The 57,671-nt window shown below is 35.4% G+C and carries 40 protein-coding genes and 1 tRNA gene (2 of these 41 cut by a window edge); 24 read left to right on the forward strand and 17 right to left on the reverse strand.

Annotated elements, in window-relative coordinates:
* The 4 genes from D7004_RS01200 to D7004_RS01215 form a co-directional block, all read right to left on the reverse strand.
* Positions 1-1,971 carry the 5' portion of a metallophosphoesterase gene (locus tag D7004_RS01200; RefSeq protein ID WP_123204046.1) on the reverse strand. Its footprint begins 1,635 nt before the window's first position, so the window shows 1,971 of its 3,606 coding nt (coding positions 1-1,971); the start codon lies at positions 1,969-1,971; the stop codon falls past the left edge of the window.
* A gap of 79 nt (positions 1,972-2,050) precedes the next feature.
* Positions 2,051-2,950, reverse strand: a complete 900-nt coding sequence (locus D7004_RS01205) for an SdiA-regulated domain-containing protein (protein WP_244214216.1) — start codon at positions 2,948-2,950, stop codon at positions 2,051-2,053.
* Positions 2,951-2,960: 10 nt separating this feature from the next.
* Positions 2,961-5,000, reverse strand: coding sequence for a polyphosphate kinase 1 (gene ppk1 / locus D7004_RS01210; RefSeq protein WP_123204047.1), 2,040 nt, complete (start codon positions 4,998-5,000; stop codon positions 2,961-2,963).
* On the reverse strand, positions 5,000-6,232 hold the full coding sequence (locus D7004_RS01215; RefSeq protein ID WP_123204048.1) for a Pycsar system effector family protein: 1,233 nt from the start codon (positions 6,230-6,232) through the stop codon (positions 5,000-5,002). Before D7004_RS01215 ends, ppk1 begins: the two co-directional genes overlap by 1 nt.
* Positions 6,233-6,532: 300 nt before the next feature.
* On the opposite strand from D7004_RS01215, the gene D7004_RS01220 reads away from it, so the two are divergent.
* Positions 6,533-6,606, forward strand: a tRNA-Ile gene (locus D7004_RS01220).
* Between the two features lie 630 nt (positions 6,607-7,236).
* On the opposite strand, the gene D7004_RS01230 is transcribed toward D7004_RS01220, so the two are convergent.
* The 4 genes from D7004_RS01230 to D7004_RS01245 form a co-directional block, all read right to left on the reverse strand.
* Positions 7,237-8,193, reverse strand: coding sequence for an AlbA family DNA-binding domain-containing protein (locus D7004_RS01230; RefSeq protein WP_123204050.1), 957 nt, complete (start codon positions 8,191-8,193; stop codon positions 7,237-7,239).
* Between the two features lie 8 nt (positions 8,194-8,201).
* Positions 8,202-9,143 (reverse strand): STM4504/CBY_0614 family protein, encoded by a 942-nt coding sequence (locus tag D7004_RS01235; protein ID WP_123204051.1) that lies wholly within the window; start codon positions 9,141-9,143, stop codon positions 8,202-8,204.
* Between the two features lie 9 nt (positions 9,144-9,152).
* Complete coding sequence (locus D7004_RS01240) at positions 9,153-9,656, reverse strand: hypothetical protein (protein WP_148042732.1); 504 nt, start codon at positions 9,654-9,656, stop codon at positions 9,153-9,155.
* A gap of 169 nt (positions 9,657-9,825) precedes the next feature.
* Positions 9,826-10,314 (reverse strand): hypothetical protein, encoded by a 489-nt coding sequence (locus D7004_RS01245; RefSeq protein WP_148042733.1) that lies wholly within the window; start codon positions 10,312-10,314, stop codon positions 9,826-9,828.
* Between the two features lie 311 nt (positions 10,315-10,625).
* Here D7004_RS01245 and D7004_RS01250 point away from each other — a divergent pair, with 311 nt between their 5' ends.
* A complete protein-coding gene (locus tag D7004_RS01250) occupies positions 10,626-11,045 on the forward strand; it encodes a DUF1810 domain-containing protein (RefSeq protein ID WP_123204054.1) in 420 nt (139 codons plus the stop codon).
* Between the two features lie 11 nt (positions 11,046-11,056).
* Here the strand turns inward: D7004_RS01250 and D7004_RS01255 are convergent, their stop codons facing one another.
* Genes D7004_RS01255 through D7004_RS01265 form a run of 3 tightly spaced genes read right to left on the reverse strand, consistent with a single transcriptional unit; the run spans position 11,057 to position 15,187 of the window.
* Positions 11,057-13,015 (reverse strand): glycoside hydrolase family 97 protein, encoded by a 1,959-nt coding sequence (locus D7004_RS01255; RefSeq protein WP_123204055.1) that lies wholly within the window; start codon positions 13,013-13,015, stop codon positions 11,057-11,059.
* 59 nt (positions 13,016-13,074) lie between these two features.
* A complete protein-coding gene (locus D7004_RS01260) occupies positions 13,075-14,151 on the reverse strand; it encodes a glycoside hydrolase family 2 TIM barrel-domain containing protein (protein WP_123204056.1) in 1,077 nt (358 codons plus the stop codon).
* Between the two features lie 10 nt (positions 14,152-14,161).
* Positions 14,162-15,187 (reverse strand): glycoside hydrolase family 43 protein, encoded by a 1,026-nt coding sequence (locus D7004_RS01265; RefSeq protein WP_123204057.1) that lies wholly within the window; start codon positions 15,185-15,187, stop codon positions 14,162-14,164.
* Between the two features lie 247 nt (positions 15,188-15,434).
* Here D7004_RS01265 and D7004_RS01270 point away from each other — a divergent pair, with 247 nt between their 5' ends.
* The 11 genes from D7004_RS01270 (at position 15,435) to coaD (ending at position 36,245) form a co-directional block, all read left to right on the forward strand.
* Positions 15,435-18,602: a ligand-binding sensor domain-containing protein gene (locus tag D7004_RS01270; protein WP_123204058.1), complete on the forward strand. Its 3,168-nt coding sequence runs from the start codon at positions 15,435-15,437 to the stop codon at positions 18,600-18,602.
* The gene (locus D7004_RS01275; protein WP_123204059.1) at positions 18,587-19,393 is read left to right on the forward strand and encodes a response regulator transcription factor; all 807 of its coding nucleotides are present in this window, start codon (positions 18,587-18,589) and stop codon (positions 19,391-19,393) included. Before D7004_RS01270 ends, D7004_RS01275 begins: the two co-directional genes overlap by 16 nt.
* 565 nt (positions 19,394-19,958) lie before the next feature.
* A complete protein-coding gene (locus D7004_RS01280; RefSeq protein WP_208646771.1) occupies positions 19,959-22,976 on the forward strand; it encodes a SusC/RagA family TonB-linked outer membrane protein in 3,018 nt (1,005 codons plus the stop codon).
* Positions 22,977-22,992: 16 nt separating this feature from the next.
* A complete protein-coding gene (locus D7004_RS01285; protein WP_123204061.1) occupies positions 22,993-24,711 on the forward strand; it encodes a RagB/SusD family nutrient uptake outer membrane protein in 1,719 nt (572 codons plus the stop codon).
* Positions 24,712-24,735: 24 nt separating this feature from the next.
* Entirely contained in the window at positions 24,736-25,197 is a 462-nt protein-coding gene (locus D7004_RS01290) for a SusF/SusE family outer membrane protein (protein WP_123204062.1), read from the forward strand.
* A gap of 213 nt (positions 25,198-25,410) precedes the next feature.
* Complete coding sequence (locus tag D7004_RS01295) at positions 25,411-27,411, forward strand: alpha-L-arabinofuranosidase C-terminal domain-containing protein (protein ID WP_123204063.1); 2,001 nt, start codon at positions 25,411-25,413, stop codon at positions 27,409-27,411.
* A gap of 7 nt (positions 27,412-27,418) precedes the next feature.
* Complete coding sequence (locus tag D7004_RS01300; RefSeq protein ID WP_123204064.1) at positions 27,419-28,957, forward strand: alpha-N-arabinofuranosidase; 1,539 nt, start codon at positions 27,419-27,421, stop codon at positions 28,955-28,957.
* Between the two features lie 3 nt (positions 28,958-28,960).
* Complete coding sequence (locus D7004_RS01305) at positions 28,961-30,895, forward strand: glycoside hydrolase family 97 protein (RefSeq protein WP_123204065.1); 1,935 nt, start codon at positions 28,961-28,963, stop codon at positions 30,893-30,895.
* 6 nt (positions 30,896-30,901) lie between these two features.
* Positions 30,902-31,837, forward strand: a complete 936-nt coding sequence (locus D7004_RS01310; protein WP_123204066.1) for a glycoside hydrolase family 43 protein — start codon at positions 30,902-30,904, stop codon at positions 31,835-31,837.
* Positions 31,838-32,214: 377 nt separating this feature from the next.
* Complete coding sequence (locus D7004_RS01315) at positions 32,215-34,803, forward strand: glycoside hydrolase family 3 protein (protein ID WP_123204067.1); 2,589 nt, start codon at positions 32,215-32,217, stop codon at positions 34,801-34,803.
* Positions 34,804-35,774: 971 nt separating this feature from the next.
* A complete protein-coding gene (gene coaD, locus D7004_RS01320; RefSeq protein ID WP_123204068.1) occupies positions 35,775-36,245 on the forward strand; it encodes a pantetheine-phosphate adenylyltransferase in 471 nt (156 codons plus the stop codon).
* Between the two features lie 71 nt (positions 36,246-36,316).
* Here coaD and D7004_RS01325 read toward each other — a convergent pair whose 3' ends face one another.
* Positions 36,317-36,928 (reverse strand): NUDIX hydrolase, encoded by a 612-nt coding sequence (locus tag D7004_RS01325; RefSeq protein WP_123204069.1) that lies wholly within the window; start codon positions 36,926-36,928, stop codon positions 36,317-36,319.
* Here D7004_RS01325 and pyrE point away from each other — a divergent pair.
* The 5 genes from pyrE to D7004_RS20915 all read left to right on the forward strand — a co-directional run bounded on the left by pyrE (position 36,927) and on the right by D7004_RS20915 (position 42,746).
* On the forward strand, positions 36,927-37,577 hold the full coding sequence (gene pyrE / locus D7004_RS01330; RefSeq protein ID WP_123204070.1) for an orotate phosphoribosyltransferase: 651 nt from the start codon (positions 36,927-36,929) through the stop codon (positions 37,575-37,577). The two genes, D7004_RS01325 and pyrE, sit on opposite strands and share 2 nt — an antisense overlap.
* A gap of 47 nt (positions 37,578-37,624) precedes the next feature.
* Positions 37,625-38,023, forward strand: coding sequence for an SRPBCC family protein (locus D7004_RS01335; protein WP_123204071.1), 399 nt, complete (start codon positions 37,625-37,627; stop codon positions 38,021-38,023).
* 1,111 nt (positions 38,024-39,134) lie between these two features.
* Positions 39,135-41,732 carry an ATP-dependent chaperone ClpB gene (gene clpB / locus D7004_RS01345; RefSeq protein WP_123204073.1) on the forward strand — a complete coding sequence of 866 codons (2,598 nt, stop codon included), beginning with the start codon at positions 39,135-39,137 and terminating at the stop codon, positions 41,730-41,732.
* 411 nt (positions 41,733-42,143) lie between these two features.
* Positions 42,144-42,398 carry a hypothetical protein gene (locus tag D7004_RS20910; protein WP_244214217.1) on the forward strand — a complete coding sequence of 85 codons (255 nt, stop codon included), beginning with the start codon at positions 42,144-42,146 and terminating at the stop codon, positions 42,396-42,398.
* An 81-nt stretch (positions 42,399-42,479) separates the two neighbouring features.
* The gene (locus tag D7004_RS20915; RefSeq protein ID WP_244214218.1) at positions 42,480-42,746 is read left to right on the forward strand and encodes a hypothetical protein; all 267 of its coding nucleotides are present in this window, start codon (positions 42,480-42,482) and stop codon (positions 42,744-42,746) included.
* A gap of 95 nt (positions 42,747-42,841) precedes the next feature.
* Here the strand turns inward: D7004_RS20915 and D7004_RS01355 are convergent, their stop codons facing one another.
* Both D7004_RS01355 and D7004_RS01360 read right to left on the reverse strand, forming a co-directional pair.
* Positions 42,842-44,494, reverse strand: coding sequence for a M28 family metallopeptidase (locus D7004_RS01355; RefSeq protein WP_123204074.1), 1,653 nt, complete (start codon positions 44,492-44,494; stop codon positions 42,842-42,844).
* A gap of 421 nt (positions 44,495-44,915) precedes the next feature.
* Positions 44,916-47,423 carry a S9 family peptidase gene (locus tag D7004_RS01360; protein WP_123204075.1) on the reverse strand — a complete coding sequence of 836 codons (2,508 nt, stop codon included), beginning with the start codon at positions 47,421-47,423 and terminating at the stop codon, positions 44,916-44,918.
* Between the two features lie 176 nt (positions 47,424-47,599).
* Here D7004_RS01360 and D7004_RS01365 point away from each other — a divergent pair, with 176 nt between their 5' ends.
* The 4 genes from D7004_RS01365 to D7004_RS01380 are packed head-to-tail and all read left to right on the forward strand — an operon-like array spanning position 47,600 to position 51,987.
* On the forward strand, positions 47,600-48,478 hold the full coding sequence (locus D7004_RS01365) for a polysaccharide deacetylase family protein (protein WP_123204076.1): 879 nt from the start codon (positions 47,600-47,602) through the stop codon (positions 48,476-48,478).
* Positions 48,479-48,529: 51 nt separating this feature from the next.
* Positions 48,530-49,891 carry a M1 family aminopeptidase gene (locus tag D7004_RS01370; protein ID WP_123204077.1) on the forward strand — a complete coding sequence of 454 codons (1,362 nt, stop codon included), beginning with the start codon at positions 48,530-48,532 and terminating at the stop codon, positions 49,889-49,891.
* An 11-nt stretch (positions 49,892-49,902) separates the two neighbouring features.
* Complete coding sequence (locus D7004_RS01375; RefSeq protein WP_123204078.1) at positions 49,903-50,778, forward strand: polysaccharide deacetylase family protein; 876 nt, start codon at positions 49,903-49,905, stop codon at positions 50,776-50,778.
* 39 nt (positions 50,779-50,817) lie between these two features.
* Entirely contained in the window at positions 50,818-51,987 is a 1,170-nt protein-coding gene (locus D7004_RS01380) for an RsiV family protein (RefSeq protein WP_123204079.1), read from the forward strand.
* Positions 51,988-52,042: 55 nt separating this feature from the next.
* Here the strand turns inward: D7004_RS01380 and D7004_RS01385 are convergent, their stop codons facing one another.
* The 3 genes from D7004_RS01385 to D7004_RS01395 form a co-directional block, all read right to left on the reverse strand.
* Positions 52,043-52,495 (reverse strand): 3-oxoacyl-ACP synthase, encoded by a 453-nt coding sequence (locus D7004_RS01385; protein WP_123204080.1) that lies wholly within the window; start codon positions 52,493-52,495, stop codon positions 52,043-52,045.
* Positions 52,496-52,642: 147 nt separating this feature from the next.
* Positions 52,643-53,218, reverse strand: a complete 576-nt coding sequence (locus tag D7004_RS01390; RefSeq protein WP_123204081.1) for a nitroreductase family protein — start codon at positions 53,216-53,218, stop codon at positions 52,643-52,645.
* 99 nt (positions 53,219-53,317) lie between these two features.
* Positions 53,318-53,887 (reverse strand): hypothetical protein, encoded by a 570-nt coding sequence (locus tag D7004_RS01395; RefSeq protein ID WP_123204082.1) that lies wholly within the window; start codon positions 53,885-53,887, stop codon positions 53,318-53,320.
* A 1,414-nt stretch (positions 53,888-55,301) separates the two neighbouring features.
* Here D7004_RS01395 and D7004_RS01400 point away from each other — a divergent pair.
* Both D7004_RS01400 and D7004_RS01405 read left to right on the forward strand, forming a co-directional pair.
* Positions 55,302-56,924 carry an ABC-F family ATP-binding cassette domain-containing protein gene (locus D7004_RS01400; RefSeq protein ID WP_123204083.1) on the forward strand — a complete coding sequence of 541 codons (1,623 nt, stop codon included), beginning with the start codon at positions 55,302-55,304 and terminating at the stop codon, positions 56,922-56,924.
* Positions 56,925-57,358: 434 nt separating this feature from the next.
* Positions 57,359-57,671, forward strand: the start of a protein-coding gene (locus tag D7004_RS01405; protein WP_123204084.1) for a DUF4397 domain-containing protein. 389 nt of this gene lie beyond the right edge of the window; the window shows 313 of its 702 coding nt (coding positions 1-313); it begins with the start codon at positions 57,359-57,361; its stop codon lies beyond the right edge, outside the window.

Below are 57,671 nucleotides of genomic sequence, written 5' to 3' on the forward strand. Positions count from 1 at the left end.
CTCTTTTTCATCAATATTGGCTGTCCACCTGCTACTGATTTCTCTACCTTCCCATAAAAACCATTTGATGCTTTGTATATCGCGTTCGTAACCCTGCATCATTGGCAAAAGAGATGAAGATTGTGTGTAACGCTGTAATTTACCATCTGACCTGAAGAAAACCTGGTCTCTATCTCTAGGAACCGGCGAATAATGAGAACCACCATCTTTTTTAGTTTCCTTCCATCTCCACTGGTCTTCATGTCTATCCCAATCACCAAGCAAAACATCAAAAGCTCTGGCTCTAACCCAGGCTGGTCCATCTAAAGTATTGTCATTATCATCCGTTAATTTTTTATCCATTTTCGGCGAACTATCCGATTCTCCTAATGGCTCACGTTCTTCTAAAAGGCATAAAGTGTTCGCGAAAGCAGATTCATATTCGCCCAGATTATCATCAGGAGAAACCCAACCAATTATTGGATTACTGTGTGGAATACCACCTGCTTTAGCTAATTCTGGTACAATTAGCGCAGAAAACGGGTGTTGAGCAGACATGTTATCTTTTATAATATCCTTGGCAAAGGTTTGCCTTAATTGCTCTGGCAAAAGCACTTCCGGAAATTTTTCTACACTCCGTAAAACATATTCTTTACCGTTTTTATCTTCTAACCTTAACGAACGAGATTGATTACCGCCACCCCGTTGTGTAGCTTTTAGTCCTCCTCCTATTTGAGATATTTTTATAACCGGGACTTTTGTTTTTTGTGCATATTCTTTTCGGTAGTTTTCTCCAAAAACATATCTATGGAAACGGCCAACACTATCATATTCTGGTTTGATGGTTACAAAAATACTATCAGCTGTAAGTGGTTTATCTCTGTTTCTAACCTTTTGATTTACGTTTTCGAATTTTTTAATGTAACTGAAAACGCGTTTAACACCTGTATCGGCATAAATGTAATATTCGTACCGCATATCGTTGTTTAACAACTGGTCTGCAACTACATACCCCTGTTCCATTTCATGAAACAAAGATGTTTTACCCTGTTTATTTGGAGAAACTTTAGAACCCGAACCACTAACAATTTGCAATTGTTCTCCTTTAATTAGTTGTAAACCGTGCTCGTGCCCAGCTACATAAGTAACATTAGGATCATCGCCAAAAACACCATTTACAGATTTAATCATTTCTTTATAAGCTGGATGATTTAAATCTTCGGGGCTTAATAAAGTAGAGCGTAAAACAGGATAAACCGAACCTAAAATTGGCAGCGGAATGTATAAGTTTTTGTTGAGAGAAGTTAATGGAAAAAGATGATTTCTTAAATTAAAATAACCACCATGCGGACCGTAGCTTTGAAATGGATGATGTGATGCAAGCAGAATTACCTTGCCTTTGTTTTTCTCTAGCAAATCTTCCATTTTAACCAAAACTTCATCCGTGGTGCGGCATTCGCATTCGCCGTTTGGATTTGACTTATTGTAAGGAAAAAGCCACCATTCGCTGTCGTAAGCGATGATGGTTAATTTGTCGGTTAAATTTATTGCCACCGGATCAGGACAACCATTTTGTGGAATTAACTTTAAAAGCGGATCATTTTGAGCTTTTAAGTAATCATCCTGTGCTTTAATTTTTGCCAAGCCTTTTGGCCCTGATTTGTCCCAATCGTGATTACCTGGAATAAAATATACTGCAGCACCCATCTCTCGCATTGGCGCAAACTGAGATTGTAAAATCTTTTTAGTATCCTCTTCCTCTAAACTTCCCGGCAAACCCATTCCGGTTGGATAAATATTATCGCCAAGATAGATTACCGTAGTTTTTTTTGGAATAATTTGTTTTGCAGCATTTTTTAAATCCTGCGTTTGTGCAGGATTCATTTCGCCAGCATCGCCAAATAAAATTACCCTATATTTTACATCGCTTTGGGCAGACGCTATAAAGTATATCAGGGAGAAGAATATTGATAAAGTAAAATTTTTAATCATATAGTTTGTTTGGTATGCTTCAATAGTATCAAAAGAACTGTTTGCTGCCCTAATTTTCGAGCAGCAAAACAATTCTATTCTATTTCTTTAGTTTAAACTGTAATATATCTCCCGAAGCTAATGTTCCACCTTCATTTGAAATATATAAATTATTGTCTTTATCAAATGCAATTCCTTCAGGTTGATTAAAATTACCACCTTTTAATGGATAAGTAGCTTTTATTTTAAAATCAGCATCAGCAACAACTAACATTTTATTAACTGAAGAAAGAATGTACCATTCATTTGTAGCCTGATTTTTAGCTAACGCAGATGGCTTAAATTTTACTTTGCCTTCACCAGATATTTTTTCTATATCGGCATACGGTAAATTAAATTCACCTGCTGGTTTTAAAGAACCATTACCATCAAAATCGAATGCGTAAATACTTGTGGCTTTATTTTTATCATCAGCTTTGCTGGCTTTGGTTAGAATATAAACTTTACCAGTTTTTTCATCGGCAGCTAGACCTTCATATTCTGCCTTAGGTACCAAATCTTTAACTTTATCTACATTTTCAGCTTCAGATTTACTAATTTCTGATAATGGAAAAATGTGTAATTCACCGTTACTTTTCAAAACAATAACTTTATTTTTAATTATGGCAACATCTTCATAATCACCTTTGCCTCCAAATTTTACATATTTCGAATCCTTATCATCCAAACCTAAATAAAATAGGTCTCCATCTTCATCCTGAATAGCAAAAACCTGTTTAGCATCTCCATTATTAAAAGCAATGCCCGATATTTCGAATAGGTTTTGAGGCATATTGTATTTAACAGGATTGTTTAAATCATAAGGTAAAGTGCTTTTTTCAGTTGTTGAAGCTTCAGCATCTGCTTTATCATCGTGCTTCTCATTTACACATGAAATGCATAAAAAAGCCATCATTAAAACTGCACAACCAGATGCTATGTATAATTTGTAATTTTTCATTAGGTAAAATTTATGATTTGTTTTTTAAAAATTCGTAAATGTTTTGCTGAGATGCAATAAGTGTTCCATCCTTTGGTACAGGAACATTATTCATCGATTCATCAATCGAAACGGCTTGAACATTGTCATGCAACTGGATTTTGATGAGCTCCAAAATTTCAGCTTTAATTTGGGCATCATAAATGGGAAAACACACTTCAATTCGGCGGTAAATATTTCTGTTCATCCAATCTGCAGAGCCTAAATAAACATCTTGTTTTCCTAAATTATTAAAGATAAAAATACGACCATGTTCTAGATAACGATCTACAATACGGGTTATGTTAATGTTTTCGCTCATGCCTTCAACACCAGGAATAAGCCTGCAAATGCTACGCACAATCATATTGATTTTTACACCAGCTTGGGATGCCTCATAAAGTTTTGTTATGAGTACTTTTTCTTCTAGATTGTTTAATTTTATTGTGATGGAAGCTTCTTTACCTGATTTCGCATGTTTAATTTCCCTATCTATTAAGTTTAAAAACGTTTGCTGAAGATTAAATTGTGCAACTAAAATGTGTTTAAAATTAATCAAATCTGCTGATGAAGGTTTTACACGTTTAGATAGAAAAATAAATAGCAATTCTATTTCGCGTAAAATGTCTTTATTAGCCGTCATTAAAATATGGTCGGTATAAAAAGCGGCTGTACTCTCATTAAAATTTCCTGTGGCAAGTAAACCTGTGTAAAGCATTCTACCATCAATTTTTCTTTTAACCAAAGCTACTTTAGCATGAACTTTTAAGGCAGTAACGCTGTACACAATCTCTACCCCTTTTTCCTTCATTTTCTTTGCCCACTTAATATTGTTGGCTTCATCAAAACGAGCTTTAAGTTCTACCAGCACTAAAACTTTTTTACCGTTTTGCGCAGCGCTAATAAGTGCATTTATGATTTTAGAATCGCTTGCAACACGATAAATGGTTAAATAAATTTCTTCAACATTCGGGTCTATAGCAGCCTCATTAAAGAAGCGAAGCACACTATCATAACTTTGATAGGGCGTATGAATGATAATATCCTTCTTTAAAATTGCTTCTGTTAAGCTTCCATTAAAAACATCAGTATTGCATAATTTTGGCCACGATTTATTAGATAAGCCTGGCAAACTTACCGGAAAAGCCATAAAATCTTTTAAATTATGATATTGCCCGCCTTCTACCAGATTTGCCTTTTTTAAATTAAAGAGCTTTTTAAGCAATGTTAAAACATTTTTTGGAATGCCTGGCTGATGAAGAAACCGCGTTGCCAAGCCCGAATCTCTTTTTTGAAGTTGTACTTCTAATTGTTCGGAAAGGCTACCAGAATATTCATCTTTTAAATCAATTTCAGCATCTCGGGTAATTTTAAAACTGTAGCAACCCGTAATTTCTGCTTTGAATATTAAATCGAGATGAAAACGAATGATATCATCTAAAAAAACAATATAGGTCTGATCATCCGCTTCAATTTTATAAAACCTAGGCAATTCGTTAGACGGAATATTTATAATGACGGATTGGTATGAGTCGCCCTGATTTAACGTAATTAAAAAATACAGCTCGTTATTCGAAGGGAAAAATTTTGTCTGCTCGTTAATATATACAGGTTTAATAAAAGCCAAAACCTGACTCAAGAAATATCTTGTTACTTGTTGATTAATTAGATCAGGAAACTCTTCACCATAAATTAGATTGATCTTATTCTTCTTTAACGCTGGAATGATGTTTTGCTTTAAAGCTTGTCCGTAACGCTGTTGCTGGTTTAATATTAAATCATTCGCGGATTTTAATAAATCAGCTTCAATTTTGATATCATTATCATCGCGATTGCTTAATTTTTCTAATGCAAGCAAAACCGGCATTCTCACCCGATAAAATTCATCAAGATTGGAAGAAAAAATAGATAAAAATTTAACGCGTTCTAAAAGCGGAACTGTTTCCCGTTCGGCTTCCATTAAAATACGTTCGTTAAACTTAAGCCAGCTTAAATCTCTGTTAAACAAAGTGGTATTCACTAAATCTTCCATTAAAGTTTACCATAAGCTGCGTAAGCAACCACAAACGCCAATACCGCAGCAATTAAGCCAAACATAAATATGTTGTAAGCCAACCTGATTAATTTGTATTTCCTTCCTAAAACCACACCACCAGAATACACATCGGTAATCAGCGTTCCGTATAAAAAGTCTTTATCATTCATTACTTTAATCATACCATCTGTATACGCAGGTAGCGACATTTTGTAGAAATTACCGAAGAATAATAAATTAACTTTCTTATTGTCAACATCTTGCGGGGTGAAAATTCCTGGCGGAATAGATGGTCTGGTAGATAAAATTGAAACGACAACACAAGTTAAACTTACTGTAAGCAAAATAAATGTTGGGATAATTAAGTTACTGTGATCTTCTAATCTTCTTAAGAGTAAACTTACAATTAACGAAAGCATAATCGAATTTACCGTGATTAAAATATGTGCTTTATTATCGGCCATATCGCTTAAACGCTGATTATTGGCAGATGTAATTCTGAACATGGTTTCTATACCTTTATCAGGCTTTTCGGTTTTATCACCTTTATCTTTTTTCTTTTTTTTATCTTCTGCAAAGATTGATGAACTGGTTGTTGAAATTGACTGATCATCAAAACGAACAATTTCCTTTTCGCCAGATAATTTACTTTTTATCTTTTCGATATTTTTGTTCTTTTGATCGCCTAATAATAGCTTTACGTAATCGGTATGGTATTCCTGAGCTTGCAGAAACTGAATATCCTTAACACGCCAATCATTTTTCTTGATGTCTTTTTCATAAATCAATTCGGCCTCCTTGTGCATCAATTTGCCCTTTTGCCTAAAATTTTCTGTACCGAGGTGAAAAAGATCTGCATCACATAAAATATCCTCTAAAAGATTTGCGGGTTTTTGAGGAATTTGCGTGCTTAAAATTGCACTCGAAACTTTAGTTCTAATTTCTTCACTTATGCCTTCAGCTTTTAAATATTTTTTCGCCAAATCTGCGCCTTTAACCTCATGGTTGAATACATCTTCAAAATAACCAGTATCATGAAACCATGCGGCAGTGGTTACGATAAAAAAATCTTCATCACTTAGCTGATAGTGATTTGCGATTTGCTGTGTGGCTTCTACCACATCTTTGGTATGCTGTAAGTTATGGTAAACCAATCTAGAATCGTGGTTTTCTTTAAAGTAGTCGGTAACATGCTTTTCTACATCAATTTGTAGTTGCTTATAATCCATGAGCGTGCTGCTAAATTTTAATTTCTAATATGAACAAAACAGTATTTAAAAGATAGTGTTTGGTTGGATAAAATTACGTTAATTTTTGCTAAAAAGATTTCCTGATCTTGATAACAGAAATAGATTTTATTTTACAATAACGTAATCTTAAAGAAATTATTGATTTTTTGTTTCTTTAGAAAAAGGAAATATCTGATAATGAACGGAAAAAGTAGAGTTGAAAAAAATTAGTGAAAAACTTTTTCCTAAATTGGATGCAAATTTGTAACATTGCACTCGCAAAAAACAATAGTTTTTTCAGGGCCTATAGCTCAGTTGGTTAGAGTAGAAGACTCATAATCTTTTGGTCGCTGGTTCGAGCCCAGCTGGGCCCACAAATTTAAAATGCCTTCTAAGTTTCTTAGAGGGCATTTTTTTTTTGTGTTAAGGTTTTTATCCTTCAAAATATTCAACTAATTATTTGAAGAGAAACGAAGGCTATAAAACAGCTATAGCTTTGGTTTGTGATTGAGATTTGTATTTTACTAGCCTCTTAGTGAGAAGCAAATAAATAAATGGCCATAAGTACGGGACAAAAACCAACAATAAGATATTGATCAGGTGAATCTTTCTTCTATTTTTTGCCATATCATAGGCTGCATAAAGAAAAGCTACAATAATCACTACAAAAACTACAATCAATAATACTTTCATAATATGTTTAATTTTTACTCATTAGTTACTTAAATCTATTTCGTTGGGATATTGAAAATAAATTGGTATAGAATATTTTTTTCTAAATATAAGTAATTGGCTTAAAACTTCTTTATCAAGATTAAGGTTTTATATAATTAAGGAAAGGAAGAACGGAATGAATAGGTTGTGTAAAAGCTACATGAGCGTTTATGACGTAGTTCCTTAATCCATATTGGGAGGGCACGCTTAAAATTGTGCGGTAGTTAGATAGATACTATATATCACCACTTTTCAATATGCAACTTTTATTCTATTTATTACTTTTGAGGTTAGGTTTTAGTTTTGGATACGTCTTCTATTTCTATAGAATGTCTTTTTTGCATTTCATCGTATGCTTCTAGCAAATCGAAGCTCAAATTGTCTCGTCCACTGGAATATAGCAACTGTACATCTACAGTAACACCTCTCATTGCGGCTATGGGGTCAGTTTTGTCTAAAAGTAATTTGCAATGAACAACATTTGAAGTCTCATCAGGAAATAATGGCTCTTTGCTCGTCACACTTAGTTTCCAAACACCGTTTTTGAGATTGGTATAATTATAATTGGTGTCCGTTTTTAGGCTTTCAATGGTTATTAATCTGTTGGAGTTAGACATAAACACATTAACTTTATAATCCTTTTCATAAGTGTTCGAAATGTTTTGAACTTGAATTGCAAAATGAACTTTTACCCATTCTTCGGTAACATCTTGATGCTTATCATTCAAATACCATTGTGAGATAGCTAGTTTTGATTTGCTTTTCCTACCATAGGTTTGTCGGACTTCGTACTCCTCCATTGGAACTGACATAAAGTTATACCTCTTATAATACCTATTATCTTTACTAAGATGTGGTGCATCGTAGCTGTAAGGAATCTTGACTACGTAAACGCTTTTTTTAAGGTCCCCGCCAAATCTGATGGGAAAAATCTTGATGTCAGAAATCCGACGCTGAACATACGAGCTTATAACCTGTTCTATCCATTCCTTGGTATATTCATTGCCATCAATAAATGAGAACTCAGATGCAACATGATTTTCTTCCTTAATACCATAGACGATTATACCACCATCTGAGTTCGCAAAAGAAGCAACATCTTTGGATAGCTCCATGCGCTTTTTATCAGTTTTCTCTAATGATCCTGCACTTTTAAAATCAAGATATATTGATTCTTCAACTTGGTTGTCGATTAACGATTGTATATCTTCAACAGTGTAATCCTCTTTATCGTAGAAGCTTTTCATAATGCAGTTTACTTAAGACCGCTTTGCTCTATTAGGAAGATAATGTTAGCTCCGGTAAGGTTCAAACCATATCTTGTCAATTCGTCATCAACCTTTTGAGGTACTTGGCCTTGTCCATGACCACCCACCTTATTTCTTATCGTTGGGATTCCAGTTGTCAAGAGGTTTTGAAGAGATGAGAATTGATTCTGTGTAAATGAAGGAATTAGATTATTTGTAAAGCAGATACTAATAAGCTTACTTGCTGTATCGGTTGGATTATATGTCCAACCATTCTCATTACATATTGTTTTAATGGCACTTTCAAAAGCCTTAAGACAATCTGTTAAGCACTCTTTGTTTCTTCCATGCCTGTAGTGTTCATGAGCTTTCAAATACTCTTCATTTGCTCCTGTGAAACGTTCATCCCAAAGTAGACTCAATGTTGGTTTTGTCACTTCTGAATGCATATAGGTTGAATCTACCCTGATTATTTTATCAGATTCAAATTGATACCCAACACCATGTTCGCGAAAGCGCAAATTTAGCTCGTTCATAGCCTCTTCGGGTGTCATGGATATGTTTACGGTAATTTCGTATTCATTGAGATCTTTGTTTATTACACGGGATATATACCGAAACGACAGCTCAATTATATCTAATACCTGGTCAACATTGGGAGAGTACAATAAGTGACTTTTCACCTGTTCTAATTCAGACTGAGCATAGCCACTTCCATTAACACCGATTTCAAATACACCATATTCTCGACACAAAATCTTATGTATCATGGAATAGGCTAGTTGCGGTCTATTTGATTCCCCAGAACCACTTTTCCGAACCCCAAATGCATCATCTATGATCATTTTAATTTGAACTCGTAATGCAGTAGGTAAGATATCAAACGATAGCACCTCTGGAACTTCCCCTCGCTCCCTTTTTTGCCGCTTTGAAAATAAATCGTAAGTCATATGATATTCTTAATGTCTTCTTGGTGCTGATCTTGTATGTGGTTTTACATACGTACCATCTTTACGGGTGTAACCTTTTACATGAACAGTCCCGCCAGTTGATTTGGTTGTTTTAGTCGAACCAGAGCCATAGCTTCTGGACGGTGTATAAGTTGGTGAAGTTGGTGCTAATCTACCGTAACGATATGAGGAGATGGGAACACCATCGTATGTGTAACCGTAATCGTTAGTAAAAGCTAGTAATTCAAGTTGCTTCTTCGACAGTTTTCTCAACGGTTTCCAGGCTACAATGCGTGGGCTATACCCGCTTATCATACCATACTTTGTTGGTGTTCTACGAGAAGTTCCACTGTAGATAAATGCTTTGCCCGCTTCAATTAATCCTTGTTGATCGTAGCCGTTAGCTGTAGAATATATTGGTGTTTCTGTATCTGATACTGTCAGATAGTAATTTGTTGTACAACTTGATAACATTAACAATGCTACCAAGAATGCGAGAGCGAATCGCTTCATTGATTGATTTGATTAGTGAGATAATTTAGTAATCACAAAGATATAAGAATCAACGAATTGTACAACCCTTCTGTGAGCCATCTACCATATGCAAGAATACTATCAATTAATTAAGAGGAATTAAAGAATCTTAGACATTGAAAACTTCTAGCTTACTAATCGTTAGTCTTCATTTTGTATCTCCACCCATAGAAGATGTATGAGCTTTCAATGAAGCCCCATATAGCGATTTCAAGGTAATGTTTGTTATCTCAGAACTTTCTAGTTGCATTTTAGTTAGCGTAACTAAGGCTCCAGCTGATGGTACATTTTTAAAGCTTGTAGTGAAATAAGTAGAATGTGATTGAACTCTAACCATGTTATTAATCAGACTATCCACATGTTCCTTCTTTGTTTCTGCAATTTCTACTTTGGAACTTCTTTCAACGAGTGTTGATGTAGCTGAGATTAGAGCACCCTTAATCATGTCTGGTGTAGCGATTACATCATAAGCGACTTCGGTGTCAGAACCTGATAAGTCAAGATTAGCAATTTGTTTTTTAAACTCATCAATTAGCCCATTAAGCTCCTCTGAAGCATAGTATATTGAATCAGCTTGGTTTGATACGGTATTTATGCCTAGGTCATGTATTTTCTTTAATTCTTCTCTATTTGACATCTTTAGAACATTTTCTGATCGTTCTAATGAATCCTGCACCTGCCTGAATGAACTAACCATTGGTGATGCACAACATATGAGGATGGAACAGAGTAACGTAAGCGTAATGAAAGAGAAACATTTCATAAGGTCAAGATATACAAAATCAATATTGATTACAACAAGCTATTATTAAGGGTATATAACATATCTTGGATATCTTAACACGTGTAATTGCGGGTCTTGTGCATTTTTTTTTATTCCAAACGAATAAAACCAATCTCTTAAAATTATAGTTTTATTAATATCAAGATTCTAAAAGCTTAATCATAATGGAATACAATTTAGATAGGTTTGTGGAAGCGCAACATCATATTTATTCTGTTGCACTAAAGGAAATCAAAAACGGAAGAAAAACCAGCCATTGGATGTGGTTCATTTTTCCTCAACTCGATGGATTGGGTTATAGCGATATGGCTAAAAAATTTGCAATTCGGGATATTAGTGAAGCCGAAGCTTATCTAAATCATCCTATTCTTGGTAACCGGCTTATAGAAATTACAAAGACATTAAATGGCTTAGGAAATCTCTCTGCCGAAGAAATTTTTGGAGGAATTGACGCTGTAAAGCTTCGATCGAGTATGACATTATTTGCCACCCTAAAAAATATAAACCCGGTTTTTGAAACTGTTTTGATAAAGTTTTTTGATAACGAAAAGGATTCTAGCACTTTGGCTTTATTAAATAAGTAGCATACACTCCATTAGTTTGGTGTAATAACCGCTGCATATCCACCATTTTTTACCATTTTAACTTCTAATTTACTTTCACTATTTACCTGCATGGTTTTTTTTCTGTAATCCATTGCCTGCCTACCAGCGTTAATTCCATCTTCAAAATAGGTCATGGTGTACGTTTTTCCTTTAGGTAAAAAATCCGTTGTAATTTGCAAGGTTCTGTTTTGTTCTGCACCATTGGTAATGCCACCAATAAACCATTTATCGCCTTTTCGTTTTGCAACCACTGCCAGTTCGCCAACTTTCGCGGCCAATGCCTTGGTTTCATCCCATGTTGTAGGCACTGAAGTTATAAATTCTGTACATTCTAAATTGCGATAATAAAGCGTTGGATTGTCTGCAAGCATCTGGATTCCGCTCTCAAATACTACAAACAAGGCCATTTGGTAAGCACGTGTTCCGATACTTGCTGCATTCGGTCTTTCTGCTCGGTAAGATTCTGGCTGCATGCTAATCATGGCGCCAGGTGTATAATCCATCGGACCAACAGCATTCCTCATAAATGGCAAAAACAAACTATTTTTAGGCAAGGTGCCTCCCATTTGTTCCATGCCTCGCACACCCTCGTAGGATAACACATTTGGATATTTATACTCTAATCCGGCCGGTTTAAAAGCACCATGAAAATCTACAAACAATTCATTTTCTGCAGCTTCTTTGGCTATGGTTTCATAGTAATTAACCATCCATTGGTCGCTACGATCCATAAAATCAATCTTAACTCCTTTTACACCCCATGTTTTGAAAGTCTTAAACAAATCCATGTTTTTATGTACTGTAAGCCAGGTTAGCCACAATACCACACCAACATTTTTTTCTTTACCATATCGAATCAGTTCATGAACATCAACTTTTGGATTAGGCGTATAAGGATCTGTAGTGCTGTTTGCCCAACCTTCATCCATAATAATATACTTCAGACCGAACTTTGCAGCAAAATCAATATAATACTTATACGTTTGCAAATTATATCCCGCTTCGAAATTAACATCTGGCCCGTAAGGAGATGCATCATTCCACCATTCCCAGCTTGCTTGTCCGGGAATTATCCAACCCGGATTTTTTATCACACTGGCCGATGCTAGCTGAAGCGTCATGGTATTTTCTAAAAGTTCTTTATCATTTTTCGATAGTACGAAATACCGCCAGGGAAAACTTCTCGTACCTTTTGTTTTCGCAATATAATCTGCTTCTTTTGTTATTTTTAAACTCCTGTCACCATCATCGCCGAAAGCCAGCGGCGCTTTTGGGAAAGTAGACGTTACCGCGTTTTTACCGTTTCCTTTTAAAAACAAGCATGGATAATCGCTTAAATCTGATTCACTTATTAAAATTTTGTATTGCTTTTTGGTATCAATAAGCATTGGTAAAGTGCTCATTTTGGTAGTCCAATTTGCAGCATTTACTGTAGAATAATTTTCTTCATAAGCTGTTTTAAAACTAGCTGGTTGCTGTACATGCAAATCATAATCTGATGGAAATTTTATACCAACTTCTTCATTTAATACTTCAACATCACCTTTTTTACTGGTTATAAAACGATAAGCCACACCATTATTAAACGCCCTAAATTCGACAGCATAATTACCTTTAAAATTAAGCAGTAACGTATTGTACTGTGAATTTACCGTAGCAAATTTAAGCGGAACATAAGGTTTAATTAGATCATCTCCTTTCGAGTATTTAGCACTTATCACTTTTGCATCCTTTCCAAGAATTTCATTTCTAAGCTCCATCGAAAGACTATTATTAGTCATCAATTCATCTGAAGCATAAAATACGCTGTAGTTTATAACTTGGGCAACATTTAATAAAACTTTTATTCCTCCATCGGGAGATTTTAGTTCATAAGATTTTTGTGCGGAAGCTATTTTGGCAACGCCAATACAGAGAATCAGAACCAATAATAATTTCTTAAAATGCATGCTGTTTTGATTTTTAAGGGATGATAGATAGACTTCTTTTGAAGAAAAAAAATATGCTTTTATTTTCCGTTTAGTTTTTTAATTAAATCAGTTTCATCTTTTCGGTAAGGTGTTCCATCCTGATTAAAAATTTCGTGAAACCATTCAATAGGCTCACTTCCATCGGCAAGTGGAGTATCCCAAGCGTATTTTGTATTCGTTTTACCTGCTACAAAGCCCCAGTTTATTGCCGCAACATTTTCTTTTTTTAGTAACGGAAGGATATTTGAAAATCGGCTGTTTCGTGTACGTGCCATGTATTCAGTACAAATTAATGGGCGACCGCTAGCTTTCAGTAAATCGATGGTGCGTTGATGCCATTCAGGTGCTTCGTAATTGTGGTAACTTATCACATCCGAATTTAGAAGCTGAATCTCATTTAGCTTTTCAAAATCCCAACTCCACAAACCTATTGTTATTGGTTGACTTGGGTTAACTGCCCTTGCCCAGCTTATCGTTTTGGTTAGTAAAGGTATGCTGGTTTCAAGTTTTCCGCTATTTCCAGGTTCATTGTATAAATCCCACAAAAGCACTCGCTTATCATTAGCAAAACGCTTTAAAACTGCTTTCACATAAATTTCCAATTCAGGAAAATTAGCTTCTTCTTTATAAGCTGGGTCACCTGGATCTTGTAACCAACCAGAATTGTGAATGCCAGTTTTGGGCTCTGGTTGTTTTCCAATTGTCGAAGTTTTGTTCCAACAATCATCAAAAAACACAAACATTGGTGTAATCTGATGTTTCTCTGCGATGGTTAAAAACTGATCCATTCTTTTCAAAAACCCTTGTGGATCTTGCTTGTAGGCTTTGCTGTATAAAAACACCCTTAAAGTGTTAAAACCAATGCTGTTTGCCCAACCCAATTCTTTATCAATTACTTGCGGAGAAAAGGTATCCGCTTGCCACATTTCGAGTTGGTTAATGGCATTTGCAGGAATGTAATTGGCACCAGTGAGCCACTTATGATTTTTATACCAAGCATTTGCCTTTTCAATAGACCAAACCTGACCTAAAACCTTTTTATCTTGTTGCGAGAAAGCATTAGCAGTAACAAAAATTAATAACAGGATTGCAGGTAACGTGTGTTTTATGCGCATTGTATATAAATTAATTTGAAGGAATATTAAGCTTTACACCTGTTTTAACCGGCAAACCAAAATTAGGCGTACCATCTGAATTCCAGGTAAATTTTTGCGCCCGTGGCGACCGAAAGCCACCACAACCTTGCCCCGGCTTATCATTTGCATGGTATAAAATCCAGTCTTCGTTACCATCAGGCGATTTAAAAAATGAATTATGTCCAACAGCGTACACGCCATTTTCTACAGATGATTTAAATACGGGTTTATCATGTTTTACCCAATTAAGGGGATTCATAAAATCATCATTAACATTGGCTGTTAACATGCCTAAAGCATAAAAATCTGTCCAGCAGCCACTTGCTGAATATATGATAAAAATTTTGTTGTTATGCACCAAAAATTGTGGCCCTTCATTTACATCCACATGTGGAGGATTACCTGCTGAATTTAAATCTCCATGTTTTTCCCAATCGTATTTTGGTGAAGAAATTTTAACACGATCAGAATTAATTGTCCACGGGTTTTTCATGGTAGCCATAAAAATTTCCTGCTTCCCGTTGGCATCACCTTCCCATCCCGACCAAACCATGTATAACTTATCATTTATAAAAATGATATCACCATCAATAGCCCACTTATTGGTTTTATCTGCAACTTGCCCTTTAAATATCCATTCGCCAAGCATTGGGTCTGCCGATGAATTTTCTAGAACATACATTCGGTGGTTTTCATTTTTGCCATCATCAGCCGCAAAATATGCATACCACTTGCCTTGTATAAACATTACTTCAGGCGCCCAAATGCTTTTAGAATATGGTCCGCTTGCAGGTGCTTTCCAAATTGTTTTCTTCGGCGCATCCTTTAAATCGGCTAGGTTTTTAATTTTCCATAAATCAATTCGGTTACCAGTTGTATGCGTGTAATAGTAATATCCATCTTTAAAAAAACTATACGGATCGGCACCAGCTGGCAATAACGGATTTGAAAATGTTTGCGAAAAAACGTTGGCAAAAGAGAAAACAAATAATAAAATGGATAATGATTCACGCATAATTTGGTTAGGTATCTCAATTTATACTTCTATAAACTGATTTTTTTTCAAATATGATGGATTTAATATTTTAGGTTGACTGAAATCGTATCATTATTTCTTCATTTTGTGTCTTTTTATGTAGCGGTGATGATTGCTACACGAATGTAAGCTACCTTTTGCAAATCTTCTCAATAATTCCACTTTTTGTTTCAAGTTTTAAATTTTTACCGATACCGTATTGAGTTTGATATCTTTGAAATAGCATATGATTTTAAGACTGTTAATTCTAACCATTTTATTTTTTACCGTAAGGTTTTCTGCCGCCCAGCCCTATTATTTTAGGCATTACCAGGTTGAAAATGGTTTATCGCACAACACGGTTTTCTGTAGTGCACAAGATGGTAGTGGTTTTATGTGGTTTGGCACTAAAGATGGTTTAAATAGATTTGATGGATATCAGTTTAAAACTTATCGCTTCGATGCTGAAAAAGCTGGAAGTTTAGGTAACGATTTGATTTACGCTTTGCACAATGATGCCAAAAACCGTTTATGGGTTGGCACAAACAGCGGTGTTTATTTATATCTACCGCAGCATGAAAGTTTTGAAATTGTAAAAGGCACTGAAAACCTTCGTATAAATGACATGGCTACCGATACCAGAGGAAATCTCTGGATTGTGGCCCTCGGCAGAACTCTGATATACAACATTAATAAAAAAGCACTTTCCCAATTTAATGATAAAGCCAAATTTGTTGCTACTTCTGTATCAGCAATGAAAGATGGAAGCATTTGGATAAGCACCCTACAAGGCACCATCGAAGAATATGATTTTACAAATAAAAAATTTCGCTCGCATTACGTAATGAGCAAATTGAACCCGAACGAAAATAGCTGGGCTACTAAAGTACGTGATGCCGGGAATAACACTATTCTCATTGGTACGGCTAATCAGGGAATCAAACTTTTCGATCGTAAAACCTTTAAAACAAAAGAATTATTGGTTTTCAATGCTGATAAAACTTCAATCTATGTAAGAGATATTTATCAAGCTGCTAAAAACGAATTTTGGATTGCTACTGAATCGGGGATTTACATTTATGCAAATCAGAGAATTACCCGGCTTAGGAAACAATATGGAAATGCATATTCATTATCAGACGAGGCAATTTATTCTGTTTATCAGGATAGAGAAAAAGGTATATGGGTTGGAACCTATTTTGGTGGCATAAATTATTACTCCAGTCAATACGCTCTTTTTACCAAATATTTCCCCCAAAAGGAAGTGAACGCTTTGAGTGGAAGCGATGTAAGGGAAATATGCAAAGATGCCTATGGAAACCTGTGGATAGGAACTGAAGATGCGGGATTAAATATGCTCAACACCAAGACAGGACAATTCACTAATTTCTTTCCCGATGGTAAATCGAGCAGCATTTCTTACTCCAACATTCATGGTTTACTGGTAGATGATGATAAATTATGGATTGGAACCTTCGAACACGGACTTGATGTGCTTGATATTAAAACAAAAAAGGTTGTAAAACATTATACCGCTGGCAATAAAAGCGGATTAAAAACGGGGTTTGTCGTAACCTTTTGTAAAACTAAAGGTGGAGAAATTTTATTGGCCACAATAACGGGTCTTTACCGATACAATAGGCAAAAAGACAACTTCGAACCTATTGAAGGCTTACCAACTGTTTTTTACGAAGTACTTACAGAGGATAGCAAAGGAAACATTTGGGCAGGTACTTTTGATAGCGGAATAATTCGTTTCAAACCAGGTAAACCCGGATTTATCCAATATAAAAACAACCCTAAAAATAACAATTCCTTAAGCCATAATACGGTAAATGGAATATACGAAGATAGTAAACAGAACATTTGGGTTAGCACCGATGGTGGCGGCTTAAATTTGTTTGACGCTAAAAATGAAACTTTTAAGCATATAACAGTAAAAGATGGCCTACCCAGCAATTTTCTCTTTAAAATAATGGAAGATGAAGAAGGTAAATTATGGATGGGTAGCACACGCGGCTTAATCCATTTTAACCCGGTAAATCGTTCTATTAAAGTTTATTCTAAATCTAACGGATTACTAACAGACCAATTCAACTATAATTCTGGTTTTAAAGCAGATGATGGAAGACTGTATTTTGGTAGCGTTCGCGGTTTAATAAGTTTTCTGCCTGGTGAATTAAAAAATTTTAATTTCAAATCCCCGGTTCAAATTACCGGTTTTCAGATAGATGGTGCAGATGAAAAACAAGATAATTTGGTTATACCACAATCTATCCTTTATACAAAGAAGATTATTCTGAATGATGCACAATCGTCATTCAGTGTCGATTTTGCGGCTATAAATTATACGGCTCCTGATATGACACAATACGCCTATCGGATGAAAGGATTAAGCGATAAATGGAATTACCTGAAAACCAATAGAAAGGTATATTTTACTAAGCTGTCCGCCGGGAATTATGTTTTCGAGGTAAAGGCATTGCTTAACGGAAGCGATAATTGGACAGAAAACAACCCCCAAATATCGATAAAAATTCTTCCGCCAATTTATCAAAGTACTTTAGCATACGTTATTTATGGAATTGTAATTGCTTTAACGGTACTCTATCTGATAAAAACCTACCACAAGAAAATGGAAAATCGTAGTCAACGGAGAATGGAGCGATTTGAAAACCAAAAAGAGAAAGAAATTTACCAAGCCAAAATCGAATTTTTCACCAACATAGCGCATGAAATTAGAACACCACTTACCTTAATAAAAGCGCCAATGGAAAAAATTATTAAGCAGGCATCTGGAGTTCCGTTTATAGAAAAAAATTTACGCACTATGGAACGAAATACAGATCGGCTTTTTAATCTTACCAACCAATTGCTCGATTTTAGAAAAACTGAAGTAAATGGCTTTTCTCTCAATTTTGTAAATGCGAACATCTCTGATATTTTACTGGAAATATTTGAAGTTTTCCAGCCTGTTGCTGATGCAAAGGGCTTTAGTTATAAGCTTTACCTACCCGATAAAAAACTTTTTGCCTATGTTGATACAGAGGCCTTTTATAAAATTATGAGTAACCTTATTGATAACGCTTTAAAATACAGTGAGCAATTGATAGAAATAAAACTAAATTTTGAAGCTAGCAATGCAGAATTTTTCACTGTATCAGTTACAAATGATGGCTTACCCATTCAGGCAGAGCTTCGGGAGAAAATATTCGAGCCGTTTTTCAGGGCTACTGAAAACCAGTTTAAACAAGGTACAGGTATTGGTTTGTCTTTATCAAAGGCACTAACAGAATTACACGGAGGAAATTTGTTTGCTTCGCTAGATGAGAGGGAGCAAAATATTTTTATCCTGCAATTGCCTATTCATCAACTTTTCGAATTTGATTTAAAAGGAAAATGGAAAAAACAATAATGAGTGATATTGAAGTATTAGAAGAAAAATTCGTAATTCTTGTTGTAGATGATGAACTGGAAATGCTTGAATTTATCGCAGATGACTTAGGAGAGCATTATAGGGTTTTAACTGCAGAAAATGGCGTTCAGGCATTAGAAATTTTAAACCATGAAATTGTTCAGCTGGTAATTAGTGATGTTATGATGCCGGAAATGGATGGCTATCAACTCTGTGAAAAGATGAAATCGAGTATGGAGTACAGCCACATTCCATTTATCTTGTTAACGGCGAAAAATAGTTTGCAATCTAAAATAGCAGGATTGGAGATGGGCGCTGATGCATATATTGAAAAACCCTTTTCTATCGATTTTTTAAATGCACAGGTTTCTTCCCTAATTAAAAACAGGAGTAAAATAAAAGCCTACTTCGCAAGTTCTCCACTAATACATATTAAAACAATGGCTTATTCAAAGGCCGAAGAACTCTTCCTAGAGAAATTGCAAAATCTGATTAACAAACAATTAGATAACCCCGATTTGGATGTAGAACATCTTGCCGACCATATGAATATGAGCCGGCCTACTTTGTATAGAAAAATTAAATCCATCTCAAACCTAAGTCCCAACGAACTGATAAATATTGCAAGGTTAAAGCGGGCAGCAGAATTATTAAGCGAAGGCATTTTAAAAATATATGAAATTTCTGAACAGGTTGGTTACAGTTCTCAAAACCACTTTGGCAGAAACTTTTCTAAACAATTTGGGATGTCGCCAACTGAATACATTCAATCTAAAACGTTAAAGAAATAAGCTTAAGCTAATATTAATTTGTCCTATAACAAATGAGTTATAATTCGTTATCCATTTAACTGCATATCTTCTACTTGTAAACTTGAGTTCGATTCTTAATTATCCGTCACATTATTAATAAGCTTGTTTTTTTTAGTTTGCGTCACCCTGAATTCATTTCAGGGTCTTTTATGCAAGAAAGATGCTGAAGTAAATTCAGCAGGACGTCTCGTAAAAGCAATACGGCGATGAAACAGTAAAATATTAAGTTTAAGAATTGAAATCAGGTATAAATTCTTTTGAACCACCTGAAGTGAGAAAAAATATACATTTTCCAATTAAATTTTGATACTATTTGACGACAAATTGAAACAATTTGGTAAATGGAGATGCTGTAGATAACTCTACCTTGTAAACAGATTTTCAGCAAGTTAATGAGGCTGCTTATTCTACCAAACTAAGAAACAATAAAACCCTAATAGTTCAAGTATCCCAAATCTGATTTTAGATTAATTATTACGTTTCCCTTTTCAAACTGCGATTCGTAATCTTTCATCCTAATCAAATTTAACCTAACCAAATGTATATGAAAAAAAAGCTACCCATCGGGATTGCCAATGCAATTCGAAGGTCGAGATGGCTCCTTGCAGCATTTATCATCGCCGGCCAACCCTCTTTTGCACGTATTTATAAAGAAACAAATCCACCCAAAGAATTTTCTTTAGCCATTCCAATTACCGGTAAAGTAACTGATTCGAAAGGATTGCCAATTCCTGGTGTTATTGTTAGTGAAAAAGAAACATCCAACCGCACCGTAACTGATGAGAATGGTTTATACAAGCTCGAAGTAAGTAGCCCATCTTCAGTGCTTGTATTTGCTTTCATTGGCTTTAATAATCAGGAAGTAAAAGCAGGAGATAAAAGGCAGATAAACATTACACTTGCCGATGATGTTCGCTCTCTAAATGATGTAATTGTTGTGGGTTACGGCACACTTCGCGAAAAAGAAGTGAGTAGTGCCATTACCCATTTAGGTGCAAAAGATTTACTTTCGGTAGGTGGTAATGGTGCTTTAATGTCGTTACAAGGCAAAGTTGCGGGTTTAAGTGTGGTAAATACAGCAACCGGCGACCCAAATTCTTCACCTAGTATTCAACTACGTGGTGTATCATCTAGAAACGCAGGTTTAGGTCCGCTGTACATTGTAGATGGAATTCCGGGAGGAAATATAGACAACATCAACCAGAATGATATCGCTTCCATAGATATTTTGAAAGGTGGAGCAGCATCAGCCATTTATGGTACTCGAGGCAGCAATGGTGTTATTTTAATTACCACGAAAAAAGGTTCCTCTCAAGCTCAAATGAATTACAATAATTATTTCTCTTTTGATGTTCCTACAAACAAAGTCAATATTCTTTCGGCCGATGATTTTATCGCGAATAAAAGAGGTTTTGATTATGGTGCACGAACAGACTGGCAAGATGAAATCACCAAAAAGTATGCTTTTTCTCAACGTCATAATCTATCAGCATCAGGCGGTAGCGCCCGCACAAATTATTACATCTCAGGCGATTATAGAAATGCTGAAGGTATTGATGTTCGCTCCTCAAAAACTGAGTACGGTGCAAGGGTAAATGTTACCCACACGCCAGAAAATAATTTATACACCTTGGCTTTAAATATTGCGCCACGTTATTTGAAAAGCAATAATGCAGATTACGGTGGTTTTGCTCAAGCTTTAACGCTAAATCCAACGCAGCCAATATTAAATCAAACCAATGGCAACCTTTACTACTACACCACAAATGGTATTACAAATCCATACAATCCTGTTGAAGAGGTAAATACCGTTTTAAGCGGTACGGAAGGAAAATATCTGGATTGGAATGGTTCATTTAAACTTAACATTATCAAAGATTGGAGTACCCAGTTAATGGTAAGTCAATCGAATACCAGTTTTTTAAGTTTTTATTTCCGACCATCAACCAATACAAATGCTATTGCCTCTAATGGTGGTCGCAACTCGGCTTCTAGAATCTACTCAAACAATGATACCAAAAACTTAGAGTGGACAACCAATTATGCACTTGACATAAAAAAGCATTCGTTTAAATTATTAGGCGGATATTCTTACGCCTATTTTAACAATCAAGGTCTTTCTGGTTCTAATTCGCAATTTCCAACTGATGTTTTTACTTATAATAATTTAGGAGCGGGTTTATATAATCTTGTTGCAGGGCAAAATAATGTAGGCAGTTATCAAAACGATTCCAGACTAATTGCACTTTTCGGCAGGTTAAATTATAGCTTTAATGATGAAGTATTCGTATCTGCAAGTTTAAGACGTGAAGGTTCTTCAAAGTTCGGGCAAGATAACAAGTGGGGTAATTTTCCTGCTATATCAGCCGCCTGGGATTTAAGTCAGCAACCCGTAATTAAATCTTTAAGCTGGATTAATAACCTAAAAATAAGAGCTGATTATGGTGTAACGGGTAATCAGGATTTTGGCAACTATTTATCTTTAGATACCTACACAGGTTATGGCTATTACTTATACAATGGCACTTATTATCAGGTTTATGGTCCAAGCCAAAATACCAATTACGATTTAAGATGGGAAACTGCTGCCAATTACAACTTTGGTTTAGACTTCTCTTTATTTAGTAACCGATTAAGCGGAAGCATTAATTATTACATAAGACAAAACAAAGATTTACTAGGTTATTACAATGTACCAATTCCGCCAAATGTACAAGGTTCTATCTATGCAAATGTTGGTTCTATGCAAAACTCAGGCATCGAATTGCAGCTTTCTGGTACGCCAATAAAGACAGATAATTTCAGCTACGAAATATCGCTTGCCGGAGCAACTTTAGAGAACAAATTTGTTTCGTTTTCAAACGATACTTATAAAGGGCAAACATTTTTAGATGTAGTAGGTTTACCTGCTCCAGGCAGCCCGGGAACCATACAGCGATTGGAAGAAGGCCGTAGAATTGGTAGTTTTTACATGTTAAAATCTGCCGGGTATGATACATTTGGACGCTTGCTGGTATATAATAAAGCAGGCGATATTATAGCGGCCAACACATCAAAAAATGAAGATAAGCAATACGTTGGCAATGGACTTCCAAAATTTACACTGAGTTTAGGTAATACATTTCGTTATAAAAACTTTGATGCTTCTGTATTTTTAAGAGGTGCTTTTGGTTACAGCATATTTAATACAAATGCATTCTACATCGGTACTCCGGCTACAACAACCGGTACAAACGTACTTCAATCAGCTTACGATGGTGGCAAATATTCTAAACTTACCAATGGCAGCACACTCGCATCTGCTTCAGATTATTTTCTTGAAAAAGGAGATTACTTGAAAATTGACAATGTTAGTTTCGGTTACACCTTCACTGCAAAATCAAAATATGTTAAATCGGTAAGAGCATTTGTAACCGGAAGAAACCTTTACACTTTCACTAAATATACAGGTGGCGACCCGGAAGCTACATCTATTAATGGGCTGTATCCTGGTGCAAGTAGTTCTTTAAACTACTATCCATCAACCATGCAATTACTTGGTGGTTTGCAGGTGAGTTTTTAATTTAAAAAATATCAAAATGAAATTTACTCAGACACATAAAAATATACTGGTAATAAGCATCCTAGTTGGAGGTTTATCACTAGGGAGTTGTACAAAACTCGAAGAGAAACCTTATGATATCATCACATCAAAAAATTTCCTTCAAACAAAGGATGATGTGATACGAGATTTCCTCAGACCATTTGAACATGGTTACTACACCATTCAAAGCACTTATGCACCACAAGAAAATTCATCGGATGAACTGATGACGCCAAACAGACAGGGAGATTGGTTTGATGGCGGTATTTTTCAACGTATGCACAACCATACCTGGACAAAAACTGATGATTACACCAGCAATATGTGGAATGATTTATATCAGGGAATTGCATTGGCAACAAACTCTATTGAAGATATTGAGGCGATTACAGACCTTGGCAAATTTAATATGACTGCCGCAGAGCAAGCTGATTTTATCGCTGAACTTAAAACTTTAAGGGCATGGTTTTACATTCGATTATTAGATACTTACAGAAATATTGAAATCATCACCAAAGTTAAAGGAGAAAATAAAGGTAAAGAGCAATCTACCCCGCAAGAAACTTTTAATTTTATAGAAAGTGAACTTTTACAAGCCGTTCCAAACTTACCAACCAACACCGCACTTGGTGCAAACGGCCTTGGCAGATGGACAAAAGGTGCTGCCATGTCTTTATTATCAAGACTTTATTTAAATGCAAAGGTGTACACCGGTCAGGATAAGTTTGCACAATGTGCCACAGTTTGCCAGGATATTATTGATGGAAAATATGGCACTTACAATATCGAAAGTAGATGGGATGCGCCATTTGATTATAACAATGGTACATCAACAGAAAACTTGTTTGCTTTTCCATCATCATTCGGATACACACATTGGCAATATACAAGTGGCATGTATTTCTGGAGCTTTCCGGTAAACACACCTCAATATTTTGGCTTTACGGATTTTGGAAACATGAATCCAAAATTTTCGCTTCAACCCGGAAGAGACATTAATGATGTTGAGTTAACAACCGCATTGGGCAAGCCATTTGTTAAGTTTCAGAAATATGCGGATGATGTACGATTAAAAAAATATAAAAATTTAGGTGGAAGTAAACGCGAAGGAATGTTTTTATTTAGATACTTACCCTATAGAAATGCAAGTGGAAACACTGTAAACGTTGAAGGTACAAAAGGCTACACATTATATATTAGAGATGCAGTTGGTTATTTTTTAAACACGCCTCCCGGAGTTGCTCCTGCTGATAAAGAATCGAATATGAACCATGCAGATCAAAATTCCGGTATCCCATCAGTAAAATATCCATGGTATCCATCTGATGATGCGAATAAAATCGCTTCAAACTATGCTGAAATTCGTTTGGCAGAAATTTATTATGCACTTGCAGAATGTAAATATAGGGCTGGAGATAAAGCCGGAGCTAGTGTTTTGTTAAACCGGGTTCGCTCTCGGTACTACCCTGCTGGCTCACCAAGTTTGTACAAAACAGATGGAAGCAGCTTAACCGACCAGGAAATGCTTGATGAATGGGGACGTGAATTTTTAACCGAAGGACGTAGAAGAACAGACTTGATTCGTTGGGGAGTTTTTACAAAAGGAATTTGGTGGGATAAACAGCCCGATGCAGATAATCATACTGAAATTTTTCCTATCGGTGAAAACGTTTTAAACATAAATCCTCAGTTAAAACAAAATCCTGGATATTAATTAAACAAGCTAGCATTTTAAAAAATGAAAACAACAAGTATAAAATATAACCCTAGCAAGCTGTATGTGATGTACAGTTTGCTATTAATTGGTGCAAGCATTTTACTCTCTTCTTGCAAAAAAGAACTAAAAGCATCAGATCCTTTACCGCTAATTTATTCGAATGTTTATATCATTGGTGATGCAAGTCCGGCTTTGTGGAATATTGATGCTGCTATCAAAATGACGGTCAATCCAGCAAACAAGACACAATTTACTTGGACAGGACCACTAACCGCAGGTGAAATTAAATTTGCCACTCAAAAAAGTTTTTCATCTGATTTTTTCGTAGCAGCAACCGCAAGTCAGAGTGTTTCGAACAATAAAGCACAAATTGCCTTAAGTGGAAACCCTGATATTAAATGGAAACTTAGTGCTGCAGAAGCGGGTACTTATCAAATCACTGTTGATATGAATGCTGTTACCGTAACGTTCAAAAAACAATAATAAATAAGTTTTACGCTCATTATTAATTACAAAAAAGCTTTTTAAGGTAACTTAAAAGGCTTTTTTTATGCTTATAGCTTTAGCGAAACCATTAATCCGAGCATAAGCTAAATTCCTTAAGTAAACGATTTCTTAAATAATAATCGTATAAATAACGTTTATTATAGTAAAATTTTTATTTTTACTTAAAGATTCTCACCAAATATGCTTTTTATGAAATCAAAATATACCGCAAATAGTATATTCTTCGCATCGTTATCCTTAATATTAATCGGCCTATCTCCTATTAATCTAAAAGCACAAACCACTAAAACCATAAAAATTAACATCGATAATTCAATTGCAAAAGTGCAACCGAATATGTGGGGCGTTTTTTTTGAAGACATTAATTTTGGTGCCGATGGTGGAATATATGCTGAGTTAATCAAAAACCGTTCTTTCGAATTTGCTAAACCTTTAATGGGTTGGACCATACAACGGGCAAAGGCAAATGAAGGCGAAATTCTGATTGTAAATCGCAAAGAAGCAAATATAGCCAACCCGAGGTATGTGCAAATTAATACTGAAAAGGGCAATTTTGGCTTAAGTAATGAAGGCTTTAAAGGCATTGGTGTAAAAAAAGGAGTTCGCTATGATTTCTCTGTAATGTACCGCCAACCAGTTGCAGCTATAAAACTTCGCTTGCAGTTAATATCATCAGATAATAAAATAATCGGCGAAGGAAGTTTGACGCCCGAAAAATCCGGAAGCGAATGGAACAAACAAACTGCAAGTTTTACAGCTACCGAAACAGATGCAAAAGCAAGATTTGTAGTATTATTTGATGGAAAAGGAAAAATTGATTTAGATATGATTTCCTTGTTCCCGGGTGATACCTGGAAAAATAGACCACAAGGTTTAAGGAAAGATATGGTTAAGATTTTGGCTGATATGAAACCGGGGTTTATTCGTTTTCCGGGTGGCTGTATTGTAGAAGGAACTGACCTTGCAAACCGCTATCAATGGAAAAAAACCATTGGCCCAATTGAAGAAAGACAGCTCTTGATGAACCGCTGGAATGTAGAATTTGCGCATCGCCCGGCATCAGATTATTACCAAAGCTTTGGATTAGGCTTTTTCGAATATTTTCAGCTTGCAGAAGATATTGGTTCTGATGCACTACCTATTTTAAATTGCGGAATGGCATGCCAATTTAATACTGGTGAAGTTGTTGCTTTGGATGAATTGGATCCTTATGTTCAGGATGCTTTAGATTTAATTGAATTTGCCAATGGCGATACGAACACGACTTGGGGTAAAAAGAGAGCAGAATTAGGGCACCCAAAACCATTTAATTTAAAAATGATGGGTGTTGGAAATGAAAACTGGGGACCACAATACCTGGAGCGGTTAGCCATTTTTACCAAAGCGATAAAAGCAAAGTATCCGGATTTTAAAATTATAAACAGCTCTGGTACCGACCCAGAAGGAGAAAGATTTAATGCGTTAAATACGTCATTACGCAGTACAAACGCAGATTTTATCGACGAACATTATTATCGCCCTGCAGATTGGTTTTTGAAAAATGCTGGTAGATATGATAACTACCCAAGAAATGATACGAAAGTATTTGTTGGTGAATATGCCGTACACGCGGATAAAAGCTTAACAGGTAGCAGCAAAAATAATTGGGAAAGTGCTTTGGCTTCTGCATCGTTAATGACAGGGCTTGAAAGAAATGCGGATGTTGTACAAATGGCATCTTACGCTCCACTTTTTGCCCATATCGATGCCTGGCAATGGGCTCCTGATATGATTTGGGTTGATAATTTAAATTGCTATGGCACACCAGATTATTATGTTCAAAAACTTTTCTCCACAAATAAAGGCACCGATGTTATCGCTGCAAAATTGGATGGTAAAAATATCATCGGGCAAGATGGCTTATATGCATCAGCAGTTGGCGACAACATAAGTAAAGAAGTTATTATTAAAATATCGAATACAACCAACAAAGCTCAAAACATAAACTTCGATTTAGAAGGTAAAAAGAGCTTAAAAAGCAAAGGATATGTTGATGAATTGGCTAGTGAAAATTTAAATCAGCTAAACTCATTCGAAAATCCTAACGCTGTAAGTCCTAAACGAAATGCTATTGTTGTAAAAAACAAAAAATTGGCTATCACTTTAAAGCCATACTCTTTTAACGTTATCACAATTCCATTTACCAAATAATTGCTTAATGAAAAAACTATCGCTATTCTTTATTGCTCTATGTTTCATCAAATTTGTCAATGCCCAAAGTGAGGTAAACCTAAACATTAAACAGGCGGGCGAACAAATCATCAGCAAACACATTTACGGTCATTTTTCTGAGCATTTGGGTCGGTGTATTTATGATGGTTTTTGGGTTGATGAAAATTCTCCAATCCCTAACAAAGGCCGAATAAGGCTTGATGTTGTTGATGCGCTAAAGAAAATAAACATACCAAACCTACGTTGGCCAGGTGGTTGCTTTGCAGATGAATACCATTGGAGAGATGGAATTGGCCCAAGAAACCAACGCCCGAAAATGGTCAATACAAACTGGGGCGGTGTAACGGAAGACAATAGTTTTGGCACACATGAATTTCTGGAGCTCTGCGATATGTTAAACTGCGAACCATACATTGCAGGTAATGTTGGTAGTGGTACGGTTGAAGAAATGGCAAAATGGGTAGAGTATTTAAACTTTGATGGCGTTAGTCCGATGGCAACCATACGTGCACAAAACGGAAGAGAAAAGCCCTGGAAAGTTACTTTTTGGGGTGTTGGCAACGAAAGTTGGGGTTGCGGCGGACACATGACGCCTGCTTATTATTCTGATTTATACAAACGATACGCTACCTACGCCAGAGATTATGCCGGTGCGCCATTAAAAAGAATAGCTAGTGGTGCCAATGCCGATGATTACAATTGGACAGAAACTTCTATGAAAGCAATTGGTTCGAGAATGTGGGGACTTACTTTACATTATTACACCATACCAACCAATAATTGGAAAGCTAAAGGTTCTGCAACGAATTTTGATGAAGAACAATATTTCAACACCATGAAAAATTGCTTGAAAATGGAAGAACTGGTAACCAAGCATTCAGCAATAATGGATAAATATGATCCAAATAAAAAAGTAGCCCTTGTTGTGGATGAATGGGGAATTTGGACCGATGTTGAGCCAGGAACAAACCCGGGATTTTTGTATCAACAAAATAGCCTTCGCGATGCATTAATTGCAGGTACAACGCTTAACATTTTCAATAACCATTCAGACCGTGTAAAAATGGCCAACCTGGCGCAAACGGTAAATGTTTTGCAGGCACTTATTCTTACAGAAAAAGATAAAATGCTCCTCACGCCTACTTACCACATTTTCGATTTATTTAAAGTTCATCAAGATGCAAAATACTTACCCATAACATTTAACAGCCCGGAATATGGCTTTGGAAATGCTAAAATCCCGGCGCTAAATGTATCTGCTTCTCAGGATTCAACAGGAGCAGTTCATATATCGTTAGTTAATTTAGACCCAAAAAATAAAATTTCAATTAGTACGGATTTAAACGGACTAAAATGGAAAACCGTAACCGGACAAGTATTAACCTCTGTAAAAATTACAGACATTAACACATTTTCAAATCCTGATAAAGTTCATAATGCCAAGTTTACAGGCGCAAAAAAATCTGGTAATCTGTTAAAAATTGATATGCCATCACAATCCGTAGTTGTACTCGAATTAAAATAAGAAATGATAAAAAAATACCACATATTGCTGTTCATGCTTACTTTGGCAGCATCTCAAATAACTAAAGCTCAGTCGAGTATTACCATTTCAAGTCCTGATAATACGATTAAAGCAGATGTCTTTATTAAAAATGGACAAGCCTATTATTCCATAAAAAAAGGAACAGAATTGGTTTTGCAGAAATCTAACCTTGGGCTAATCCGGGCAGATGAAGACCTATCAAAAAAACTGTCGCTAATCTCAGTATCTAAAAATGAATTGATTAAAGATTCTTATGTACTTAAAAATTCAAAACGCCTAAACCATAACTACGTTGCAAATAAAAAGATAATTCATTTAAAAAATTCGGCGGGTAATAAAATTGATGTTATTTTCCAGGTATCTGATGATGGAGTTGCTTTCAGGTATTATTTTCCTGAAAAAGGTGATAAAATCAAAAGCATAACCGATGAAATAACATCATTCCATTTTTTTAAAGAAACAAAAGCCTGGATGCAGCCCATGTCTGTAGCGAAAACCGGATGGGAAAGTACCAATCCATCTTATGAAGAATATTATCAAAAAGAAATAAATGTTGGCACACTGGCACCAACCAATGCAGGTTGGGTTTATCCTGCCCTTTTCAAATATAAAAATACGTGGTTGTTAATTTCAGAATCTGGTTTAGATGAAAATTATTGCGCCACCCGATTAGAATCTAAATCAGAAAATGGAAACTACAAAGTTGGCTTTCCAGATAAAAGAGAGGCTTTTACAGGTCAAAATGTAAATCCCGAATCTAAACTTCCCTGGTTTACACCCTGGAGAATTATAGCAATAGGCAATCTAAAAAAAATTACTGAATCAACCTTGGGTACAGATTTAGCTTATCCTGCAAAATCAAATATAAAGCCCGAATTATTTAAAATGGGCAAAGCTTCTTGGAGTTGGATAATGTTGAAAGACAGCTCAATTACATACAATACTCAGAAAAAATACATTGATTTTGCTGCCGAAATGAAATGGGAATACACGCTAATTGATGTAGATTGGGATACAAAAATTGGCTATGAAAAAATGCAGGATTTAGCCAATTACGCGAAGCAAAAAAATGTTGATTTACTGTTGTGGTACAACTCTGCCGGGGATTGGAATACCGTAAAATACACACCAAAAAATAAACTTACCACACACGAAAACCGACTTAAAGAATTTGCTCTTTTGCAAAAAATGGGTATTAAAGGCATCAAAGTAGATTTTTTTGGTGGCGATGGACAATCCATGATTAAATATTACCTGGAATTGTTTGAAGATGCTGCTCGTTTTAATTTGAGCGTTAATTGTCATGGAGCAACATTACCAAGAGGTTGGCAAAGAACTTATCCTAACCTGATGACAATGGAATCGATTAAAGGTATGGAGTTTATCACTTTTAAACAAGAAAATGCAGATGAAGAACCGATGCATGCCACGACAATTCCATTTACCAGAAACGTTTTCGACCCGATGGATTTTACACCAATGCGTTTATACGAAATCGACAAAATAAATAAGAAAACAACGAGTGCTTTTGAACTTGCATTACCTGTAATTTTCCAATCTGGTGTGCAACATTTAGCCGAGGCACCTGATGGAATGGTTAGAATGCCAGCTTTCGTTAAATCCTTTCTACAAGAATTTCCGACCAGTTGGGCAGAAACCAAACTTATAGATGGCTATCCCGGAAAATTTGTAGTAATGGCCCGGAAAGCAGGAAACAAATGGTATATCGCTGGCATAAATGGCGAAAACAATGCTAAAACCATAACTCTAAAGTTAGCAGATTTTGGCGCTAAAAACGCAAAATTGATAGAAGATGGAAATGAGAAATATTCTTTTAAAGAAAGTGATATTAAAACTAATACAAATAAACAAGTTACCATGAAACCTTTCGGTGGATTTGTAATGGTAATCGAATAGAAAAACATGAAAAAAATACTAATTACTTGTGCCTTATGCCTCTTTATCTTACTAAATGGAGTGGCACAATCAAAGAAATCCATTCATCTATTTGCATATTTTAAAGATAATGGACAAGATGGTTTACATTATGCATATAGCACCGATGCTTACAATTGGACTGCATTGAAAAATGATGAATCATTCCTTACACCGACCGTAAGTAAAGATAAATTAATGAGAGATCCATGTATTTTGCGTGGTGAAGATGGACTTTTTCACATGGTGTGGACGGTTAGTTGGAAATCTAACGGAATTGGTTATGCAAGTTCCAAAGATTTAATCAACTGGAGCGAACAGCAATTTTTACCCGTTATGGAAAAGGAAGAGGGCGTAGGAAATACATGGGCACCGGAAATTACTTATGATAAGAAAACCAAAACGTACATGATTTATTGGTCGAGTACGATTAAAGGAAAATTTCCTGAAACTTTATTAAAGAAGGATGACACCAACAACAACAGAATTTATTTTACAACTACGGAAGATTTCAAAACCTTTTCGCCTACAAAATTACTTTACGAGCCCGGATTTAATGTAATCGATGCATCTATTGTTAATGACAACGATAAATTCGTTATGTTTTTAAAAGATGAAACGAAAGAACCCATTCAGAAAAATATCAAAATAGCATTTAGCGATAATTTAACCGGACCATACACTACAGCTAGCGCACCAATTACTGGCAATTATTGGGCTGAAGGTCCAACATCAGTAAAAATTGGAGATGATTGGTTAGTGTATTTTGATAAATATACCGAACACAAATATGGCGCAATAAAATCTACTGATTTAAAGAATTGGGTAGATGTTTCAGATAATATTTCGCTACCAAAAGGTTTAAGGCATGGAACCATTTTCAAGATAAAAAAGCGAGAACTTCGCAAATTACAAAAGCTTTAATTTTTAGTTTTTTGTAAAGAAGATATTCTTTTACTCAATCAAGGTCTGTGTACTTAGAGAAAATTTATATGATTTTTGTTTCGGTCTGTGAGGAATCACACCGAGGATGATGAATAAATATATCCTTAACTGAACCATGGTCTGTGTCCCCACAGACCATTGACATAATCTCAGGTTTATTCAATAGCCACACAAACCCAATAGTTCAACCATGGTCTGTGTCCCCACAGACCATTAACATAATCTGAGTTTTATTCAATAGCCACACAAACCCGATAGTATTTGAACTTAATCGTTTAAGTAAATAAAACCGAACTAAAATTGCTGTTTACCACATCAAAACTGCAACTTTAAAGCCAATAAAGATTTTTAACCAAATGAATTTCATTACCAAATTTTTAGCAAGAATATTTATTTTAAGTCTGTTTCCTTTCTTGGGTTTTGCACAACAATCTAAAAATTTTCCATTTAACGATGCAAAATTACCCATTGAAAAAAGACTTGATGATGTTATAAAACGCTTAACGATTGATGAAAAAATAGGAATGCTTTCTGAAACTTCAGCAGCGGTAGAACGACTTGGTATTGATAAATATTTTTATGGAAATGAAGGATTACATGGTGTAATGCGTCCTGGTAAATTCACCGTTTTTCCGCAATCCATAGCTTTGGCTGCATCTTGGAATCCAACTTTAATAAATAGTGTAGCAACGGCAATATCTGATGAAGCACGTGGTAAATGGAATGAACTAAATAAAGGAAAAAATCAAAACGCACCATTTAGCGATTTATTAACGTTGTGGTCACCTACCATAAACATGGCCCGCGACCCACGATGGGGAAGAACCGCAGAAACCTACGGAGAAGATCCATTTCTTACCTCACGTTTTGCAGTAGCTTATATCAAAGGTTTACAAGGCAACGACCCAAACTACATAAAAGTGGTTGCTACGCCAAAGCATTTAGCAGCTAATAATGAAGAAAATAATCGGCTGTCAGCAAATTCCATCGTTTCCGAAAAAACTTTAAGAGAATACTATCTTCCTGCTTTTAAAAGTAGTGTTGTAGAAGGCAACGCACAAAGCATCATGTCATCTTATAACAAAGTAAACTGGATTCCATCTACAGCAAGTAAATGGTTGCTAACGGATGTACTTCGTAAAGAATGGGGCTTTGACGGTTACGTAGTGAGCGATTGTGGTGCAGCTTGTAACATCTTTACCAAACATCAATTCACAGCCTCTATGGAAGAAGCCGCAGCTGCCGCTCTTAAAGCCGGTATGGATATGGAATGTGCTGCAGGTTGTAATCTGATAAAGGAATATTTAAAATTAGCATGGCAAAAAAAGCTTGTTACAGATGAAGAATTAAACAACTCGGTAAGAAACGTATTAAGGGTTCGCATTCGCCTCGGCTTATTTGATAAAACCGGTAACGGTGTTTATGATAATATTAGTCCAAAAGTAATTGGAAGTGAAGAACACCAAAAACTGGCATTAAAAGCTGCTCAAGAAAGTATTGTACTCTTGAAAAACAATAAAAATATTTTACCGCTGAAACTATCAGATTTAAAATCTATCGCAGTGGTTGGTCATAATGCTGATATTAATGTTTTTGGAGGTTACAGTGGTGTTCCAGTTAATACGCCAATTACGCCTTTACAAGGGATAAAAAATGCTGTGGGAGATGCTGTTAAAATAAATTATGCTCCTACTAAATTAGATCTTTTTAATGTAGAAATGATTCCATCTGATGAACTTCAGGCTGCTAATGGGCAGCACGGACTTGATGCGGAATATTTCGATAATAAATTTTTAGAAGGAACTCCTAAAAAAAGAATAGATCCACAGGTAAATTTTAACACGAAGGAGAATCCACCTGACCCATTTATTCCGGCAGGTAAAAAATCTATGCGTTGGACGGGTTGGTTGGTGCCATCAAAAAGTGGTGAATATACTTTGGCTGTAAGTTCTGACGATGGTTCTAGAGCTTGGTTTGATGGTAAACAAGTTACGAATAGCTGGAAAGACAGGGGTGAAATTTTAGATAGCTTTAGAGTTACTCTAGTAGCAGGAAAAAAATATGCCGTTAAAATTGAATATTATGATACCGGAAATGATGCAGTTTGCAGATTTTGGTGGCGTACACCGTTTGCAAAAGATAAAGTTTACACGGCCCAAATTGATGCTGCCAAAAAAAGTGATGTAGTAGTTGCGGTTATTGGCAGCGGACTTTATAATGAGCGTGAAGGGCATGACAAAGAAAATTTAGAGCTTCCGGGCGACCAAATGGCGATGCTTAAAGCTGTTTACCAAGCTAACCCAAATGTTGTAGTGGTTATGGTAACTGGCAGTCAACATACTATTTGTTGGATTAAAGAAAATATTCCAGGTATTGTGAACATTTACTTTGGTGGCGAACAGGCAGGAAATGCAATTGCCTCAGTTCTTTTTGGTAAATATAATCCTTCCGGAAAATTGCCCCTCACCTATTACGAAAGTTTAGATAAAGTGCCTGCAATGAATAGATATGAGATTAATGAAGGCCGAACGTATATGTATTATCCCGGCAAACCCCTTTATGAATTTGGATACGGATTAAGTTACACAACTTTCAAATACGAAAACTTACAAGTTAAAAGAACAATAGAAAATGGCAAAAAGCAAATTTCTGTTGAAGTGGAAATTGTAAATACAGGAAATATTGATGGAGAAGAAGTAGTACAACTTTACACCAGTTATCCCGATTCACAGCATGAAGTTCCTTTAAAACAATTAAAAGGTTTTAAAAAGGTATTTGTAGCTAGAGGACAAAAAACAAAAGTTGATTTGAAAGTTAATGAAGATGATATTTCCTTCTGGTCAATCGAAAAAGGCTGGCAACCTGAGCAAGGTAAGGTTATGATAAATGTTGGTTCTTCTTCTAAAGATATCAGATTGAATTCGGTTGTCGATTTAAGTAAATAGAAACAATTAATAAGCTGTGTTTTTTAGTAACGTCACCCTGAATTTTGCTCCTCGGTCTATGTCCTCACAGACCGAAAAAGCATTCAAAAATATAATGGTCTGTGGTGACACAGACCATGGAATGACTGCTTTTTTTTGTTACGTCACCCTGAATTTATTTCATGATCTTTTTCGCAGGAAAGATGCTGAAATAAATTCAGCAAGACGTTTCGTACAAGCAATACTGCTATAAAACAGCGAACTTATAAAGTTTAAGAATCGAACTCAAGTAAATAGTTTGGCAACAATTAATCCCCTGTTTGTGTTTCCACAGACCGAAAAAACATTCAACATTTAAATGGCCTGTGAGGATCAGACCATTGAAGACGTAAATAATAATTTATAAATTTTAGAAGAGCAATACCTCAAGCTTCTATTAATGTTCGTCCCGCTATCTCTTCAAGTCCTCATCCTCGTTCCTCGGCTTCCGGTCTTTCCGCTCTATCGGGTCTAATTAAATCTGTTTCTGCAAGTATTAAAGGTTGCGGATAAATGAGCTACCGTCATTGCGAGGTACGAAGCAATCTCATAACGGTTCAATCAATCAGTTTATACTCCTCTTCGGTCAATGTCCCACAGACCGAAACAGAATTCAAAAATATGATGGTCTGTGGGGACACAGACCATGGAATGACTGCTTCTTTTAGTTACCGTCACCCTGAATTTATTTCAGGGTCTTGTTTGCAGGAAAGATGCTGAAATAAATTCAGCAAGACGTCTCGTACAAGCAATATGCTATAAAACAGCGAACTTATAAAGTTTAAGAATCGAACTCAAGTAAATAGTTTGGCAACAATTAATCCCCTGTTTGTGTTTCCACATACCGAAACAATATTCAAAAATATGATGGTCTGTGGGGACACAGACCATGGAATTGGGAAGCAATTATCGTAAACCTTTCTCTTTTCCACTTAAAAATCTATATTTGATTTATGAAAATAGCGCTATTTCCTGGCTCATTCGACCCGATAACTATTGCTCACGTCAACATTTTACAACGTGCTACACCTCTTTTTGATAAAATCGTTATCGGTATCGGATTAAACAGTTCAAAGCAAAATTTCCTTACTGCCGAACAGCGTTTACAAATTTTAGAAACCGTTTTTGCTGGCTATAAAAACATAGAAATTCAAACCTACGAGGGATTAACGGTAGATTTTTGCCGAAAGATTAACGCAACTTATATGGTTCGTGGCATTCGTTCAGCATCAGATTTTGAATATGAAAGAGCCATTGCTCAAATTAACCAAACCATGATGCCTGAAGTAGAAACCATCCTTCTTCTAAGCAAGCCAGAATATTCAGCCATCAGTTCAACCATCGTTCGAGATATTCTAAGAAACCACGGCGACGTTAGTCCGTTTGTGCCGAAAGAGGCTTTGGGATTTTTGTACAAACCTTAAAACTGCTACTAAAAATTCTTTTCAATAATTTAGTAATGCTATTTACTAAAACCCAGGATTTCAATCATGGGCTACAAAATTCCACCTGCCCTTAAAACATCCATAATGGATGGGAAAGTATTCTTAATTACAGGAGTGATATGGTTTTTATCCAACCAAACAGCCTCATCAATTCCCTCTTCCTTTTGTGGTATTAATTTGGGTTCGCCTTTTACTTTCATCTTATACCAATTGGTTTTTTTAATCACCAATTTCGAACCCATCGGGTAAACATGATATGTTTTGCAAAGCTTTTCTTCACGTTTTGCTACTTTAATTCCGCACTCCTCTTCTACTTCTCTAACTGCGGTTTCTTTCATGTTTTCTCCATCTTCAAGTTTACCTTTTGGCAAATCCCATTTCTTATTTCTAAAAATAAAAAGATAATTGCCTTTTGCACTTTCTACCAAACCACCAGCGGCTTTTATGATGGTACAATCCTTTTTTAACTTCTTGAAGGTTTCTTTCGGGTTTTTAGTTAAGAAAATGTAGCTTTTTTTAGACCCATTTTTTAATTTTTTATAAAAAATTTGCAAATCAAAATCCTGTAATTCAAGTTGTTGAATTTTTTCTTTTTGCTCAGGTAAAACATCTGAGATAAACAAGGTGTTATCGTTAATATAAATTCTGTAATTTTGGGCCATGTATAATAAAAGTGATATTGAATTAAAGGTAGCGGAATTTTTATTACAAATAAAGGCAATTAAATTACAACCTAATAATCCTTTCACATGGGCATCTGGTTGGAAGTCGCCAATTTATTGCGATAACCGAATTACCCTTTCCCATCCACAGGTTAGAACGTACATTCGCCAGAAACTTGCACAATCCATTCAAGAAGAATTTGGTTCGGTTGATGTTATTGCCGGAGTTGCAACTGCAGGCATTCCACAAGGTGTGTTGGTAGCACAAGAATTGGGTTTGCCATTTATTTATGTTAGAGCAAAAGCAAAAGAGCATGGTACCGGAAGTTTAATTGAAGGCGAAGTAATAGAAGGCCAACGTGTAGTGGTGATTGAAGATTTAATTTCAACTGGGAAAAGCAGTTTACAAGCTGTGGAGGCATTAAGAACTGCAGGTTTATCAGTTGCTGGTTTGGCCGCAATTTTTACTTACGGTTTTGCACAAGCTGAAGAAAATTTTAGCGCTGCAAAATGCCGATACTTTACTTTATCTAATTACGAGGCATTGATTGATTATGCAGCAGAGCATAGCATTATTGCAAAAGGCGATATGGATTTATTAAGCAAATGGCGTTTGTATCCGTCTAACTGGGGTCAAAACCAACTTTAATATCACTATCTAAAAAAAAGAACTCCTAAACTCAAATACTTACCTAAATGACAATTATTGAAAGCGCTGTAGAAGTAAACAAGCCTGTAAATGAGGTTTATGCTTTTCTCTCTAATATGAACAATCATCAACAGTTGATGCCCGAAAATATTTACAATTGGGAATCGACAGAAGATGATGCTCGCTTTACTATTCAAAATATGGCTAAATTGGCCATCAAGATATCTAATCGGGTAGAAAATCAGGAATTAACCGCAATACCTTCAGAAAAAGCACCCTTTGATGTAGAATTAAAATGGACGGTTGAAGATAATGGAAATGGAACTACAACAGCAAAACACATCATCTCGGCAGATTTAAATATGATGATGAAAATGTTGGCATCTGGCCCGTTGCAAAAATTAGCAGATCACCAAACAGAAAAGTTAAAAGAGATTTTAGCGTAATTGGTTTTTTAGTTGGTTGGTTTTTTGGTTTGTTGGGTATTTAGTTACCAATACGCCATCAAAATTTACTTAGATACATATACAAGCATTTGCATTTAAATTAGCAGATGCTTTTTTATGCGCCAAGAATTCCATTAATAGTTCTACTAATCTACCCACCTAAACCTGATTGTATGAATGCCCTTTTCGGGCAGAAAAGAAAGCAGGACTACCGAAACCGAAGAATTACTGCAATTGCTTTCCAAATATTTAAAATTAAATACACATTCAAGCCTTTGCGTTTAAATTGGAAAATGCCTTTTTTATGCGCCATGATTCCCATTAATAGTTCTACTAACATACCCACCTAAACCTGATTGAATGAATGCCCTTTTCGGGCAGAAAGGAAAGCAGGACTACCGAAACCGAAGAACTACTGCAATTGCTTTCCAAATATTTAAAATTAAATACACATTCAAGCCTTTGCGTTTAAATTGGAAAATGCCTTTTTTATGCGCCATGATTCCCATTAATAGTTCTACTAACATACCCACCTAAACCTGATTGAATGAATGCCCTTTTCGGGCAGAAAGGAAAGCAGGACTATCACAATCGAAGAACTACTGCAATTGCTTTCCAAATATTTGAATACATACACTTGCATTTAAATCAGCAGATGCTTTTTTTATGCGCCAAGAATTCCATTAATAGTTCTACTAATCTACCCACCTAAACCTGATTGAATGAATGCCCTTTTCGGGCAGAAAGGAAAGCAGGACTGCCGAAACCGAAGAACTACTGTAATTGCTTTCCAAATATTTAAAATTAAAATACACTTGCATTTAAATCGGCAGATGCTTTTTTTATGCGCCAAGAATTCCATTAATAGTTCTACTAATCTACCCACCTAAACCTGATTGAATGAATGCCCTTTTCGGGCAGAAAGGAAAGCAGGACTACCGAAACCGAAGAATTACTGCAATTGCTTTCCAAAATCTATTAAATTCTGTCAAAATTTCAGCATAAATACTTAATTATCAGAAATTTAGTCACTTAAAAATAAATCCGAGCGACAAAATTTCCGATTATAAAGTTAATGTAGCCATGGCATCTGATTTGAGCATAACCAGATATGAACTTCAACAATTTTACAATAAAGGCCCAGGAAGCAATTCAACAGGCTTCTGAAATAGCTCAAGGCAATCAGCAACAAGCTATTGAAACAGCGCACCTACTTAAAGGTCTGCTTACTGTTGATGAAAATGTGGTTTCGTATGTATTAAAAAAACTGAACGTTAACCTTAACTCATTAAACCAAAATTTAGATTTAGAAATTGCCAAGTTCCCGAAAGTGAGCGGAAGTAATGTCTATTTGTCATCCAATACCAATAGCGTTTTGCAAAAAGCACAAACATTTTTAAAAGAATTTAAAGATGAATTTGTATCGGTAGAGCATTTATTATTGGGTATTTTAGCCGTTAATGATAGCACTTCGAAATTATTAAAAGAGCAAGGCGTAAATGAAAAAGACCTTAAAAAAGCCATAACAGAATTACGTGGCGATAACCGCGTAACCGACCAAAATGCCGAGGCAACTTACCAGGCATTAAATAAATATGCCCGTAATTTAAACGAGTACGCAGAAAGTGGTAAACTCGACCCGGTTATTGGTCGCGATGAAGAAATTAGACGTGTAATACAAATTTTATCTCGTAGAACTAAAAACAACCCTATTTTAATCGGTGAGCCAGGTGTGGGTAAAACCGCAATTGCAGAAGGTATTGCTTTCAGAATTATTAAAGGTGATGTGCCTGAGAATTTAAAAAGTAAAACGGTTTATTCTTTAGATATGGGTTCGCTAATCGCCGGTGCAAAATATAAAGGCGAGTTTGAAGAGCGTTTAAAAGCTGTGGTTAAAGAAGTTACGCAAAGCGATGGTGATATTATTTTATTTATCGATGAGATACACACTTTAGTGGGTGCCGGTGGTGGAGAAGGTGCAATGGATGCCGCCAATATTTTGAAACCTGCTTTGGCTCGTGGCGAATTAAGGGCAATTGGTGCAACTACTTTGGATGAATACCAGAAATATTTAGAAAAAGATAAAGCGCTTGAGCGTCGTTTCCAAAAGGTGATGGTGAATGAACCTGATACACAGGATGCGATTTCGATTCTGCGTGGTTTGAAAGAGCGCTACGAAACACACCACAAAGTGAGGATTAAAGATGAGGCGATTATTGCGGCTGTAGAAATGAGCCAGCGGTATATTGCCGACCGTTTCTTACCTGATAAAGCGATTGATTTAATGGATGAGGCCGCATCAAAATTGCGTATGGAAATGGATTCTGTACCAGAAAATGTAGATGCGTTAGACCGTGAAATTATGCGCTTGGAAATTGAACGTGAAGCCATTAAAAGGGAAAAAGATGATAAAAAAGTAAAAGATTTATCAGAAGAAATAGCAAACTTATCGGCTGAGCGTGATGAATTGAAAGCCAAATGGCAAGGTGAAAAAGATTTGGTTGATAACATTAACAATCAACTGGAGCAGATTGAGCATTATAAGTTAGAAGCCGAACAAGCCGAGCGTGCAGGAGATTATGGTAAGGTAGCTGAAATTCGTTATGGTAAAATTAAAGAAGCACAAGATACTTTTGATAAGCTGAAAGTTACTTTAGAAAGTCAGCAGAGCGATAGTAGGATGCTAAAAGAAGAAGTTACAGCGGATGATATTGCAGGTGTAGTTGGACGTTGGACAGGCATTCCGGTAACTAAACTAATTGCAAGCGAACGTGAAAAATTACTGAACTTAGAAGCAGAATTACATAAACGTGTTGCCGGACAAGATGAAGCTATTGAAGCCATTTCTGATGCCATTCGTCGCTCTCGTGCAGGTTTACAAGATAAACGTAAACCGATTGGTTCGTTCATATTCTTAGGTACAACCGGTGTAGGTAAAACGGAATTGGCGAAAGCTTTGGCAGAATTCTTATTCAATGATGAAAATGCTTTAACACGTATTGACATGAGTGAATACCAGGAACGCCATGCAGTTTCACGCTTAATCGGTGCGCCTCCGGGATATGTGGGTTACGATGAAGGCGGACAATTAACCGAAGCCGTAAGACGTAAACCTTATTCAGTGGTGCTGCTCGATGAGATTGAAAAAGCACACCCGGATGTTTTTAACATTCTGTTGCAGGTTTTGGATGATGGGCGTTTAACAGATAACAAAGGCAGAACGGTAAACTTCAAAAACACCATTATCATCATGACATCGAACATTGGTGCACATTTAATTCAGGATAATTTTAAAGATTTAAATGATGAGAACAGAGATGAAGTAATAGCGAAAACTAAGAATGAGCTTTTCGAGGTATTGAAACAAACCATTCGTCCGGAATTTTTAAACCGTATTGACGAACTGATTATGTTTACGCCATTAAATCGTAACGAGATTAGAGATATTGTGAGCTTACAATTTAAACAGGTGCAACAAACACTTGCCGAAATGGGAATTGAAATGGACGCATCGGTAGAAGCTTTAGATTGGTTAGCACAATTAGGTTACGATCCGCAATTTGGTGCAAGACCGCTGAAAAGAGTGATTCAGAAACGCATATTGAATGAGTTATCGAAAGAAATCCTTTCTGGAAAAGTAGATAAGGATAGCAAAATTAAGCTAGATATGTTTGATAACAACTTTGTGTTTTTAAATCAAAACAGTTAATTCTGATATATTGATAGCCGCAGATTTATAGATTATGTATTTAATCTATAAATCTGCGGCTTTTTTTTACGTCGGATTTAGAGAAAAAATACCCTTCAAATCATCAAAAAAATATTCCTAAAAGGTGTCAAAATTTCCGATTTAAATCTGACATTTATTCTAAAAAAGTCAGATTGTCAATTTGTCACACCTAAAAAATTAATCAAACGATTGATTTTTAGTCACACAAAAATAATATTGATTTAACCTCAATTTTATATCATCTTAACATAAAGCCAATTAGCAAAAACCTGATTTTTTAATGACTAACAGAAATCCCTTTTGGCACAAGTGTTGACTTTTAGGCGAATATAGTCAGGAATTAAAAGTAAAAAACTGGCTTGTTTTTCAAACAAATTAATAAATAAAAAGATGAAAAAATTATTATTATCAGTAGTAGGCGTTGCAGGTTTAGTTTATGGTGCAAATGCACAAACAGAAAAAGGAAAAGTAATTTTAGGTGGTAGTGTGGGTTTCAATTCTAGTAAAGTAGAAGGTGCTGCAAAATCAGATGTAAGCTTTAACGTAATTCCAAGTGTTGGATTTTTTGTTGACAATAACTTTGCTATCGGTACAGGTGTTGGTTATACTTACAACAAAGAAGTTAGTAACCTAAATCAAAATTAGGCATTTGTTGTTGCTCCATTTGGTCGTTATTATGTTGGTTTATCAGACCAATTTAAATTCTTCGGACAATTATCAGTTCCTATGGCATTTGGTTCTAACAAAGTAGTTGCTGCAAATGGCGATACAGGTGCTAAAGTTGCTTCTACAACATCAATCGGTGTTAATGTTGCTCCAGGTTTTGCATTCTTCCCTACTAAAAGAATCGGTATTGAAGTTTCAGTTAATGGTTTAGGTTACCAAAATTTCCAGGCTAAAAATGAAGCGAATGGTGCTAAAGTTACAACAAACTCATTCGGTTTAGAGGCTGATACATTTGCACCTAAATTGGGTGTTATGTTTCACTTTTAGTCATTAAGATAACTATTAAGCCACAGATTTACAGATTCTTCATCCTTAAAAGCTGATGAAAATACACTGTTAATCTGTGGCTTTTTGCTATTAAATTATTTCTTTTCTCTTATTGATTTAAATTCCGAACCTACTTTCCAATTCGGATATGTAGTTTCGTTACTCAAGCGGTAACCCAAATCAAATAACATTTGCACATCTTCAACAATGCCCGATAAATCCCAGGTTTTTGCGTCAAAATTATCTTGTGGAGAATGGTAACGATTTTTAGTAAAATCGGCAACTTGTTTTAATCCCCATGCTTTACCGTTCTTAATATTATCTACTCCAGAACCTGTAAATAAAGATGGAACACCAACTTTTGCCAGATTAAAGTGATCGGAACGATAATATAAGCCCGATGATGGTACTGGATCAGGAACTACAACTCGATTTTGTTTTTTAGCCGAAGCAGCTGCATAATCTTCTAATTCTGACTGACCAAAACCATAAACTACAATGTCTTTAGTTTTTCCAGCAAGCCCCATCATATCCATATTAATGTTTGCAACTGTTTTTTCCAAAGGAAAAGTTGGATGCTTAGCATAGTATTCCGAACCCAATAAACCCTGTTCTTCTGCTGAATAAGAAATAAATAGAATAGTTCTTTCAGGTTTCTTAGGCAATTTTTTAAATGCTGAAGCTATTTCGAATAATGAAGCTACTCCTGTGGCATTATCTACCGCACCGTTATAAATAGAATCGCCGTTAATCTTCTCCCCTACACCTAAATGATCCCAATGCGCTGAATAAATTATAGCTTCATCTTTTAATTTTTCACCTTCAATTTTAGCTAAAACGTTGTACGTAACCGATTTTTTAGTTTGATTTTTAATTTTGAGCGATGTTGTTACATTTAAATCAACAGCTTTAAAATCCTTCTTCAATGCGCTTGAAGCTAAATTTTCAAACGATTGTCCACTTAATGCCAATAATTTCTTTGCAGCATCTAAACCAATCCAACCTTCGATAACGGTTCTATCCATGCCATTATTTGCGGTTTGCAACGTAAGTTTAGATTTAGACCAACCACTTCGAACTACAGTCCAGGGATAAGCTGCTGGTTCTGTATCATGTACAATTAAAACACCAGCAGCACCTTGTCGCGATGCTTCTTCAAATTTATAAGTCCATCGACCGTAATAAGTCATATTTTTACCTTTAAACAAAGTCGAATCGGAAAACCCAGGATCATTAATTAAAACGACAACGATTTTTCCTTTTACATCTAAATTTTTGTAATCGTTCCATTCATATTCTGGTGCTACAATTCCATACCCGGCAAAAACCAAGGGAGAATTTTTAATGCTAACTTCATTTTGAACACGGCGAGAACCTGCAACAAATTCTGTTAAATAGTTTAAGGATAAACTGCCTGATTTGCCCTTAATTATCATTTTATCATCAGGAATGGATTTAATTTCTACCATCGGTACTTCCTGAAAATAACTTTCACCATTGGCAGGTTTCAGACCTAATTTTTCAAATTCAGTTTTTAAATAGTTTATGGTTTTTGTTTCGCCAGTTGTAAAAGGCTTTCTTCCTTCCAAACTATCTGCAGCAATTACCGATAAATATTTAGTAAGGCTTGCGGCATTGATTTCTTTAATGGCTAATGAATCAGGGCTATTTAAACTACCTTCTGAAGATTGCTTACAAGAAATAAAACATATTGCTAATGCTGAAAAATAAAAGAGGGTTTTCTTCATAAATTTTTATTGAGTTGGTAATTTATGAATTTTTGTGGATTTGATAGAATTGAAGAGATAAGGTGGAGGCAATTAAAAGAATATAGATTTAGAAGTTTGCTAAATGTTGAATTGGAAACTGCAGTTTTTCCACGCAGGTGGGAATCTCTAAAGCTTAGACCTCACCCTATCAATGTTTGTGGGTTTTCTCCTGTCCTTACATCCCTCTCCTGAAGGAGAGGGAAAGCAAAGGCTGTGCTTTTAACCCGAACGTTAATAGGGTGAGGTCAAATGAATTGGGAGTTTTATCTTACCCAGGCAGGTGGGAATATTAAAGCAAATTAAACGCATCAAATCTCACCCTATCAATGTTTGTAGATTTTCTCCTGTCGTTACGGAGGTTGTGCTTTTACCCCAAACGTAAATAGGGTGAGGTTCATATCTACTTCCCATTTTGTTCTATATCTCTATCCATTTCAACCAAATCAACTTCACTTGGATCAGAGAAATCACCAATTAAATACTTGTTAAAATGGTCGGCAAGTTTCCAAAATGCATATTCTGTCATGTCGCCGAAACCATGTCTCTGACCAGGAATAATTAAAAAGTCGAAGCGTTTACCAGCTTTCATCAACGCATTTGCTACACGAATAGAGTTTGCCGGATGAACATTATTATCCACATCGCCATGCATCAATAACAAATGTCCCTTTAAGTTTTTAGCCAAATCAGGATTTTTATCAATGCTGTATTTAAATGAGGTATCACCTTTTAACGATACAGTTTCTTTTACACCATGGTGCTTTTCGCTCCACCATCGGTTATAAATACTATTATCGTGGTTACCAGCATTAGAAACTGCGGCTTTAAAGAAATCAGGATAAACCAACATTGCCGCTGTTGACATAAAACCTCCACCAGAATGACCAGTTATACCAACTTTATCGTCATCAATAAATGAGTATTTTGCTGCAAGTTGCTCAATCGCTGCTTTTTTATCAGCCAAACCATAATCGCGAAGATTTCCATACCCGTAAGTGTGGTACCATTTAGATCTAGATGGATTTCCACCGCGGTTACCAACTGTAATTACGATATAACCAAACTGTGCCAATCGCTCAGTACGATCCATACTTTTGGTAAATGCCTTGTTTACAGCTTCAGTTTGCGGACCAGGATAAACATATTCTATAATTGGATATTTTTTAGTTGGGTCGAAATCAAATGGTTTATACATTACACCATACAAATCGGTAACTCCATCATCAGCTTTAACTTTAAACGGTTCAGGAAATTTATAACCAGCAGCCATTAACAATGATAAATCAGTGGTTTCTAAATCCATAACCTTCACACCATCTTTATTGTATAAGGTAGATTTTGGAACCGTGTTTACCCTCGAATAATTATCAACGAAGTACGTATTGTTATCATTAAGGTTCGACAAGTGATCAAAATCGCCAGGGTTTAATAGTTTCATATTTGTACCATCAAACTTGATGCTGTACAAATGCAAATAGTATGGGTCTTCCTTACCTTCTCTCCCATTTGCTGTGAAATAAAGCACACGATTTTTCTCATCGATATTTACAATACTTTCGCAATGAAAAGAACCTTTTGTAATTTGATTTTTAAGTTTGCCGTTTCCATCAAACAAATAAAAATGTGCCCAGCCATCGCGTTCACTCCAATGTATTAGTTCGTTTCCGTCGTTAATTAATCCAGGTCGGTTTACCTCAACATAAGTATTAAAACGCTCATCAATTAAAGGTGTAACTTTACTTGTTGAAATATCTACCGTAGCAATATCTATTCGTTTTAAATCGCGACTGGTGCGAGAAAAATAAAATCTATTATCATTACCCAACCAAACAGAAGGGCGAAATTCGTTATCCCTATCTTTATTTAACGATGGTTTGCTCCAAACAGAAATGCTCTGATCCTTAAACGCTGAAACATTTAGTTTTTTGTAAGACTTCGCCGCGAAATCAAAAAGCAACACTTCATCTTGTGGTGCTTCTGCCTCGCCCGGCATTTGGTATTTGTAAGTTTCTAAAGTTGGGCGACCAAGAGTTACGCTATTAATCACCCATAAATCTTTTACTTTACGAGAATCGGTTCTATCTAAAACAAAATATTTAGCATTTGGCGACCAAAGCACGTAAGCGCCTCTTCTTTTTTTATTGTTTTTTTCATTCTCAACGTTATTCTCGCCATCACCATCACTACCATAAGAGTAAAATTTAACGCCATCCTTCGTAAGTTGATGCTCTACAATCGTACTGTCATCTTCATTCTTTACAGCCTTTTTATAGTTGTCTTTATCCATCCAATACAAATTATAATTCCTTGAAAAAATAATTGCCGATGAATCCGGAGCTACTGAACCCCACATTGGTTTAGGTTTTGGTCGGCTAAAATTGGCTACTTCAGTTAACTTGGTTGTTGCTAAATCATACTTAAATGAATAAATTTTCTTTTGCATAGAATCTGCAGCTTTTTTATCCTTTCTATCTTTTTTCAGTTCGTCGATAGAACTTTTTACTTCAAAAGAAATACTCTTTTCATCAGCAGCAAACTTTAAATTCTCTAATGGTAAATGTTCAGCATCAAACGGGTCGCGAACAATTAAGGTGATATCGGCGGCCAGTTTAGCGTTATCAAACATTAGTTTCTTTGATTTCGCAGCAGGATCTACCAAATACCAAAACTTGCCTTTTGGGCTTTCGAATGTGTACCAAAAACGGTTGCTTAATTTCAGCCAGTGCGGATCTACCGAAGTAGAATACACCATTTTTTTCAATTTATTTGGAGAAAACCTCGATGCCAGCTGATAATTTGCTTTTGGCTGTGCTTGCACGTTTTCTGTAATGGTAAAGGTTTTATTTTGTGCAATAACTGCAAACGATAATAGCTGAGCACATAAAACGAGTTTGTAAAATTTATTCATTCAGGTTTGATTTTAAAAGCCCTAAAATATTCAATAAACGGGAACTTAGCTTTATTTCGGATGTAATAAATGCGATAGTTTGTTGCTAAAATATAAGGCTGATTTATTTATCAACACATGATAAATTTGCACTTAGTTTTTAGCAGATTTTATAGTTTTGCAAGAAATACTTCTACATGAAAATTAACATCTTAACAACAATTACCGCTGCAGCAATATTACTTGCAAGTTGCCAATCTAAACCACAAACTGAAGCCAGCAATAGCAAGGATTCTACCGATAAAACTTCACAAGAAATTAAAACGGAATCATCTAAAATCGATGTATCAAAAATAAAAGTTGCCGATGCTAAAACCATTTTAGCAAGAAAACAAGTCCCAATTTTGTGCTACCACCAGGTAAGAAACTGGAAACCTACAGACGGTAAAGTTGGTAAGGATTATATTGTTGAGATTCAGAATTTTAAAGACCAAATGAAAATGTTGGCCGATAGTGGTTACCACACCATTTTGCCCGATCAGCTGTATGCTTATTTAAATACCGGTGCTGCTTTACCCAGCAAACCAATTATGCTAACTTTTGATGATACTGATATGGATCAGTTTACAATTGTACGCCCAACACTTGATAAATTAGGTTATAAGGCCGTGTATTTTATAATGACGGTTTCGATCGGCAGAAAAGGAAAATTTGTAGATTATATGACTTCAGAGCAAATTAAACAACTCGCCGATGAAGGAAATGTAATTGGTTCGCACACGTATGACCATAAAAATTTTAAAAAATATACAGGCAAAGACTGGGAAGAACAATTGGACAAACCAACTAAAAGACTGGAAGAAATTACCGGTAAAAAAATGACAGAGTTTGCTTATCCGTTTGGATTGTGGAATGCAGAAGGAATTCCTGAATTAAAAAAACGAGGTTTTAGAATGGCTTATCAATTATCTACAAAACGTGATGAAAAAGATCCATTATTCACAATCAGAAGAATTATTGCAAGTGGCTATTGGAGTCCTAAAACGTTGAGCAATAGCATAAAAAATAGTTTCTAATATTCATTTAAGTGTTGAACTTTTATTAATTTAATAGAAAAATCGACAGGTATGAAAAGATACTTAATTGCAGCACTATTAACGTTTGCACTTTTAAATGTTCGTGGTCAAACGCCCCATTTAAAAGGAAATGTTGACGTGGTAATGGCTACTGGGCAAATAACCTGTGATTTTGTTTTGAGTAATATCCCTGATTTAGGAAAAGATTACCAAATACTATTAAACAAGGGATTTAACATTAATGCCATTAAAGATTCTTTAGATAAAACATTAAGCTATTCGGGTTTTTACAATGGTAAAATGCGTGGCGAAGGTTTGACTTATGTGCCACAAAAGGGTGATGATGTTTTGACAAACCCAAAGCTACTCCATATCACTTATACCGGAGCCTTTCCTATTTATACGGACACTTTAAATTTTATTGATTTTAAAGGATTAATTGCATTTAATGGAAAAACTGTTCGGGCAACTGACCAATCAAAATGGTATCCAATAATTTACGATATTAAAAATGATAGGCTTATTGAGCAAATGACCTATGAAATAGAAGTAAAAAGTACAGATTCTAAAACAATATTTGTAAACGGCGATGTTCCAAAACCAGGTCCGGTTGCAAAGTTTAAATCAGACATTGCAATTGCTCCACTTCTTTTCGCTGGTGATTATGGAATACAAAAAACCAATGGCGCATTATTTTTAAATACTGCAATGAATGAAAAAGAACTTTCGGTTTTTGAGCAAAACATTGCAGATATGAAGACTTACTTTAATAAGTCTTTAAAAATTCCTTATGAAACAAAAAACGTTTTTATAGAACATGCTCCTGTAGAAAAATTTAACAAAGGAAGAAGCTGGGGTTTCGTATCCTTTCCGGTAATAGCATTTGCAGGATTAAAATTAGGGGATATGGTTGATAAAGAGCATTCACAATTAAAAGATTCTACAGATTATCCTTTTATTGCTCATGAAATTGCGCATTACTATTTTGGGAATGTTTTACAGCCGAATTCAACCTTATTTTGGTTTTTTTTAGAATCAACAGCAGAATATTTATCAGTTAAAGCTGCAGAAGATAAGTTTGGTAAACCCTTTGCAACCCGGTATTTTCAAACCAGAGCCAAACAACTAAAAGATTTTAAAGCTGTTCCATTAAACGCCATAAAAGATATGAATAGCATATCTGGTACCTATAGGTACACTTACGGTCCATTCTTACTAAGAGGACTTGAACAAATTATTGGCGAAAAGCGAATGTTTAAATTCTTAAACACTTGCTTAATTACTAAAAACGAATTAACAGATTATAATTTCTTTAAAAATTGCGCACTAAAATCAGGTGTAACAAAAAACGAATGGGACACTTATGAGAAAGACTTTATTCAATCTGAAAATGCTGTTCATTTAATTAAATAATTTTTAAAACATTGAAAACAAAAGTAAAAAACCTCGCTCATCCCCTATTAACAGCACTATTATTGAGTTCACTTTTAAGCTCGTGTACAAGCCGTAGCGACAAAGAAAAAACTAAAGAAAATACGTCTATTGAATCAAAAGTAGATACCACTTTAAAACCAGCAGATAATAAAACCATTCTTGCCCGTAGAGAGGTTCCGGTGCTTTGCTATCATCAAATCAGAAATAATATTGCAAGTGATAGCAAAAGAGCACACGATGATATTATTGCCCCAGATAAATTTAGAGAACACATTAAAATGATTGCAGATAGCGGGTACCACACGATTCTGCCAGATCAGCTTTATGATTATTTGGTTTATGGTAAAACATTGCCGCCAAAACCTATTATGATAACTTTTGATGATACTGATGAAGATCAATTTAGCATTGGTGCTTCAACTTTAAAAAAATATGGTTTTAAAGGTGTTTATTTCATCATGACGGTTTCTATCGGTCGCAAAGGGCGAATTAATTATATGTCGGCAGCACAAATTAAGCAATTAGCTGATGAAGGGAATTGTATTGCCAGCCACACGTATGACCATAAAAATTTTGCACAATTTAATGATGAAGATTGGACAACACAAATAGATGAACCAACTAAAAAGTTAGAAACCATAACCGGTAAGAAAGTAGAATATTTCGCATTTCCTTATGGCGTTTATAAAGCCGCTAACTTGCACAAGCTTAAAGAACATGGCTTCAAAGCTGCCTTTATACTGTCAACACCTAGAGATGAGAATTTTCCGCTTTACACCATCCGCAGGATTATCGACCCAGGAAGATACACCGCTAAAAATTTATATTATAGCATAAATAAAAGCTTTAACAAAACAAAAACATAGTTTCGAATGTAAATAAATTACTCATCCCTAAAAAGATTTATGAAAAAACTAATTCTTGTTTTCCTAGGTGGATTATTTATGCTTTCTGCCTGCAACAATGCTAAAAACAGCAAAAGTGATAGCGAAATTGCTGATAGTACAGCAAAGGTAAATACAGAATTACCACAAAATTTTTATAAAAGATTAGAAGGAACGATAGCAGGAAAGCCAGTAGTAATGCATTTGCAGAGATTAGATGGCAGCATTGATGGTGAATATTATTATGATGGTGCATGGCTTAATTTAACTGCAGATACTCTTGTTGGAAAAGACAGCCTGATACTTACAGAAAATAGTTTTAATGATTACTATTTTAACCAAAACGCTAAGCCACCAATATTAACATTGAAATGGAATGGCTCAGCATTTAATGGTAATTGGCGAAGCGGAGATAAAACAAAAACATATCCAATTGCATTAACAGAAAAATATGCCGAAGGAAGTTACGCATTTACGCCTGGCATTTACAGAGATTCGGTAAAGGCATTTGCAGACAAACCAAAAACACCAACAGCAGAAATTTCTTTTGAATATTTACAAGCAAATGCTAATGATGAATCTGGAGTTTGGTTAAACAATCAACTGAAAAAAATTTCAGGAATAAAATCAACCAATATGGATAGAGTGCCGGCATTTAAAAAAATTGCCGATGCATATTTTGCTGATTATAAAAAAGAAATTACAGAGCAACAACGAACCGGACCAGACAGAGGATATATGGAATGGATGAATTACACCAACAACAGTCAGCAATCAATTTTATGTAACGATGATGGCTTTGTAGTTATCGACTTTCTGGCAGATACCTATACCGGCGGAGCCCATGGTTATTACAGTAGCTTGATGTATTGTTTAGATGTAAAAGAAAAAAAGCAAATGGCTTTAAGCGATATTGTTAAAATAGATTCTAATTCGCTTCAAAATTTATTGGAGAAAAACCTAAGAAACCAATATAACATTAAGGCTGGCGATGAGTTGAACACCGTTTTATTCGACAATTTCTTAAAACCAAATAATAACTTTTATTTCAACAAAAACGGTTTGGCATTTATGTACAATCCTTATGAAGTTGCAAGTTACGCTCAAGGTCAAATTGTGGTTTTTATTCCCTTTGCCGAATTAAAGCCCTATTTAACGCCTGGTTTTTCTTCAAGGATTGGATTGAAATAACATTCGATTTCTGGGCTTGATGGCGAAAGATGAACTTCACTAATTTAACGTATAGCTATAAAATCTCTGAAATCAAATATTTTTTTCCGTTAAAAATCATTTCCTCACCAACTTTTTTACCAATGAGAAATTTGCCAATTGGTGCGGCCTGAGATACGGCGAAAAATGATTGACCATCCAATTTCAATTCTCCTGCGCTTATACTGATGTAAAAATTACCACCAGAAGTAATAACCAAACTTCCGTTTTTAACCTCCTTAGCGGCATCAACATTTTCTATTTGTTGCAAGGCAATTTTCTGCTGACCAGCCTCGTACAATAATTTGCTGTTTCTATCCATCTCCTGCTGCATCATTTCACGAGTGGTTTCATACTTATCACCAGCACTACTTTTGGTATCATCGTTCGATGCTTGCCTGGCTTGCTGCAAGGAATACTCAATGTTTTCTATTCTATTTTGAATAAAAGTTAAGCAAAGCTGATATAGTTTAGGTTTTAAATTAGACATGTTTTTTTATGGAAAATGTAAGATGCTTGATTTAAGTTGGTAATGAATAATTGGATTAAACGATTTAAGAATAGATTGTTTTATTGCTAAATTGTTATAAACGCTGATGGCTATTTAACAATAAAACAATTTCTCTATATACAATTACTATGCTTCAATCCACCTAACTTTTTCTTCAATTGGAGTACGATTGGGTTCCCAGGGTTTTTCATTATGATAGCCCATGTAAAAAAGGCCTATACATTTTTCGTTTTCTTGCAAACTTAAAAATTCGCCCAAATCATCAATAAGTGGTGGAGAACTCCAATAAGCACCAACTTTTAAACTTTCGGCGGTTAAGGCCATATTTTGAACCGCACAAGATACAGCTGCCAATTCTTCCCACTCGGGAATTTTGCCACTAAGCTGCATATTAATAGCAATAATGCAATCGGCTTGGCTTGTTTTCTCAGCAAAGCTGTCATACTTTTTCTGCAAAAACTGTTGTGGACTAACCAGGTTTTTATATAACCTGCCTAACTCCTCACCCAACCTCGCCAATGCAGCTTTTCTTATCACAACAAAACGCCAGGGTTGTGTTAATTTATGTGTTGGTGCATAATTGGCTGTTTCTAATATCTGATTTATTACCTCAACCGGAATTTCCTTTTTGATGTAACTTGCAGGAAAAATACTGCGTCGCTCTTTTATAATTTTTGATACAATTTCGTAATTCGTACTCATTTGGTAAAAATAGATAAAAGCTAAAAGAACAAAGCGGAAAGCCTTTATTAAAATAATTAAAACAGAAATATGTGACTTTTTAATGTATTAAGCTACTAATTACAATGGCTTGATAAGTTTTGTATTCTTCAACTGCTTTCTTATTTGTTTCACCTTTGCAAAAAAGGCAATACTTTCTTTATCAACTAAATAATCCATTGTTTCTGTAAGCTCGTCTCTTATCCAACTGTGCTTTGTGCAAAGATTGGCCAAAATATTTAGGCAATGTGATTTCACTGCCACTGGAATTTTCTCATCAATTAACCAACCGAATATTACCTCTGCTAAGTAATTGGTATCATAATTATTCATAATATTTTGTACATCCTCGGCTGCATTTTTCTTTGTGATAAAAGCAAGAATTTTTACATAATGCCTAAGTGCAGATAAGTTCTGTTGAAGCGGGAGCTTATCTAAAAATATTGTAGTATAGGGCATAAGTTTGGATTGGTGGTTTGAGTAAATACGCTCTAAAATCCAAGCTGCTCTGAAAGCAATTTGTTCCTCTTTATGAAAACTTAGGTTGATTAAATCGGTTATAGAATAAATATCATTTAATGATAAAGCTGCAACTTCCTCAACCTGAATTACACCAATTGGATTTTTTATTATGTTGATTAGGTACTGCATAAATAACCAGTTTTTGTAAACCAATTTATAAAAATATAAATTTTCTATAAGCCTTGATTAAGACATTTCGATTACAACATCTGACTTTGTTAAATAAACCTGATTAAACGAAAATCCTTTTTGTTGCAGAATTCTTTCAATTTAAAGCAGAACGATAACAAAAAGATTGCAGTGAAAGCAGGACTGCCTTTGCCATGAAAAACTGAACGCTTGTTTACAAAATCTAAATCATATTTCTTTAAAACCTACCTCGTTTTTGTACACATAAATCAGGAATAGACATCAGCTTTGACAACTTTTAAAAAGTTGTCAAAGCTTTAATAACTACGAATTCAACTAATCCCCGTTCGTTAGCAATACGACAGTTACACTATTTTGTTTCGGTCTATGGGCACACACACCGAGGAGCATAAAAATTAATCCCTTTGTTTCCAAAACATAAATTAAATAACATTTAGAATTTATTTAAAGCCTATTTCGGTTTTTGAACACACAAATTGAGGAGAATGCTATAAATTTGATTTGAACTTTGCAATAAGAACATCTGACTTTGTTAAATAAACCTGATTAAACGAAAATCCTTTTTGTTGCAGATTACTTTCAATTTAAAGCAGAACGATAACAAAAAGATTGCAGTGAAAGCAGGACTGCTTTTGCTATGAAAAACTGAACGCTCGTTTCCAAAATATAAATCATATTTTTTTAAAACCTGCCTCGTTTTTGTACACATAAATCAGGAATAGACATCAGCTTTGACAACTTTTTAAAAGTTGTCAAAGTTTTATAACTACGAATTCAACTAATGCCCGGCGTTGGCAATACAACAGTTACACTATTTTGTTTCGGTCTATGGGCACACACACCGAGGAGCATAAAAATTAATCCCTTTGTTTCCAAACATAAATTAAATACCATTTAGAATTTATTTAAAGCCTGTTTCGGTGTTTGAATACACAAATTGAGGAGAATGCGATAAATTTGATTTGAACTTTGCAATAAGAACATCTGACTTTGTTAAATAAACCTGATTAAACGAAAATCCTTTTTGTTGCAGAATTCTTTCAATTTAAAGCAGAACGATAACAAAAAGATTGTAGTGAAAGCAGGACTGCCTTTGCCGTGAAAAACTGAACCTTCGTTTCCAAAATATAAATCATATTTCTTTCAAACCTGTCCCGTTTTTGTTCATATAAATCAGGAATAGACATTAGCTTTGACAACTTTTAAAAAGTTGTCAAAGCTTTAATAACTACGAATTCAATAAATCCTTAGTTGGCCAACAAATATTTACAATATGCTGTTTCGGTCTGTGGGAACACAAATCGATGACTAAGAATAAAAGAAAATACTACCCTACTATTCACTTTTGACTTCGGACTATTAACCGTATCTTTGCGGCTTATTTATTTACAGTATGATTTCAGTTTCTAATCTTTCCTTACGCTACGGCAAACGCACACTTTTTGAAGATGTAAACCTTAAATTTAACCAAGGCAATTGCTATGGTGTAATTGGAGCCAATGGTGCAGGAAAATCAACTTTTCTAAAAATTTTATCGGGCGAAGTGAGCCAAACTTCTGGTAGTGTTGCTTTTACACCTGGTGAAAGGATGGCTGTTTTAAAACAAAATCACCACGAACTTGATGAATCGACGGTTTTGGAAACGGTAATGATGGGACATAAAGAACTTTATGCCATTATGAAGGAAAAAGACGCTATCTACATGAAAGAAGATTTTACCGAAAAAGACGGCGAACGTGCTGGTGAATTGGAAAATATCTTTGCTGAAAAAGATGGCTGGAACATGGAAAGTAATGCAGCTACCATGTTGAGTAACCTGGGCATTACTGAAGAAAATCACTATAAATTACTTAAAGAATTAGATAACACACAAAAAGTACGTGTGTTGTTGGCACAAGCGCTTTTTGGTAATCCTGATATTTTGTTGCTCGATGAGCCTACCAACGATTTAGACATTGAAACCATTGCCTGGCTGGAGAACTTTTTAGCGGATTATCAAAACATTGTATTGGTTGTAAGCCACGATAGGCACTTTTTAGATGCCGTTTGTACGCACATTGTAGACATTGATTTCGCGAAAATGAACATCTACTCTGGTAACTATACATTCTGGTATGAATCTAGTCAGCTGGCATTGAAACAACGTAGCGACCAGAACAAGAAAACTGAAGAAAAAGTAAAAGAGTTACAGGAGTTTATCCGCCGATTTAGTGCAAATGCATCAAAATCAAAACAAGCAACTTCGCGTAAAAAAGCACTTGATAAAATCGATATTACGGAGATTAAAGCATCGAGCAGAAAATATCCTGCAATTATATTTAACAATACAGGTAGAGAAGCAGGCGATCAGATTTTACAGGTTGACGCTTTAGGCAAATCTGGCAACGACGGTATTTTATTCGATAAAGTTACCTTCATGGTTAACAAAGGCGATAAGATTGCTGTGTTATCGCAAAATAGTTTGGCAACCGCAGCATTTTACGATGTTTTAAGTGGTAGAGATACCAACTTTAAAGGTGACTTTAAATGGGGAGTTACCATCAGCACCGCTGATATACCAAACGATAACGCAGAATATTTTGCTAACAAAAATGAAAATTTAGTTGATTGGTTACGTGAGTACTCAGGAACAGATGCTGACGAGCAATTTGTAAGAAGCTTTTTAGGCCGTATGTTATTTTCTGGCGAAGAGGTTTTGAAGAACGTAAAAGTGCTTTCTGGTGGAGAAAAAATGCGTTGTATGTTTTCCAGGATGATGCTTCAACAAGCAAATGTGTTGATGTTTGACGAACCTACCAACCACCTTGATTTAGAATCTATCGAAGCGCTAAACAACGGTATGAAAGATTTTAAAGGAACGATTTTATTTACTTCACGAGATCATCAGTTAACAGAAACTGTTGCAAACCGTATTATAGAAATTACACCAAAAGGAACTATAGATAAGTTAATGACTTATGATGAATACATCAACAGTTCGGACATTGCAAAGCTTCGAGAAGAAATGTACTCGTAAATTCATTTTTAAATATTATTTTAGAAAGAGCTTTGATTTTGATTCAAAGCTCTTTTTTTGTAGCTGTTTTTTTAATTACTTTTTAGTCAAAAAAAAATATCGACTAAACCGATAGTGAATTATACTTTTTGAAAAAAAGAAATTACATTCTGATTTACATATATTTCAATAATTAAACTCTTGCTATCGAACACGCCGGTCTTCGACCACCCCTCTGAAAGAGGGGAATTGCATCCTACATTCCCCTCCTTTGGAGGGGTGCCTGAAAGGCGGGGTGGTTATTTTGATATACAGTTCATTTTATAATAATATAATACAGTCGATTAAAATAATTCTTACACACTGTAGCGTTTTTCTATCCTGTTTCGTTCTATCAGAAAAAGTGTTAATGGCCATTAACCAATTTTAATTTAAAATTGACTTAAATCATTAAAATGAAAACGAAACTGAACAAATTTAGTACGACAACAAAAATTATATGCTCGCTCCTGTTATTTACCATATTTATATCAGCCTGTAAAAAAGATTGGAATAACGATGCCGTTACCGTTGCAGGTATAGGTTTTGTACATGCATCTCCAGGCACTGGTGCTTTAGATTTTATCGTAGATAATCAAAAAGCTAACAATAAAGCTTTTAACTACACAAACGATTTGGGCTATTTCGGTGCCTACCCTGGCTCAAGATTATTCGGTATCACTAAAAAAGATTCAACCAAATTTATCTCTACAGCAAATGTCAATCTGC

The organism is Pedobacter jejuensis, assembly GCF_003725795.1.
Classification (GTDB): Bacteria; Bacteroidota; Bacteroidia; order Sphingobacteriales; family Sphingobacteriaceae; genus Pedobacter; species Pedobacter jejuensis.

What these genes read in the sequence shown, in the direction of transcription:
- D7004_RS01205 (WP_244214216.1), bottom strand. Translation starts at nt 2,950, where the DNA reads ATGAAAAATTACAAATTATACATAGCATCTGGTTGTGCAGTTTTAATG.
- ppk1 (WP_123204047.1), bottom strand. Translation starts at nt 5,000, where the DNA reads ATGGAAGATTTAGTGAATACCACTTTGTTTAACAGAGATTTAAGCTGG.
- D7004_RS01215 (WP_123204048.1), bottom strand. Translation starts at nt 6,232, where the DNA reads ATGGATTATAAGCAACTACAAATTGATGTAGAAAAGCATGTTACCGAC.
- D7004_RS01230 (WP_123204050.1), bottom strand. Translation starts at nt 8,193, where the DNA reads ATGAAAAGCTTCTACGATAAAGAGGATTACACTGTTGAAGATATACAA.
- D7004_RS01235 (WP_123204051.1), bottom strand. Translation starts at nt 9,143, where the DNA reads ATGACTTACGATTTATTTTCAAAGCGGCAAAAAAGGGAGCGAGGGGAA.
- D7004_RS01240 (WP_148042732.1), bottom strand. Translation starts at nt 9,656, where the DNA reads ATGAAGCGATTCGCTCTCGCATTCTTGGTAGCATTGTTAATGTTATCA.
- D7004_RS01245 (WP_148042733.1), bottom strand. Translation starts at nt 10,314, where the DNA reads ATGTCAAATAGAGAAGAATTAAAGAAAATACATGACCTAGGCATAAAT.
- D7004_RS01250 (WP_123204054.1), top strand. Translation starts at nt 10,626, where the DNA reads ATGGAATACAATTTAGATAGGTTTGTGGAAGCGCAACATCATATTTAT.
- D7004_RS01255 (WP_123204055.1), bottom strand. Translation starts at nt 13,015, where the DNA reads ATGCATTTTAAGAAATTATTATTGGTTCTGATTCTCTGTATTGGCGTT.
- D7004_RS01260 (WP_123204056.1), bottom strand. Translation starts at nt 14,151, where the DNA reads ATGCGCATAAAACACACGTTACCTGCAATCCTGTTATTAATTTTTGTT.
- D7004_RS01265 (WP_123204057.1), bottom strand. Translation starts at nt 15,187, where the DNA reads ATGCGTGAATCATTATCCATTTTATTATTTGTTTTCTCTTTTGCCAAC.
- D7004_RS01270 (WP_123204058.1), top strand. Translation starts at nt 15,435, where the DNA reads ATGATTTTAAGACTGTTAATTCTAACCATTTTATTTTTTACCGTAAGG.
- D7004_RS01275 (WP_123204059.1), top strand. Translation starts at nt 18,587, where the DNA reads ATGGAAAAAACAATAATGAGTGATATTGAAGTATTAGAAGAAAAATTC.
- D7004_RS01280 (WP_208646771.1), top strand. Translation starts at nt 19,959, where the DNA reads ATGAAAAAAAAGCTACCCATCGGGATTGCCAATGCAATTCGAAGGTCG.
- D7004_RS01285 (WP_123204061.1), top strand. Translation starts at nt 22,993, where the DNA reads ATGAAATTTACTCAGACACATAAAAATATACTGGTAATAAGCATCCTA.
- D7004_RS01290 (WP_123204062.1), top strand. Translation starts at nt 24,736, where the DNA reads ATGAAAACAACAAGTATAAAATATAACCCTAGCAAGCTGTATGTGATG.
- D7004_RS01295 (WP_123204063.1), top strand. Translation starts at nt 25,411, where the DNA reads ATGAAATCAAAATATACCGCAAATAGTATATTCTTCGCATCGTTATCC.
- D7004_RS01300 (WP_123204064.1), top strand. Translation starts at nt 27,419, where the DNA reads ATGAAAAAACTATCGCTATTCTTTATTGCTCTATGTTTCATCAAATTT.
- D7004_RS01305 (WP_123204065.1), top strand. Translation starts at nt 28,961, where the DNA reads ATGATAAAAAAATACCACATATTGCTGTTCATGCTTACTTTGGCAGCA.
- D7004_RS01310 (WP_123204066.1), top strand. Translation starts at nt 30,902, where the DNA reads ATGAAAAAAATACTAATTACTTGTGCCTTATGCCTCTTTATCTTACTA.
- D7004_RS01315 (WP_123204067.1), top strand. Translation starts at nt 32,215, where the DNA reads ATGAATTTCATTACCAAATTTTTAGCAAGAATATTTATTTTAAGTCTG.
- coaD (WP_123204068.1), top strand. Translation starts at nt 35,775, where the DNA reads ATGAAAATAGCGCTATTTCCTGGCTCATTCGACCCGATAACTATTGCT.
- pyrE (WP_123204070.1), top strand. Translation starts at nt 36,927, where the DNA reads ATGTATAATAAAAGTGATATTGAATTAAAGGTAGCGGAATTTTTATTA.
- D7004_RS01325 (WP_123204069.1), bottom strand. Translation starts at nt 36,928, where the DNA reads ATGGCCCAAAATTACAGAATTTATATTAACGATAACACCTTGTTTATC.
- D7004_RS01335 (WP_123204071.1), top strand. Translation starts at nt 37,625, where the DNA reads ATGACAATTATTGAAAGCGCTGTAGAAGTAAACAAGCCTGTAAATGAG.
- clpB (WP_123204073.1), top strand. Translation starts at nt 39,135, where the DNA reads ATGAACTTCAACAATTTTACAATAAAGGCCCAGGAAGCAATTCAACAG.
- D7004_RS20910 (WP_244214217.1), top strand. Translation starts at nt 42,144, where the DNA reads ATGAAAAAATTATTATTATCAGTAGTAGGCGTTGCAGGTTTAGTTTAT.
- D7004_RS20915 (WP_244214218.1), top strand. Translation starts at nt 42,480, where the DNA reads ATGGCATTTGGTTCTAACAAAGTAGTTGCTGCAAATGGCGATACAGGT.
- D7004_RS01355 (WP_123204074.1), bottom strand. Translation starts at nt 44,494, where the DNA reads ATGAAGAAAACCCTCTTTTATTTTTCAGCATTAGCAATATGTTTTATT.
- D7004_RS01360 (WP_123204075.1), bottom strand. Translation starts at nt 47,423, where the DNA reads ATGAATAAATTTTACAAACTCGTTTTATGTGCTCAGCTATTATCGTTT.
- D7004_RS01365 (WP_123204076.1), top strand. Translation starts at nt 47,600, where the DNA reads ATGAAAATTAACATCTTAACAACAATTACCGCTGCAGCAATATTACTT.
- D7004_RS01370 (WP_123204077.1), top strand. Translation starts at nt 48,530, where the DNA reads ATGAAAAGATACTTAATTGCAGCACTATTAACGTTTGCACTTTTAAAT.
- D7004_RS01380 (WP_123204079.1), top strand. Translation starts at nt 50,818, where the DNA reads ATGAAAAAACTAATTCTTGTTTTCCTAGGTGGATTATTTATGCTTTCT.
- D7004_RS01385 (WP_123204080.1), bottom strand. Translation starts at nt 52,495, where the DNA reads ATGTCTAATTTAAAACCTAAACTATATCAGCTTTGCTTAACTTTTATT.
- D7004_RS01390 (WP_123204081.1), bottom strand. Translation starts at nt 53,218, where the DNA reads ATGAGTACGAATTACGAAATTGTATCAAAAATTATAAAAGAGCGACGC.
- D7004_RS01395 (WP_123204082.1), bottom strand. Translation starts at nt 53,887, where the DNA reads ATGCAGTACCTAATCAACATAATAAAAAATCCAATTGGTGTAATTCAG.
- D7004_RS01400 (WP_123204083.1), top strand. Translation starts at nt 55,302, where the DNA reads ATGATTTCAGTTTCTAATCTTTCCTTACGCTACGGCAAACGCACACTT.